This window comes from Ruegeria sp. CI1 (assembly GCF_056536925.1).
Window position 1 is genome coordinate 57,672 of sequence record NZ_JBQFQP010000013.1, and the last position, 57,671, is coordinate 115,342.

At 55.0% G+C, this 57,671-nt stretch carries 46 protein-coding genes and 6 pseudogenes (1 of these 52 only partly in view); 20 read left to right on the top strand and 32 right to left on the bottom strand.

The annotated features are described in order from the left end of the window. The 19 genes and pseudogenes from tssL to tssA form a co-directional block, all read right to left on the bottom strand. Positions 1–13, bottom strand: the 5' end (the start) of a protein-coding gene (tssL, locus tag ACR0LZ_RS15800) for a type VI secretion system protein TssL, long form (RefSeq protein ID WP_480750795.1). The gene continues 1,427 nt to the left of window position 1, outside the view; only the first 13 of its 1,440 coding nucleotides appear in the window; it begins with the start codon at positions 11–13; its stop codon lies off the left edge, out of view. A 94-nt stretch (positions 14–107) separates the two neighbouring features. Further along, positions 108–1,448 (bottom strand): type VI secretion system baseplate subunit TssK, encoded by a 1,341-nt coding sequence (gene tssK / locus ACR0LZ_RS15805; protein ID WP_480750796.1) that lies wholly within the window; start codon positions 1,446–1,448, stop codon positions 108–110. A 48-nt stretch (positions 1,449–1,496) separates the two neighbouring features. Further along, positions 1,497–2,921 (bottom strand): type VI secretion system-associated FHA domain protein TagH, encoded by a 1,425-nt coding sequence (tagH, locus tag ACR0LZ_RS15810; RefSeq protein WP_480750797.1) that lies wholly within the window; start codon positions 2,919–2,921, stop codon positions 1,497–1,499. Positions 2,922–2,930: 9 nt separating this feature from the next. Beyond that, a complete protein-coding gene (locus ACR0LZ_RS15815; RefSeq protein WP_480750798.1) occupies positions 2,931–3,236 on the bottom strand; it encodes a PAAR domain-containing protein in 306 nt (101 codons plus the stop codon). 2 nt (positions 3,237–3,238) lie between these two features. Then, positions 3,239–3,832 carry a DUF6931 family protein gene (locus tag ACR0LZ_RS15820; protein ID WP_480750799.1) on the bottom strand — a complete coding sequence of 198 codons (594 nt, stop codon included), beginning with the start codon at positions 3,830–3,832 and terminating at the stop codon, positions 3,239–3,241. 11 nt (positions 3,833–3,843) lie between these two features. After that, positions 3,844–5,946 (bottom strand): type VI secretion system Vgr family protein, encoded by a 2,103-nt coding sequence (locus tag ACR0LZ_RS15825; protein ID WP_480750800.1) that lies wholly within the window; start codon positions 5,944–5,946, stop codon positions 3,844–3,846. Between the two features lie 50 nt (positions 5,947–5,996). After that, positions 5,997–9,392: a type VI secretion system contractile sheath domain-containing protein gene (locus ACR0LZ_RS15830; RefSeq protein WP_480750862.1), complete on the bottom strand. Its 3,396-nt coding sequence runs from the start codon at positions 9,390–9,392 to the stop codon at positions 5,997–5,999. A 594-nt stretch (positions 9,393–9,986) separates the two neighbouring features. Next, positions 9,987–10,463 (bottom strand): annotated as a pseudogene (gene tssB, locus ACR0LZ_RS15835) (type VI secretion system contractile sheath small subunit); the annotation flags it as partial. Next, positions 10,456–11,310: an ion transporter gene (locus ACR0LZ_RS15840; RefSeq protein ID WP_480750801.1), complete on the bottom strand. Its 855-nt coding sequence runs from the start codon at positions 11,308–11,310 to the stop codon at positions 10,456–10,458. The pseudogene tssB (ACR0LZ_RS15835) and the gene ACR0LZ_RS15840, both read right to left, overlap by 8 nt. 59 nt (positions 11,311–11,369) lie before the next feature. Continuing rightward, positions 11,370–12,605, bottom strand: coding sequence for a hypothetical protein (locus tag ACR0LZ_RS15845; RefSeq protein ID WP_480750802.1), 1,236 nt, complete (start codon positions 12,603–12,605; stop codon positions 11,370–11,372). A gap of 78 nt (positions 12,606–12,683) precedes the next feature. Then, positions 12,684–15,389: a type VI secretion system ATPase TssH gene (tssH, locus tag ACR0LZ_RS15850; protein ID WP_480750803.1), complete on the bottom strand. Its 2,706-nt coding sequence runs from the start codon at positions 15,387–15,389 to the stop codon at positions 12,684–12,686. A gap of 30 nt (positions 15,390–15,419) precedes the next feature. After that, complete coding sequence (gene tssG, locus ACR0LZ_RS15855; protein WP_480750804.1) at positions 15,420–16,442, bottom strand: type VI secretion system baseplate subunit TssG; 1,023 nt, start codon at positions 16,440–16,442, stop codon at positions 15,420–15,422. Next, on the bottom strand, positions 16,406–18,280 hold the full coding sequence (gene tssF / locus ACR0LZ_RS15860) for a type VI secretion system baseplate subunit TssF (RefSeq protein WP_480750805.1): 1,875 nt from the start codon (positions 18,278–18,280) through the stop codon (positions 16,406–16,408). The genes tssG and tssF overlap by 37 nt, the downstream gene beginning before the upstream one ends. A 3-nt stretch (positions 18,281–18,283) precedes the next feature. Further along, the gene (gene tssE, locus ACR0LZ_RS15865) at positions 18,284–18,778 is read right to left on the bottom strand and encodes a type VI secretion system baseplate subunit TssE (RefSeq protein WP_480750806.1); all 495 of its coding nucleotides are present in this window, start codon (positions 18,776–18,778) and stop codon (positions 18,284–18,286) included. Next, positions 18,771–19,586 carry a type VI secretion system accessory protein TagJ gene (locus ACR0LZ_RS15870; protein ID WP_480750807.1) on the bottom strand — a complete coding sequence of 272 codons (816 nt, stop codon included), beginning with the start codon at positions 19,584–19,586 and terminating at the stop codon, positions 18,771–18,773. The genes tssE and ACR0LZ_RS15870 overlap by 8 nt, the downstream gene beginning before the upstream one ends. A gap of 80 nt (positions 19,587–19,666) precedes the next feature. Continuing rightward, positions 19,667–20,176, bottom strand: coding sequence for an Hcp family type VI secretion system effector (locus tag ACR0LZ_RS15875; protein ID WP_480750808.1), 510 nt, complete (start codon positions 20,174–20,176; stop codon positions 19,667–19,669). Between the two features lie 73 nt (positions 20,177–20,249). Continuing rightward, complete coding sequence (gene tssC, locus ACR0LZ_RS15880) at positions 20,250–21,746, bottom strand: type VI secretion system contractile sheath large subunit (RefSeq protein WP_480750809.1); 1,497 nt, start codon at positions 21,744–21,746, stop codon at positions 20,250–20,252. A 2-nt stretch (positions 21,747–21,748) separates the two neighbouring features. Beyond that, positions 21,749–22,264 carry a type VI secretion system contractile sheath small subunit gene (gene tssB, locus ACR0LZ_RS15885; RefSeq protein ID WP_480607686.1) on the bottom strand — a complete coding sequence of 172 codons (516 nt, stop codon included), beginning with the start codon at positions 22,262–22,264 and terminating at the stop codon, positions 21,749–21,751. Between the two features lie 61 nt (positions 22,265–22,325). Continuing rightward, positions 22,326–23,369: a type VI secretion system protein TssA gene (gene tssA, locus ACR0LZ_RS15890; RefSeq protein ID WP_480750810.1), complete on the bottom strand. Its 1,044-nt coding sequence runs from the start codon at positions 23,367–23,369 to the stop codon at positions 22,326–22,328. Between the two features lie 202 nt (positions 23,370–23,571). Here tssA and ACR0LZ_RS15895 point away from each other — a divergent pair, with 202 nt between their 5' ends. Genes ACR0LZ_RS15895 through ACR0LZ_RS15920 form a run of 6 tightly spaced genes read left to right on the top strand, consistent with a single transcriptional unit; the run spans position 23,572 to position 27,955 of the window. Further along, positions 23,572–24,654, top strand: a complete 1,083-nt coding sequence (locus ACR0LZ_RS15895; protein ID WP_480750811.1) for a hypothetical protein — start codon at positions 23,572–23,574, stop codon at positions 24,652–24,654. Positions 24,655–24,676: 22 nt separating this feature from the next. After that, positions 24,677–25,102: a hypothetical protein gene (locus ACR0LZ_RS15900; protein ID WP_480750812.1), complete on the top strand. Its 426-nt coding sequence runs from the start codon at positions 24,677–24,679 to the stop codon at positions 25,100–25,102. A gap of 2 nt (positions 25,103–25,104) precedes the next feature. Further along, complete coding sequence (locus ACR0LZ_RS15905) at positions 25,105–25,725, top strand: MotA/TolQ/ExbB proton channel family protein (RefSeq protein ID WP_480750813.1); 621 nt, start codon at positions 25,105–25,107, stop codon at positions 25,723–25,725. 12 nt (positions 25,726–25,737) lie between these two features. Further along, the gene (locus ACR0LZ_RS15910) at positions 25,738–26,169 is read left to right on the top strand and encodes an ExbD/TolR family protein (protein ID WP_480750814.1); all 432 of its coding nucleotides are present in this window, start codon (positions 25,738–25,740) and stop codon (positions 26,167–26,169) included. Then, positions 26,166–26,576: an ExbD/TolR family protein gene (locus ACR0LZ_RS15915; protein WP_480750815.1), complete on the top strand. Its 411-nt coding sequence runs from the start codon at positions 26,166–26,168 to the stop codon at positions 26,574–26,576. Before ACR0LZ_RS15910 ends, ACR0LZ_RS15915 begins: the two co-directional genes overlap by 4 nt. After that, entirely contained in the window at positions 26,573–27,955 is a 1,383-nt protein-coding gene (locus ACR0LZ_RS15920; protein ID WP_480750816.1) for a DUF4384 domain-containing protein, read from the top strand. Before ACR0LZ_RS15915 ends, ACR0LZ_RS15920 begins: the two co-directional genes overlap by 4 nt. Here the strand turns inward: ACR0LZ_RS15920 and ACR0LZ_RS15925 are convergent, their stop codons facing one another. Beyond that, positions 27,956–28,822 carry a beta-keto acid cleavage family enzyme gene (locus tag ACR0LZ_RS15925; protein WP_480750863.1) on the bottom strand — a complete coding sequence of 289 codons (867 nt, stop codon included), beginning with the start codon at positions 28,820–28,822 and terminating at the stop codon, positions 27,956–27,958. Between the two features lie 287 nt (positions 28,823–29,109). Between ACR0LZ_RS15925 and katG the strand changes: the two genes are divergently transcribed. Both katG and ACR0LZ_RS15935 read left to right on the top strand, forming a co-directional pair. Continuing rightward, positions 29,110–31,281, top strand: coding sequence for a catalase/peroxidase HPI (gene katG / locus ACR0LZ_RS15930; protein ID WP_480750817.1), 2,172 nt, complete (start codon positions 29,110–29,112; stop codon positions 31,279–31,281). Positions 31,282–31,475: 194 nt separating this feature from the next. After that, positions 31,476–33,011 (top strand): sulfatase-like hydrolase/transferase, encoded by a 1,536-nt coding sequence (locus tag ACR0LZ_RS15935; RefSeq protein ID WP_480750818.1) that lies wholly within the window; start codon positions 31,476–31,478, stop codon positions 33,009–33,011. On the opposite strand, the gene ACR0LZ_RS15940 is transcribed toward ACR0LZ_RS15935, so the two are convergent. Further along, positions 33,002–34,753, bottom strand: a complete 1,752-nt coding sequence (locus tag ACR0LZ_RS15940) for a glycosyltransferase family 2 protein (protein WP_480750819.1) — start codon at positions 34,751–34,753, stop codon at positions 33,002–33,004. The two genes, ACR0LZ_RS15935 and ACR0LZ_RS15940, sit on opposite strands and share 10 nt — an antisense overlap. Before the next feature lie 13 nt (positions 34,754–34,766). Between ACR0LZ_RS15940 and ACR0LZ_RS15945 the strand changes: the two genes are divergently transcribed. The 10 genes and pseudogenes from ACR0LZ_RS15945 (at position 34,767) to ACR0LZ_RS15990 (ending at position 43,775) form a co-directional block, all read left to right on the top strand. Then, the gene (locus ACR0LZ_RS15945; protein ID WP_480750820.1) at positions 34,767–35,819 is read left to right on the top strand and encodes a glycosyltransferase family 32 protein; all 1,053 of its coding nucleotides are present in this window, start codon (positions 34,767–34,769) and stop codon (positions 35,817–35,819) included. Continuing rightward, positions 35,804–36,329: pseudogene (locus ACR0LZ_RS15950) on the top strand (transposase); the annotation flags it as partial. The gene ACR0LZ_RS15945 and the pseudogene ACR0LZ_RS15950, both read left to right, overlap by 16 nt. A 114-nt stretch (positions 36,330–36,443) precedes the next feature. Next, a complete protein-coding gene (locus ACR0LZ_RS15955; protein WP_480750821.1) occupies positions 36,444–37,181 on the top strand; it encodes a GntR family transcriptional regulator in 738 nt (245 codons plus the stop codon). A gap of 9 nt (positions 37,182–37,190) precedes the next feature. Further along, positions 37,191–38,231, top strand: coding sequence for an ADP-ribosylglycohydrolase family protein (locus tag ACR0LZ_RS15960; protein ID WP_480750864.1), 1,041 nt, complete (start codon positions 37,191–37,193; stop codon positions 38,229–38,231). After that, a complete protein-coding gene (locus ACR0LZ_RS15965) occupies positions 38,228–39,160 on the top strand; it encodes a PfkB family carbohydrate kinase (protein WP_480750822.1) in 933 nt (310 codons plus the stop codon). Before ACR0LZ_RS15960 ends, ACR0LZ_RS15965 begins: the two co-directional genes overlap by 4 nt. Before the next feature lie 39 nt (positions 39,161–39,199). Further along, complete coding sequence (locus ACR0LZ_RS15970; RefSeq protein WP_480750823.1) at positions 39,200–40,234, top strand: ABC transporter substrate-binding protein; 1,035 nt, start codon at positions 39,200–39,202, stop codon at positions 40,232–40,234. Positions 40,235–40,263: 29 nt separating this feature from the next. Beyond that, the gene (locus ACR0LZ_RS15975; protein ID WP_480750824.1) at positions 40,264–41,127 is read left to right on the top strand and encodes an ABC transporter permease; all 864 of its coding nucleotides are present in this window, start codon (positions 40,264–40,266) and stop codon (positions 41,125–41,127) included. Then, a complete protein-coding gene (locus ACR0LZ_RS15980; RefSeq protein WP_480750825.1) occupies positions 41,124–41,909 on the top strand; it encodes an ABC transporter permease in 786 nt (261 codons plus the stop codon). The genes ACR0LZ_RS15975 and ACR0LZ_RS15980 overlap by 4 nt, the downstream gene beginning before the upstream one ends. Further along, positions 41,909–42,949 carry an ABC transporter ATP-binding protein gene (locus ACR0LZ_RS15985; RefSeq protein WP_480750826.1) on the top strand — a complete coding sequence of 347 codons (1,041 nt, stop codon included), beginning with the start codon at positions 41,909–41,911 and terminating at the stop codon, positions 42,947–42,949. Before ACR0LZ_RS15980 ends, ACR0LZ_RS15985 begins: the two co-directional genes overlap by 1 nt. Before the next feature lie 74 nt (positions 42,950–43,023). After that, positions 43,024–43,775: pseudogene (locus ACR0LZ_RS15990) on the top strand (IS6 family transposase). 57 nt (positions 43,776–43,832) lie between these two features. Here ACR0LZ_RS15990 and ACR0LZ_RS15995 read toward each other — a convergent pair. The 10 genes and pseudogenes from ACR0LZ_RS15995 to ACR0LZ_RS16040 all read right to left on the bottom strand — a co-directional run. Further along, on the bottom strand, positions 43,833–44,090 hold the full coding sequence (locus ACR0LZ_RS15995) for a hypothetical protein (protein ID WP_480750827.1): 258 nt from the start codon (positions 44,088–44,090) through the stop codon (positions 43,833–43,835). A gap of 13 nt (positions 44,091–44,103) precedes the next feature. Then, positions 44,104–44,805 (bottom strand): NapC/NirT family cytochrome c, encoded by a 702-nt coding sequence (locus ACR0LZ_RS16000; protein ID WP_480750828.1) that lies wholly within the window; start codon positions 44,803–44,805, stop codon positions 44,104–44,106. A gap of 29 nt (positions 44,806–44,834) precedes the next feature. Next, positions 44,835–45,266 (bottom strand): nitrate reductase cytochrome c-type subunit, encoded by a 432-nt coding sequence (locus tag ACR0LZ_RS16005; protein WP_480750829.1) that lies wholly within the window; start codon positions 45,264–45,266, stop codon positions 44,835–44,837. A gap of 20 nt (positions 45,267–45,286) precedes the next feature. Further along, the gene (gene napH, locus ACR0LZ_RS16010; protein ID WP_480750830.1) at positions 45,287–46,213 is read right to left on the bottom strand and encodes a quinol dehydrogenase ferredoxin subunit NapH; all 927 of its coding nucleotides are present in this window, start codon (positions 46,211–46,213) and stop codon (positions 45,287–45,289) included. Further along, complete coding sequence (napG, locus tag ACR0LZ_RS16015; RefSeq protein WP_480750831.1) at positions 46,210–47,076, bottom strand: ferredoxin-type protein NapG; 867 nt, start codon at positions 47,074–47,076, stop codon at positions 46,210–46,212. The genes napH and napG overlap by 4 nt, the downstream gene beginning before the upstream one ends. 37 nt (positions 47,077–47,113) lie before the next feature. After that, positions 47,114–49,615, bottom strand: a complete 2,502-nt coding sequence (gene napA / locus ACR0LZ_RS16020; RefSeq protein ID WP_480750832.1) for a nitrate reductase catalytic subunit NapA — start codon at positions 49,613–49,615, stop codon at positions 47,114–47,116. Between the two features lie 19 nt (positions 49,616–49,634). Beyond that, positions 49,635–49,898, bottom strand: coding sequence for a chaperone NapD (locus ACR0LZ_RS16025; RefSeq protein WP_480750833.1), 264 nt, complete (start codon positions 49,896–49,898; stop codon positions 49,635–49,637). Next, positions 49,895–50,395 (bottom strand): ferredoxin-type protein NapF, encoded by a 501-nt coding sequence (napF, locus tag ACR0LZ_RS16030; RefSeq protein WP_480750834.1) that lies wholly within the window; start codon positions 50,393–50,395, stop codon positions 49,895–49,897. Before napF ends, ACR0LZ_RS16025 begins: the two co-directional genes overlap by 4 nt. A gap of 424 nt (positions 50,396–50,819) precedes the next feature. Continuing rightward, a complete protein-coding gene (locus ACR0LZ_RS16035; protein ID WP_480750835.1) occupies positions 50,820–53,267 on the bottom strand; it encodes a GcvT family protein in 2,448 nt (815 codons plus the stop codon). 296 nt (positions 53,268–53,563) lie between these two features. After that, a pseudogene (locus ACR0LZ_RS16040) lies at positions 53,564–54,183 on the bottom strand (IS6 family transposase); the annotation flags it as partial. A gap of 104 nt (positions 54,184–54,287) precedes the next feature. Between ACR0LZ_RS16040 and ACR0LZ_RS16045 the strand changes: the two are divergent. Together ACR0LZ_RS16045 and ACR0LZ_RS16050 are read left to right on the top strand one after the other, a co-directional pair. Beyond that, positions 54,288–55,412 (top strand): aromatic ring-hydroxylating oxygenase subunit alpha, encoded by a 1,125-nt coding sequence (locus ACR0LZ_RS16045; RefSeq protein ID WP_480750836.1) that lies wholly within the window; start codon positions 54,288–54,290, stop codon positions 55,410–55,412. Positions 55,413–55,562: 150 nt separating this feature from the next. Next, a pseudogene (locus ACR0LZ_RS16050) lies at positions 55,563–56,314 on the top strand (IS6 family transposase). 43 nt (positions 56,315–56,357) lie between these two features. Here ACR0LZ_RS16050 and ACR0LZ_RS16055 read toward each other — a convergent pair. Further along, positions 56,358–56,822: pseudogene (locus ACR0LZ_RS16055) on the bottom strand (transposase). Positions 56,823–57,671 lie beyond the last annotated feature (849 nt).

Here is a 57,671-nt window from a genome sequence, read left to right on the forward strand (position 1 = left end):
CGTCATCTGACATTAAGTTACACCTGTTCTTTTCGAGCCTTGCTGGCCAGTCTGACCTAGCCGGAACACTCTATCAAATTAAAACAACGCGAACCCGGCTCATCGGCTCAGTGGTTGCGAATGGCCCAAAGCTCCATTGTCAGCCCCGGATACTGGCCTGAAACATGCACCGCGATGCCGCCTGATGTGGTCATCTTGCTCCAATACGGGCTGGCAGCATCCAGTTCGAAATAAACGACGCCGGAATGATACGGGATTTGCCGAGGCGCGACAGGCAAAGGTCTGAGCGTAATGCCGGGCAAGGCCGAGTTCACAAGCTGGCGGATTTCTTCGACCGGACCGGTCTTGGCCTGACCGGCAAAGTGACGGCGCACATCTTCTGCAGGAATGTCGGCGCTAACGGCAAGAACGAAACCTGCATTGCCGATCAATTTCCGGTCGGCGATGACACCAACACTTATACCATACTTCCGGGGTTCCAATGGGATCGAAATCGCGGTCTGTTCAAGAACGGAACTGAGATATTGCCGCAACATGCGGATCACCGGCGCGAACGTACCTGTCAGTTTGTCGTGCTGATAGGGACTGAATTGCGGTGCCTCCTTTTCAGAGCTCATGAAGGTTGCCAATTCACCCGCCAACGACGCACAAAGGCGAAAGGCCGTTTCAGGATGAACGTTTTCGATATCTGAAAAATGGCGAACTACCGGTAGCGCTCGGTTGATCGTCATCAGCAAAAGAAAATCTGAGATCTCTGCCGCACCCTTGGCGGGACCGCCCTCGGACAAGCGACCGGCAAGTGCTTGCATCCTGTGGGCAAGCATGCCCTCCAATTCATTCAGAAAACCGCTGAGTGCCGGGGCAGCCCGCACATCCAGACAGCTTGGTATGAAACCCCTATCAAGAATGATCTCACGATCCGGGCGCACCTCGATAATGCGGGCAATCGGAATGGCCAGACGATCCGCCAGATCATCGACTTCCAGCGCGAACTGTAAACGAAGCGTTCCCACACCGATCGTCACTGGCTTTTTCTGCTGGCTCATCACATCGGTGATTTCATGCTCGGTCGGACGCAGGCGGCTTGCCGATTGTTCCGCACCTGACAGGTCAACCTCGGATGCACCTTGACGGCGTTGCGGAACGGTCAGGTAAACCACGCAGTCCTTTATTGTTTCGGGAACTTCCAGCGCGGGCGGGTGGGTATCGGATTGCGGCATCCGGAAAACTGTCCCGTCCTGCGTCAGTCCTGAGCAGGACTTCAGTGCAATCTGACCAACTTTCAGGACCTCGTCATCAAGTTCCAGAGAACTGACGCCCCATGCATAAGGCGTGATCCGTCGGGCCAACCCCGCGACCAGCGCCTCGGTGTACCGGTCCGCCTGCTGGAAATGGTGAGGTTGCAAAAACAACCCCTCGGTCCAAAGTACCTTACTGTCCCAGGACAAACCCAGTCCTCCCTCAATTCTCATCGCCGCCAATTTCACATTGCGACGTTACTTCAGTTTTTCCAACTGCTCCTTGTAGGCGCGCGCAAACTCGCGGCTGAACAGGTCGTGGAACTCGTTTTCGGCCTGATCCGAAATTTCTTCAAATATGTTCTCGTAGGCTTCCCAATAGCGCGCTTTCTTTCCCTTAAAGAGACTGCCAAGCGCACCAGAGCTTTCGATCTTGCCCGCAACTTCATCGGGGCTGAGTTTGGCCAGGACACCCTTGAGGGCGGCCTCCATCCCCGTGACCATCGCGACTTCGTGCGCCTTGATATCGTTCAAAGCTTGTTCAGTCGCCTCTTCCGAGCCCAGATAACCACGCGCGCGCGGCTTTATCATCGCTTCGATGGCCTGTTCGGGGCTGATCGAGAATTTCAACGGATTGTTACCGCCTGCGCTTATCATGGTCTGATCAATGCGGAATTCGCTTTTGATCGAAGTGCGGGTCATCAGAATTTCCCGCAGACCGGTGATCATCGCCCGCAGAACACGCCCCATCCGCCCCATTGTGGCAGGAAGATCGGCATCATCGATCCGTAAGTCCTCGACCTCCAACGCTTCCAAAAAGGCGCGTGCCGAGGAATGATCGCCTGGCTGTTCAGATCTCTGCGGCGGAGGTGGCGCAACCGTTCCTTGCGAAGATTCCACAGCCGGGGTCGGTCGTGGCGTTGGCCCCGAAGTCTTTTCAGGTGATGGGGGTTCCTTGAATGGATCACTTGACGGTGCCTGCGCCGAACCCGAAGGCGACAGTAAATCTTCTTCCCAGTCCTCCGGGATGAAATTTGCACTGGCCGTCGGAGAGGGAAACGCATCCTGCGCCGATGGGTTGTGCGCCGCATCGCTTGCGCCTTGACCGGCATGCGGATCTTCTGGCTTGCCAAAGAACGGGTCATCATCGTCCAACGGTGGTAGCAGTTCATCCATCGGATCATTGCGTTCAAGCTGCGAATGGCCTTTTGGCGCATCCCCCGAGCCCAAGAGATCATCCAGAAAATCACCCTCGGGTCCCGCATCATCGAGTAGAGCCAAAGGATCGGGCGCATTTTGCGCCTGTCCGTGGCTCACATTGCCCTGATCCATTGGTGCAGGAATGGCATCTTCGAGCGATCCCTTTTCGGCACCTATCTCGACTACCATTTCATAGTTCCCGGCGATCAGCACATCGCCATTGTTCAACGGCGTCGGCGTACGCCCCAGCGGAAGCTTGGAGTAGTTCAAGAAAGTTCCGTTCGTACTCAGATCGACAACTACAACGTTACCGTTGTGATCTTCGACCACGAAATGGTTCTTGGAAAGCATCCTGTCCGGGTCCGGCAAAACCAGATCGTTTGTTTCGGCACGCCCAACGGTCAAAGACCCGCCTCGCATCGCGACCGGGCGACCATCACCGGGTACGGCTCCGGTCGACTGAAACTTAAGCGTGACAAACATGCTTTGAGATCAACCTCCTACCAAAACTGTAAATTCACCTTTTACGATCATGCCGCCACACGCGACATTATCCATGACGCGTGCTGCAGGCAGTTTTCCGATAAGCACAGTGGCGGAACCTTTGATGATCGGATGGGGCGCAGCCGGTGTTGCCAGATCGGTCAGCCGTGCTGCCGGCAATTTCCCCACCAAAACCGTTGTCATGCAGGGTGGGAGGATCGGCATCGGTGCAGGAACCGGTGACGGCGGTGCCGGTGGCGGTGCCAGAAGCACACAAGGATGCAGATCTGTCACTCTGGCTTGCGGGAAACCCATGATCAGCCCTCCTTTGCTCCTATTTTACCGTTTCCGCCCTTGGCGATATTGACTGCGCGGTCGATAAGCAACTGCAGATACGACTCAAAATCGTCTTTGTGGTGTTCCAGCGCCACGAGGTTCATCGCAAAGGTCAGAACCTCACCCGCACCCGGAGGGGCCGCATGTTCCGCCAACTCGCCTGGCCCCAAGGTTCCGTCGGCATAAACCACAGCTTGCGCGCATTTGACCGTTTCATCGTCCAATTCGGCGGTATCCACCGCAAGCGCAGCTTTTGCGCGGTTTTCGGGGGAAGGGCGAAACACCCACTCTTCCGCTGCGGCAAGTGACGGCGTATTGTGGTCGGGCGCCGGGCCGATAACGTCGCGTGCCGCCAGACAGGCCCACCAAATTCGTTCGCGCGGTGGCAAAATAACGGACATCAGCCTCAGAATATCGACCGGGGCGTTTTTTTCTTCCAACTCAGCCAAGACAACATCCGGCATCGAACTAGCCGGCGCCGAAAGTTTGGTGGCCAGCTTTGCATTTGCGCCAGCCAAAGCTCGCGCAGCCGGTTGCTGTGGCACCTTGGTCATGTTTTGCCATTTTGCGGTCATGATCAAAGTCCTCAGTTGATCATCGTGAGACCACCTTTGAGGGTCAGCATCCCGCTGCCGTCGACGGTGGTCATCGGGCTTTTCACGTCAGTTTTTGCCGTGCCTTCCACTGTGATCATCATGCCCTTCACCGTAACACCGGTTTGGTCGAGTTTCACCGACGATGAGCCAACTTTCAACTCGATCGACTGCGCGGCAGTCATCGTGATCTTGCCAGCACTGGCATCGACCGTGATATTCCCCAAACTCACCGTGGTGCTCTTGTCGCCCTGTTTGATCGTCTCGGAATGATCGCCGGTGACTGTGCGAGTCGACTGTCCTTCGATTGTCTCTGTCTGGTCGGTCTTGATCGTAACGGTCTGGCTACCGGTACTGATGTCAAAGGTCTGGTCACCCTTTTCTATCGTAAAGGTATGGTTGCCTTCTTTGATAGTCTCTGTGACGTGATTGAAAACTGTCTGGGTAAGATCGCCCGCGTCTTTTTTCTCCATGCCAATGGTGATCGTGGCGTTGTTCTTGATGATCTGTTCATAGTCTTTTTCTGACTGAAAACGGACCAGTTCGGCGTCTTTCTTGTCTTCAAACATCAACTCGTTGAAACCGTCTCCGCCCTTTGACGAGTTGGTCTTGATACCCGATTGTGTCGCGTTTGCCGGGTAGTCGTAGGGCGTCGGCGTTTCGGCATTGTAAAGCATTCCTGTACAGATTGGCCGGTCCGGGTCGCCCTCTTCGAACTGGATCACGACTTCCTGCCCGATACGCGGCACATGCACCATTCCCCAGTTCTTTCCCGACCACGGAGTTACCACACGAACCCAACAGGTGGTGTTCTCGTTTTTTTTCCCATCGCGGTCCCAATGGAACTGAACTTTGATACGTCCATGTTCGTCGGTGTAGATTTCCTCCCCCGAAGGTCCGGTCACGATCGCAGTATGCAGCCCGCTGATCTGGGGCCAAGGCGTCACCAGCGGGGTTCGAAAGGGTTCGGCTTTCGGAATCGCATGAAAATCGTTGGAATACAATTCCTTGGCGTCCTTTGGGAAAGGAAAGGCGTCTTTTTCAATATCCTTGCGCTCGGCGTCGGCAGTGTAGTTTCCAGGTGCCTGCATGTAATGCGCGGCGCTGATGACAAGATAGTCGGTGGCTGTATCCTTGATCTTGAGGTTATCGGTATTTTCAATTTGAAATGTTCCACCCACCGCCATAGTCCGCACGGTGGAAGCCCCCTTCCATTTAGCAAATCTTGCGGCTTCGGCCTCCATGCGAATGCGCGCGCGCGATGTGCCCAGGCTTGTGTCGCGCCGATAATGACCGGGATAGTCGTAGTTCTCCTTAGTTTTGAAGCTATGTATGCCTTTGGCAATGTTGCTCGCAACTGTCAGGTCTGCGGTGGGCGTTTCCATATCGAAATCCCTCAACGTCACAGCCCCACTCGTGATGTGCTGATTGCTGGTCATCTCGAATACATGATCACCCCGGCGCGCGGAACTTGCATCGCGGTCGAAGAATTCCGGGCTTGGTGTTTCGGGAAGGGCGGAATGCGCACCCGAGCCATCGGCAAAAACCAGCGTCTCGCCGACTCCATCGGAATCAGCATGGTCGAAGAAGTAATAGATCCCCTCCTCTTCCATCAAACGGCAGATGAAATCGTAATCCGTTTCCCGGTATTGAACACAGTATTCCCGCTCGCCATAGGTTTCCGACGTCGAATTGCGGGTGCGCGATATTCCGTGATCATTTAGAATTTCGTCGATGATGGCAGGCGCGGTCATGTTCTGGAAGATCTTGGAGTTCCTGCGGCGCGTAAGAAGCCAAAGCTTCGGCCTGAGCTCCAGATCGATCAAAACGCCTCCGCTTGAGATGTCTACGACCTTGGCACCAACGACCATGCCGCTGAACAATCTTTCATTACCTTCACTGGTCTCGAGGTGAATAGTCATTAACTTGCCGAGAAACTCTTCGAGTTTGACGTCGAATTTGGCCCAGACAACCTCTATTCGGGTTTCGGTCAGCTGGCTCATGCCATCCGTGACAACGGCACGGCGAATTTCGCAATCCTCCTGGGCGAAATCCCCGGTGACCCACAGCAGTTTTTCATCGCGGGTATTGGCCATCTCATCTCCTTTCCCGGAAAGCCGGCAAGGGTCTCCGGGTCATCACGGTTCTACAGGTCTTCCAAAAGTGCCGCCAGTTCGGCGTCAATATCATCACTATCACCATCATCTGCCGCATCGTCCGAGAACCCTGCCAGGAGGTCATCGAGATTGCCTAGAGGATCATCATCTGGCGGTACTTCATCCTGATCCTGAGGAACTATCTCCTGCGGCGCGGGCGCCACCGGTTTTGGCGGCGACGGGTCCGAAAGCGGCATACCTGACCACGGCCCCAGGATTTCCCGCCCGGCCACCGAGTTAAATGAACCAAGCCGGATTTCGTCACGGCCCTTGATCGACACAATCGGCATGTATCCACGCGCGATGGTATGTTCATGTTTCGGCAACGTCAGATTGCGTTCAGTGCATGGAAGTGCAACCTGATCTCCGTACCGGTCATTGACGAAATGATATGGCATTCCGCCGAGAGTCATGACCTGCCCCAGACCCATAGACGGACCGTTTTGTTTGAACGAACGCGCCAGAAGGATCAAAACCAACACCGCCGGGTTTGCCCAGAGCATTCCTTTAAGCCCCTCGGACATGGTGAATTCTTCGAAATCGAACTCGTAGATAGGTTCGGACTTCGCACCATATGGCCGCCGCAGCAAAAAGCGCGGCGATGCGAGACCCAGATGACCTGCCTCTGGCATTGCACGCAAAGTGTCCCAGGCTTGCGCCACCAGTGGATGGCGATCCTTGGCATCCACATCAAGATATCCCGGCGTCATGGCACCGAAGAACGGGGCATCCACATGGGCTGCCACGCGCGCTATGCGGGCCAGGATTTCTGCGTGAGGCGGAGTTTCTTCGAAAGTGTATAGGCCAATCAGGGCCGAAAATCCGCCACGGCCATTTTCTTCGTCCAATGGGTCCTCGGTCAGAAGACGCACAAAACCGGTTTTTGACAGATCATCTTCGGCGGCGAGGTCTGCCGCGATTTCATCGGCAGAAACGTCGTACAGCATGACTTCGAGCGTATCATCGGTTTCAACGCTGCGGGCAATCAGGTCCAACGACCGCCACTGTGCTTCGAGGGACTGGAATTCAGGATGGTGCAGCACCAAGCGCATAGCCGCACTCAGAGCTTCATCCACCGCTTTCTGCATTGCGGCCGCATCTGGGTCAGGCAGTTTTCTGATATGCGGGCCGACGATCCGGGCCAACAGTTCATCCAACGGCGAAGCCTGGGCCAATTGGCCAGATATGTCGCCAATCAGTTCTTGAAAATCGCTCAGCTTCCGGTCTGCACGGACCGTGTTGCCGCTCGAACTTTTTCGGGGCGGCACAACCTCCTGACCGAACTGCTCACCCCAAGTGATCAACTGACGCGAAGCGTGTTCTGCCGTCGCTCCGGATGACAACTGTCGTTTCAGGTTCGCCAAACCCTCGAACAACTCAACCTTTTCGAACAATTCATCGGGGTGCAGGTCGTCAAGTTCGTTCAGCCGAACTTCAATCCCGGCCCCATCCTTGCCGATCGGCAATACGAGGCTGGTGGCAAATCCTGCTATCACATCCTCGACCGTATCCGGATCCAGCAGGATCGGTTTGCGATTGGCAAGGGTATCCCCGGTTTCTAAAGTACCGCGTGCCGAGCGGCCCGAAAAATCACCAAAAAGCGCGATGCGAAAGCGCCTACGGTTCAGTTTCCCCGTGTCCGGACGTTCTGCATTCAACACACCAAAAGTGAACTCTGGATCAGAACTCATTAGCACGGCTTGGTTGGCGGTATCTGGCTGAGCACCCGATGCCTCGACATCCATCTCGCCAAGCAGGTCATCCAGATCCGAAACCCTAACATCACCCTCGTCGATCTCGGCAAGCACGTCATCAATATCCACAGGTTCGTCGTTTTCCAAAGCCGATAACAAAGCATCAAGATCGTCGTCTGCGGAACCTGATAGCGCATCGTATTCTTCGTCGAATACCGGTGGCAAGTCACCCGGATCATCGAATTCGTCCAGAGTGTCTTCTTCATCCGAGATATCAATATCAGACAACAGGTCGCTCGAGTCCAGATCGTCGCCTTCGCCAACTTCACGGACCTCCAGTTCGTTCAACAAAGCATCTTCATCGGCAGGGTCTGGTGGTGTGTCTGCTGCTTCGACCACTTCGCCCAGATCGGTCAAATCGTCCAGAAGACTATCCAGATCAGTGTCGACTTCCGAACCATCATGTTGATCAAATTCTACCAAAGTGTTTTCGTGGTCTTCGGGATCAGCTACGCCTGTTTCGTAGTTCGGTTCGTTATCGCCTGGATCATTGAGCAGATCGTCAAGTTCAGACTGCGCTTCCCTGGCCGTATTTTCGTTTTCATCGATCGCCAGATCACGCAACAGATCATCCACCAATGCATCTGTTTCAATGGATTGATCGGCATCGAACGGATCATACAACAAGTCCTCGCGACCGGAAGCGTCTTTCATATCCGATTGTTCGGGTATGAGGTTCAAGTCGTCTGACCTATCGCCAAGTGCCTCTTCCGCAGTCTCTTCAACCGGAGTTTCAGGCTCATCCAAAACATCTTCCAAATTTGGGTTTTCCATCAATTCTTGCGTCGACGGTGATTCAACCAGATCTGCCAGAAGACCTTCCAGGTCATCAGTAGGATCAGGATCGTGTTTGGACTCGGATAAGGAAGACAGCGTGTCGTCAGATTTTTCTTCGTCTACTGAGTTTGGTTCCAGCTCCGATAGTGACGTGAAAATATCGTCGCTTCCATCATTTGGGATCTCTTCAATTTCAGATATTGAAGACAAGACATCTGCAACGGATGTTTCTGGGTCTTCCTGTTCGGGATCATCGCTCAAGAGGTCTTCAAGAATGCCCTCGTAGCTGTCTTCTTCTTGCTCGTCTCCGGCTGTGGAAAGGGCCGCCAAGGCTTCCGCGGCTGACGTATCCCCGATTTCATCCTCTGGTGTAGACTTGGACAGATCCCCCAGTATGTCAGTAAGATCATTGTCATCTATTCGAGAATCAAATTCAGGCACCGACGACAGGACATCCGCTACAGCCGTGTTCTCGTCTGCCAACTCTGGTGTGTCGCTCGCCAAGTCATCGAGAATATCATCAAACGTTTCTGTATCGGGCGCCTCTTCAAGCGCCGGCAAGGAAGACAGGGCTTTGGCCGCCGACGTATCCTCGACATCCATTTCCGCTTCGCCTATCGCCAACCCGCTCAGAATGTCACCTGCATCATTGCCATCGCCAGAACTGGCAACCTCAGGCAAGGAGTACAGGGCATTTTCTACAGTCGAATCTTCGGGATCAGTTTCGGACGGTTCCGTCGCCAGACCGGACAAAACGGAATCAAATCCAGCATCGTCGGGAATGTCTTCTATTTCGGGAATTGACGATAGAACATCGGCGACCGTGGTATCGTGTTCTTCTACCGCGGGTCTCATACCGGCCAAGCCGGTAAGTACATCGGCAGTATCATCGGCTTCGGAAAACTCATCCGCATTCGACAGGGAGGCAAGGGTTTCAGCGACGGAAGTATCATTGTCTTCGACGTCAGAAGGTTCGGTCGCCAATCCTGCCAGAACCGCGGCAGATTCATTTTGGGCTTCAGGTTCATTAATTTCGGGCAGCGAGGACAGCACATCGGCTAAGGATGTATCTTGTTTTCCTTCGATCGGGGCAGATGCCGCGAGGTTTCCCAATACCTCGACGGTATCGTCTTCCTCTACCTTCTCTCCAACCGCGGCCAAAGATGACAAGGCATCAGTGGCCGATGTGTCCACCTCCTCTTTTTCGGGTGCAGCGTCGGCCAGATTGGCAAGTACATCAGAAGAGCTGTCTTCCTCAGGTTTCTCCTCCGTGTTTGGCAAGGACGAAAGAGCGTCGGCAACAGAAGTGTCTTCGGGGACATCCGGCCTATCGATTGTTTTGAGCCCCTCAAGGGCCTGCGTTTGTTGATCTTCCTCGGGCGCTTCCGAGGGCTCGGACGAGCGCAAGGACTCCAATGCGGATTCTTGCAACGCGGAAGACGTATCACTGGATGCCAGTGAGGCCAGCAATGTCGGGTTGGCAAGGATTTTCTCGATCAGGGTTTCGGCCCCGGTCTTGCCATCCATATAGGCCATCAGGTTCGAGAGTTGCGTTCGAGCCTCAAGCAACCCTTTCAAAGGTTCAATTCTGGCCGCAATTTCCGCTGGCGAGAAATCAGCCATCTTCTCGAAAGTCAGGTCAATCGAAAGATCACCTTCTCCGGTCACGCTATTGGGAACTGTAAACGCGACGCGGGGGGCCATCGCTTTCATCCGTTCATCGAAATTGTCGACATCAATCTCCAGGAAATTCCGATCTGATACCGATGGCGGCTCGATCCGTGATTTCCCGCTCAGGTCGCTCATAACCCCCATGACGAACGGCAATTGGACCTTCTTGGAGGACCCATACAGTTCGACGTCATATTCGATCTGAACCCTGGGCGCCCTATTACGGGCAATGAACTTCTGAGAACTGTCAGCCATCCGAGCGACCTTTAAGTTCTGCGACTTCTCGCCTTAATGCACGAAGCTCTTCGTGCATTGCCAGGACGTGCTCATCCACAAGGTCTGTTTCGCTGCGCACGAGTTCGCGTATCTGTTCAAACTCGGCCTCGGCTTCCGCCTCCACCGCAGACTGCATTGTGTTTACCAGAAGACCGATGAACAGATTTAAGACGGAAAAAGCCGTAATGACGATGAACGGGACGAAAAAGGCCCAGGCAAACGGGAACTCCTCCATGACCGGGCGGACAATGCCCATGGACCAGCTTTCCAGGGTCATGATTTGGAAAAGCGAGTAAAGAGACCGGCCCAGTGTCCCGAACCATTCTTCGAAAACTCCACCATACATCAACGTTGCCATTACCCCGAAGACATAGAAAACGATGGAAATCATGACGATGACAGCGCCCATACCGGGCAAAGCATCCAGCAATGCCTGCACCACGGCGCGCATTTGTGGAATTACTGATAGCAAACGAAGGGACCGGATCACCCGAAGCCCCCGCAGCGCGGAGAGGCCGGATCTATCGGGCAGCAGGCCCAGACTGACTACGACCAGATCAAACACGTTCCAGGCGTTGTTGAAGAACCGGAAGCCGTAGGCATAGAACTTAATCAGAAGCTCAATCACAAAAATAGTCAGGACAATCCTGTCGATGACCTTCAGCAGGTCACCGATTTGGCTCATCACTGCATGCGACGTACTCAATCCCAAAGTAACCGCATTGAAAATAATCACGGCCAGAATGGCGTTGGTGACCGACGGCCGCTCGATGAATTCGCGCGCGCGGTCCCGAAGAGTCAGTTCGGATTGGAGCTGATTTTCCATATGTCTGTCTCCTTCCGGTGATCGCGACAAAGTTTCAGGCGCTACCGGTCACCAGCGCATCAGGCTACTGCCGAAGCAACATTGTCGACGAGATCTTTTACATCCCTGATCGCGTCAAAGATGCCTTTTCCTTCTTCCATGATCGTCAGTTTTTCCAGATCCTTGATTTTCTGAATCGTAGTACGATCATCGATTTCCAGGCCATTGCCCATCATCATCTGCTGAATTTCGTCAAGGAACGCCTGTCGCTCGGCCAGCTTCTTGTTCATCGCAGTACCCTGTCGCTTCAATTCCATGCATTTGGCACCGATCTTAACGCCTTCCTTGAGCGTCTTCTGCTCTTTCATCTTTTTCATCAGCTTGTCGGCAGCAGAACCAAGCTTTTCTGACTTCTCCAGTGTCTTGGCCGTGTGATTGCGATATGCGACCCGTGCCTTTTCAACATCGCTGATCAGGCTTTTGACCTTCTTTACCGCAAAGTCCAAAATACTTCTTCCGATGGATTGAATGTCCCTGCCCTTGGTGATTTCCTCGCCTGCCTTTTGTGCGCCCGACAAGGTTTCCTTGATAGCGTTCATTGGATTCGAAAAGTCCTTGGCCATGACGTCGTGCAGGCCCTGTCGTTCCAGCGCCTGCTGAACCGAAGATTCCCGCAGCTTGAGAAATGTCGCCAGCCCCTGTTGCAGATCTCTACGAAGTTTTGCCTCGTTCTTGAGCTGCTGATTTATTTCCACTCCCAGTTTGGCCACTTCGACAATTAGGGTCTTGTACGAAGTCACATCCGCCCCAGCCGTCGCCACCAGCTTGGCAACCGCTCCCGAAATTTTGATCACGCCCAAGGTGGTTTTCACCGTGGTCTTGATCCGGGTTTCCTTGAGCAGCCCCTTGAGATGTTTGTCCTTCTTGACCTCCGCTGCGACGGCCTTTTGCGCCGCGGGTTCCGCGCCCGCCAAAGCATTCCTGATGCTTAAGTTGGTCTCGCGGATCATTTCTTCGGCTAGCTTAAGGTTCGTTTTCGACGGTTGTTGCATCAACCCGTCGATTTTCTTGTCCAGCCGGACTGCTTCCTCCTTGATAACCTTTTCGTATTCCAGCATCACCTCTTCGGCGACGTCCTTGTACCGGTTCATCGACGTGCTGGGCACTTCGGAGGGCTTTTTGATCTTGTTGGTTCGGGTAATTTCAATCACGACATCGGCGCGGTACACCGGGATTTCGATATGATTCAGCTTCGGTTTGTTCCGAACCAGATCAACTATCGGCAGTTTCGCAGTCGTGACAGTTGATTTGGACATTCATTTCATCTCCCTGTAGCCATCTTATCCGAATGGAATCTTGCGCCCGCGTTTTCCGTCGGAGCGCGCCATTCCAACTTAGTCAAACCGATAGGTGAACTCGCCGTCAGTGAGATCGATCACAACACTGGCGACTTCCTTTCCTTCCATCATCCGTCGCAAGAATTCGATGGAAATGTCGGGCAGCATGGTGTTGGTCACGATCGCATCAATCATTCGTCCGCCGCTGTCGAGTTCCTGACATCGGTTGACGATCTCTTCGACGACCGCAGCGGTGTATTCAAAGGGCACACCATGTGCCTCCTGCACCCGTTTCTTGATCCGACCCAGTTGCAACTTGGTTATCTCGCCCAACATGTCCGGACTCAGCGGATAGTATGGGATCGTCACCAGACGACCCAGAAGCGCCGGTGGGAACACTTTCAACATTGGATCGCGCAGCGCCTTTGCCATGCCTTCCGGGTCGGGCATCAGATCGGGATCGGCGCACATATCCATGATCATTTCGGTTCCGACGTTCGATGTCAGGAGAATGAGTGTGTTCTTGAAATCGATCAGGCGGCCTTCGCCATCCTCCATCACACCCTTGTCGAAAACCTGAAAAAAGATCTCATGCACATCCGGATGCGCCTTTTCGACCTCATCAAGCAGCACAACCGAATAGGGTTTGCGCCGAACGGCCTCGGTGAGCACTCCTCCTTCGCCATAACCGACATAACCGGGAGGCGCGCCTTTCAGGGAACTGACGGTATGCGCTTCCTGATACTCGCTCATGTTTATGGTGATAACATTCTGTTCACCACCATACAAAACTTCGGCCAACGCAAGCGCGGTTTCGGTTTTGCCAACGCCACTGGTTCCGGCCAGCATAAAAACACCAATCGGTTTGTTGGGATTGTCGAGTCCGGCACGACTGGTCTGGATACGCTTGGCTATCATCTTCATCGCATGATCCTGGCCGATCACCCGCTGCGCCAACCGCTCTTCCAGGTTCAGGATCGTGTCAATCTCGTCCTTGACCATCCGGCCGACGGGAATACCTGTCCAATCACCCACGACGCTTGCAACAGCCTGATGATCCACAATCGGCAGGATCAATGGAATGCCGCCTTGTACTTCTTCCAGTTCCTTGTTCTTCGCCTTCAGTTCCGCCAGCAACCTGGTGCGGTCTTCTTCGCTCAAGGGACTTTCCACGCCCTCCCCTTCAGCAATCGGAGCGTCAACGGGCGCACCACCCTCACGCAACTTGGCTCGCAGATCAAGGATTTCCTCGACAACCTTTTTTTCACTCTCCCAGCGTTTCGTGAGTTCTGCCAGGCGCGACTGTTCGGCTTCTTTGGCAACCTTTACAGCAGCACGACGGTCAGCCACCTCGTACCCGGCTGTCTCGTCCCGTTCGATGATCTCCAATTCTGTTGTCAGCGCTTCGATCCGGCGTTGGCTATCGTCGACCTCGGCCGGGACAGCGTGCTGAGACACGGCAACCCGTGCGCAGGCGGTGTCCAGCAAGCTCACCGACTTGTCCGGCAATTGCCGCGCAGGGATGTAGCGGGCGGACAAGGTCACTGCCGCTTCTATCCCTTCGTCCAGAACCTGAACGCGATGGTGCTTTTCGAGCATCGAGGTGATGCCTCGCATCATTAGCACCGCCTTTGGTATGTCGGGTTCTTCCACATGAATAACCTGAAACCGACGGGTCAGTGCCGGGTCTTTTTCGATATATTTCTTGTACTCGGCCCAGGTGGTCGCGCCGATTGTGCGCAAAGTGCCCCGCGCCAGCGCCGGTTTCAGCAGGTTCGCAGCGTCACCCGTTCCCGCGGCCCCTCCCGCTCCTACCAGTGTGTGCGTTTCATCCACGAACATTACGATGGGTGTGGGGCTGGCCTGTACTTCATCGATCACTTGCCGCAAACGGTTTTCGAATTCGCCTTTCATGCTGGCCCCGGCCTGCAACAAGCCGACATCAAGAACAAGCAACCGCACATCCTTGAGTGCGGGCGGGACATCGCCGCGCGCGATCCTCAGCGCAAAACCCTCGACCACAGCGGTTTTGCCCACACCGGCCTCACCGGTCAGGATCGGGTTGTTCTGACGCCGCCGCATTAGCACATCGACAATCTGTCGGATTTCCTCGTCGCGGCCGACGATCGGATCGATCTCTCCATTGCGGGCCTGCTCGGTAAGGTCGGTGCAAAACTGTTCCAGCGCCTCGCCCTTACCCAACGCACCGGGTGTCATCGCGCCACTGGCCTCGCCGGGCTCCGCCCCGCCACCGACGTGACTGCCGTCCTGCGCGCCCAATCCCACCTCGGGGGAGCCATCCGTCGCCGACTTGAAGTTGTCAGCCAAATCGTCTGGACCAATCTTACCCATTTCCGGCGACATCGACTTCAGAATATTGCGCAGAGCGGGCGTCTTAAGCATCCCCAAAAACAGATAGCCCGTACGAACCTTGCTGTCGGAATAGAGTAGTGATCCCCATACCCAGCCGCGTTCCATCGCGTCCATCAAGTGGTCCGAGAGATCCGAAATCGATGATGCCCCACGCGGCAACGTATCCAGTGACCTGGTCAATTCAGAGGCAATTTTACCCGGATCAAGATTGTAGTGCTGAATGATCCGATGGATATCACTATCCTGAGTATTCAAAATCTGATGCAACCAATGCTGAACTTCGACATAAGGATTGCCCCGCATCTTGCAGAATACGGTAGCCCCCTCGATCGCCTGATACCCCAGCTTGTTCAGTTTCCCGAAAAGCGCTACTCGGCTAATTTCTGTCATTTCGAGTTCCCTCCATGCCGTTCTGCATGATTATGCATCTTTGAAATTCGGATAGAGGACCAGATCCTCGGCATCCGGTTTTGCTTCTTCTGTCTCGTCGCGCGTGCGCAACCAGCTGGTGTGCCCAAGCCGGGTCGAACCGCGTAGTGACGCACGTGGAATTTCATCCCCTGCCAACACCAGATTGACATCCCAATCCAGCGTGTCTCCGACATAGGTCCTTACAATGGCCTGAAGACGTTTTTGCGAGATCCCGCCAGGCAGCAAGCGCTGATAGTCTTCGTAGGACAAAGGGCCCAATTTAATGCGAAACTTGGACGCTCTCGACCAGACGCGGTTTCCGATACTGGTCGATTGCCCCAACCCGGCAGCCGCACCCAAGCGCCACGTGTCATCCGGCTCCAACTCAAGCCACGACCCAACGAATTGCTGCACGGAAACGGGAACATGAAAGAAGGCCGATAGGATAGAAACCAGACCCTCTACCGTTTTCGTACCTGACGCAAGGTGCCCCGCAAAGTACCGCCGCGCATGGTCAGGCATTGCATCCCGATCTTGCATCCTGGCACCCTTGAAGCCGGCAAGTGCCGCAACTCGTTGCTCGAACGGGTCTTTGGCCCGGTCAAAATTAGGGGCTGGCTGCCCACTGGTCCAGGCTCGGTACACCAGACTCATAAGCCGATGTGTCAGCATATCCGCAAATGCAGTCAGAGTCGGATCACGATGATTTCGCAGCCGATCCCGAGCAAATTCGGTCAGATGCAGAGGCAGAGGACCATGGGGCCCAAAGAACCCGAACCAAAGGTTGCCCAACTGGGCAGGCGTTCCGTCCTTTCCTGGAGTAAAGCGGGTCACAGTGGTTGGGGCAAAAGCCAGGCTTGCATCCTGCCTTAAACGTACTTTGTCCTCGCTTGGGCGGCGGGATTCACCAAGGCGCGGCGCCTCCATGTAGTGAGCTTCTATGATCCGCAATGCCTGAAAAACGTGATGTTTTTCAGGGTCAGCAGCCAGTCGGCTCAGATGATCCGGCCTAGGCCGGTCGCCGGTCTCCATCTGGCAATCTCTCCCCGTCGTTCCGTCTTTAGCACCGTTTCGGTGAAGCTGTTTATCGTTGTGTATTTTCGGAAAAACCTCTCGAGCACAGCGCCAAGAACATAGACGCTTGTGCCTTCAAAGAAGTCGTCATCGAACGTGATGGTGATCTCCAACCCACGAACCGCCGTCGACAAAACCTCGTCGCTCATTCTGCGCACAATCGGTCGGCTGGCCACGGAAAGGATGCCCTCCAGTTGCTTTTCGATAACGCGGTCACCAAGCGGTGCATAAATTCCAAGCAACTCACGCAATGCGCCTACGCCGCTTTCGCCCTCTCCAGCAATTGACAGATAGTTCAGGCTCAGGTGACTGATCAGTTTCCAGGTGGCATCCCCCTGAGCCAAAGTCGCGTGTGGTCGTGTCGGTGTGACCGGTGTTCGAATGGCCTTGATGGGTCCTCCTTCAGGAAGTTGAAAGACGCCTCCGTCACCGTTGCTCAGCAGCATAGGCAAATCCCGGTTCGAACAGATGGCTTCGATAGCCAACTGATTGAGATCCGGGGAATAAGGCGCCTGCATGCGATCCACGAGGCTCAGATAAACTTCGGACCCTAGATATGTCGTCCTTACTCCACGCAATCGTTCTTTTTCGTTCCTCTGACGCATCCTGCGCGTAATGGTGTAATAAGCGCTATGGCTGTCACCGGCCGCCGTCAGATCAGTAGCGGAATAGAAAGGCCGAAAATCAAGGTCGCCCTGGTCGTCACTGCGAATGCCTCGTACAGCTTCGATCGATATGACTTCATAGTCCAAACCGGCAGTTCGACTAGGAACAACATGGAATTCGGTGTCCTTCGATGTCACTTGGATTCGGTCGCAACGTCGGCGGAACAAGTTTATTGCGGGTACTGCATTCAACGTAAACGCCGAGGGTTTGACGGCCGGCGCGACGTCACTCATTCCTTCCCCAAGAAGGACATAAACGTCGACATCACTGCTTTCCGACTGTTTCAGCGCGGGCTGCAGTCCTTTGAGTTCGACAAACAAAAACCGTTCAGGCATTGCAAAATATTCCTGCAACAAACGATAGCCGTCGAAAGAGCGGCGAGGAGTGGGGAGCAACGCTTCGTCCCGCTCAAATCCACGGGGTTCCACCTCTCCGCCCGACAACCGCAACGTCCAGTCGGCGCGGCGGTTGGTGGATCTGCCTGTCAATCCCTCGCACTGAGTGCACAACAGTTCATGAAGGCGCCAAGCCTGACCGCTTTGCTTGTTCAGGTGCAGCACCAGGGAATCCATCGTCAACTCGGAAATCGGTTTGTTATCCGTCCGCTTGAACCTTAATCGGATCGCTGCACGGGCGTTTGCGTTTTGCGTAACACCGGCTGCAACGAGTTCGCCGCGACCGTCAATATATTCCGCTTCTGTGATTTCAATTGGCCACAAGGTCAACTTGGATGCGGTTCGAAACTCGCAGGGCGTCTGCTCGCCCTCCATCAATCGGCTGCGGATAGCCGAACCGCGCGGCAAAGTGAAACCTTCCATCAGCGCCGCGTTGTCCACATCTGGTACGAACTCTGCCACCATCATGGATGGAGTCGGGGCCAAATAGTGGGGATATACAATTTCCAGAAGATTACTGGTGAAAACCGGGAACTGCAGGTCCAGCGCCAACTGAACCCGAGCGGCAAGAAACGCACTGCCCTCCAAAAGCCGCTCGACATAAGGATCGAGAACCTCCAATCCTTCCATGCCCAGTCTGGCTGCAATCTTTGGATAGGCCTCGGCAAATTCCGCGCCCATCTCGCGCAGGAAAGCCAACTCGTTCTCGTAGTGTTTGAGAAGCCGTGTGTCCATTTCCTAGCTCCGCTCGATGGCGACCTCGCCTGTGGTCACGTCGACCTTGCTGCGTAGATACAATTCCAAGGGCATTGGTTGGGCCCACATCACTGCCCGGATGTCGAATTCGACGAACATTTCTCCTGCCCGGGCTTCGGATCGCAACTCCACTGAAACTGTGCCCTTGGCAATCCTGGGTTCAAAGACCTCTATCGCCGACTGGATGTGCTTTTTTATTTCACGGGCTTGCTCCAGCGTCGAAAATCGGCCGGTGGCTTCGCGGACACCAAAGTTCAACACGGATTTTGACGCGTTGGGATAGGTTTTGGGATCTATCAGATCCGAATGATCGCTAGTGTTCAGCAATACAGACAGATCGCGCTGGATAATTTCACGGAGCCGAATGATGTCAATCACACGTGCGTCACGGCTTTCCTTCAGGTTTCCCGGCTCATCGTCGGTCAGCCGATCCAACAGCGATGGTTGAAGTCGCTCGGCAAGGGTCTTGTCAGCCATCGGCGACCGTTTCTTCGCCATCAGCCTCCAGCGTGAGCGCGCGCATATCCAAAAGCGCGATGTCGGAATTATTTGTCGTTAGCTGTCTCTGGCCAAGTCCGACAAACGTATCTGCCCCGGCATCTTCCCACTTCGTGGCTCGACCCAGTTTCAACGCATCGTCGCCGCGCTGATGTGTCTCTGGATAGCGCGTTGGAATCAGTGCGGCTACTTCGCCGCCATTTGCCAATGTCACAACGGCTGCTGTCCAGACTGCATCACGAAGATCAGTCGGTGCTTCGATGTCTATTTGTCTTATCTGCGCAAAAGGTAGCCAGAAATACCGTCCGTTAACAATAGCTTCGAGGACTGGCCCCAATCGCATGTCCGCGTCTGCAATCCAATCAAAATGGTCTCCGTCGACCATACCCTTGGTTGTCGGGGCAGCATCAAAGGCGAGCGCGCGCAGCGATGCAGCCTTATCGGTCTCGCCTTGCGCCAAAAGTTTCTGTGCCTCTATCAGCAAGGCCAGCCATTCCTGGGGTTCGCCAAATATCAGAGGGTCTTTTTCACCGGCGAAAACCTTCTCGCGATAGACCTCACAGATTATCGCTTCACGATAGGTTTTTGCCATCATCGTGGCGCCTTCGTCCATTTCAGCGCTAAGTTTCAACTGGGTGATCGCGCGTTTCCAATCCCCCAGAACGCACAGCAGCTGAAACAGAAATACGCGCAGTTTGGCATCCGCCGGATTGGCGCGAACCTTGTCCTGCAACGCAGCCAGCGTCCCAGCAAGATCACCTGATTTCAGATATTCTTCCGGCGTCATCAAACCAACTCCAACAACCAAATTTCACCGCGATCCGGGTTCGGTTGCCCAAAGACACCCGAACCCTTCTGCGTGCCTGATCAGCTGTAATCGCCGGTTTCGAGGTTCCATTTGAAGGTTTCTTTCTTGTCTTTCAAAATCTTGCCAGACTCGAAATCAGACGGGTAGTAGTCAAAGGCGATTCCGCGATATGCCAATGTCCAGTTTTCCTCTGGAATCTGCTCTTCGCCGCCGCTCACGGAATAGCTGTCGATAATGGCGTGACGCAAAGTCCAAATAAGATAGGGTTCCATACCTTTTGCAACATCGTCACCCGCACGACACATATGAATGACAACTTCGGATGTCACTTTGCCGCTTGCAGTGTACTGTGCGATCTTGGCTGAGGCGACGCTTAGTTCGGTGGTCAAAGTGACTTTGCCGAAATTGGCATTGGCATAACCACGTTGGGTGGTGCCGAGATCGGTCATGTCGAGGGTACGTTCAGCGCTCCATTCAATGGATTTTACCGGAATCCATTTGCCATCCTTGTGTTTCAATTCACGAGCTTCGCCGGGAATGCCGTCAATTTTGATGAATACGTTTTCCATTTTTTATCCTTCCTGAGGAGAGTTAACAGCAGCACGACCGAGCCGCGCTGCGGAAAGGCATGTTCAGCGTCTACTACGCGCCCTTTTCAGACGGGAGTTTCGAGACCAGCCGCAACGAAACTGACAGGCCTTCGAGTTGATAGTGCGGTCTCAGGAAAAACTTGGACGTATAGTAACCGGGGTTTCCTTCGACCTCTTCAACAACAACTTCAGCCGCCGACAAGGGTTTACGCGCTTTCTCAGCTTCGGACGATATCTCAGAGTTGGTATCAACGTATTCGTTGATCCATTCCTGCAGCCAGTCCTGCATATCATTGCGGCTTTTGAACGATCCGACTTTGTCCCGAACCATGCATTTGAGGTAGTGGGCAAATCGGCAAGTCGCGAACAGGTAAGGCAAACGCGCCGCCAGATTCGCGTTCGCGGTCGCGTCCGGATCGTTGTATTCCGCCGGCTTGTGCAAGGATTGCGCACCGATAAAGGCCGCCAGATCCGAGTTCTTGCGATGAATAAGTGGCATCATACCGTTTTTGGCAAGTTCTGCCTCGCGCCGGTCCCCGATGGCTATTTCGGTGGGGCATTTCTGATCCACGCCGCCGTCGTCGGTCGCAAAGGTGTGTGACGGGAGATTTTCCAATGCCCCGCCACTTTCGATGCCGCGAATACGCGAACACCAGCCATATTGCTTGAATGAACGGTTGATGTTCACGGCCATGCCGTAAGCCGCATTCACCCAGCTGTACTTGTTGCTGTCTGCGCCTTCGGTGTCTTCCTCAAAGGCGAACTCCTCGACCGGTTCAGTCTTGGACCCATAGGGCAAACGACCAAGGAATCGTGGCATTGCAAGGCCGATGTATTTGGAATCCTCGCTTTCGCGCAGAGACCGCCAGGCAGCATACTCCGGCGTCTGAAAAATCTTGGTCAGATCGCGCGGGTTGGCAAGTTCGGACCAACTGTCCATCTGGAACAGAGTTGGTTTGGCGCCGGTGATCAACGGCGCGTGTGCTGCCGCTGCGACCTTGGCCATCTCGCCCAGCAATTCAATATCCTGCGGACTGTGGTCAAAGTGATAGTCAGCCACCAACGTTCCATATGGCTCACCACCAAACTGGCCGAATTCCTCTTCGTAGAGCTTCTTGAAGATCGGAGATTGATCCCACGCAGTCCCTTTGAACTTGCGCAGAGTCTTGTGCATGTCCTTCTTGGAGATGTTCATGACCCGAATTTTCAACTGCTCATCAGTCTCGGTGTTGTTGACGAGATAATGCAGCCCGCGCCACGCGCTTTCCATTTGCTGGAAGTCTTCGTGGTGCAGGATCAGGTTAACCTGTTCGGTCAATTTCTTGTCGATCTCCGCGACAATGCTTTCGATAGAACGCAACGCGTCATCCGAAATCAGCGCTGTATTCGCCAGGGCCTGTTCCGCCAGTGTCTTGACAGCAGACTCGACGGCGGTTTTCGCTTGATCGGACTTGGGCCGGAATTCCTTTTGCAGCAACGCTTCAAATTCGGACGATCCGAATGCGGTTTGACCTTCGGCTTGTTGGACTTGGGCTTCTTCTTCGGCCATTTTTATTCCTCCTCGCTCGCTTCACCGCCCGGCTTTGGTTGTGCTGCCAGTGTTTTCAGCAATGCCGGGTCTTGAATGATTTTTGAGATCAAGTCTTCAGCCCCCGTCTTGCCGTCCATATACGTCATCAGGTTCGATAGCTGGGTTCGGGCTTCAAGCAACTCGCGCAGTGGCTCTACCTTGCGGGCAATAGCCGCCGGACTGAAATCGTCCATGGATTCGAACGTGATATCGACAGCCATGTTGCCTTCGCCGGTCAACGTATTTGGAACCGTGAACGCGGCGCGCGGCGCCATCGACTTCATCCTGTCATCAAAGTTGTCGACATCGATTTCCAAAAACTTCCGATCTGCAACCGGAGGCTGCTCAACTTCGGACTTGCCTGCCAGGTCGCTCATTACGCCCATCACAAAGGGCAACTGAACCTTCTTCTGGGCTCCGTAAAGTTCCACATCGTATTCAATTTGAACTCTCGGCGCCCTGTTTCGCGCTATGAATTTTTGCGAACTGTCGGCCATCTGTTGCTCCTCAATCCTTTTTCAGTTCTGTTGTACCGCGTGCGGTGATCGGTGCAGGCAGTTAATAAGAGTCGTAATCGTCTTTGGGTTTGATCCCACCGATCCGACGAACTTCATCCAAACCTTCTTTCGCCATATCTTCGATTATTGTCAAAAAATCGGCATTGACGAGACGTTTGGCCCGTTCCAGCAAAACTGGGATCGGGCTCGAAGGCTCACACCGGGCATAGTAATCCATGATCCGATCCAGCATCATGGTAACATCACGGGCCGAATTAATTGCGCCGCCGCGAACAGCCGGTGCTCCACCCGTCGGCGCAGAAGGCATTTCCACAGGCTGTCCTTCATCCGCAGTTTCCGACGCCGTAGCAGACCCGGAACCACCATGCTGTGACAGCGCTCGCTGTACCTGCTTTACGGAATTAATTAGCGGTTCGAGATCAGGGCCTTCGCCCGGTGTTTGCTCGTTGAAAACCGCATCAATGGCTTGCAAATGTTCCAGCGCCGTTTTGACCGCTTCAGAGTTGGCATTCAGAACATTATCATCTGTGTCCTTGAACGCAGCCGACACCGCATTCATATCCGGTACATTGTCCATGTCGGCGGGTGCGTTAATTGCACCATCAGCAACATCTACATGGCGCAGCGTTAGGCGACCGAACATACGGCTGTCGGTCAGTGGGCACCGCCGCAAGGCGCGGATTACTCGATCTGAAGACGCAAGACCTTGCACGGCATTGATCCGCATGGTCGCGTCACCATCGTCTTCGTCCAGTTCGGGATGACAAGAATCCCAATAGTCTTCAAGAAGGCTGCGGATATATCCCAGAGACGACGCAAAGTCGGGCAAACCGGATGAATGCAGTACAGCTTCAGCCAGAAAGACCGCCGCACGGATCTCGTGGCTTTGCTCCATAACCTCAAGGGCTTTGGTCCGGACGTCGGTCCAATCCTGTTCTTCCGCAGCTACAACCTCGGTACCCATCTGGCGTTCTTCGCCTGGCTGGGCCGCCAGTTCCAAATCCGTGAAGATGGCCTCGTATTCAAGATTTTCGCCACTCGGCGGGTTTGCATCGCGCGGTTCTAGGTAGGCTGCCAGATCCATTCATTCCTCAGGGCTTTTTTCATTTTTTCAATGTTGTCTCATACATAGCGGCACCCCCTAAGGCCCAACCAGCCGAAGAAAACGCCAATACGAAATCAACAAACACGTTTCAAGATCGATATTCCCAGCTCCTGTCTTGACCCACAGTCAGCCTTATTGTCTCTTCAAAGTCAAATTCATATTGCGCGTGAGGCGGTTTCCAATGGGAGTAGAACCGGTTACCGGAGCTGAATTGCGGCAGGTGGTGGGTATTGCCCGAAAGCAACCATTGGCGTTCGCATTCTGCATCGACTCCAAAAACGATGATTGCCTTTTCATTGATCGGCGCAAGCCACCATCGACACTGGGAAAAGAGGCTAAAAAGCAGGGCGGCTCTCCCAAAGTTGCGTTCGGTGTTCTGACTGCGGACGCAAACATGATCACACTCGCGTGCGACATGCCGCTTCCCAATTTAGCCAAAAGAGTTCGCAAATACCTGAAAAACAACAGCGTTTCCGCAAAAGTCACCACGACGGATGCGAGTGGAACCATCCTCGAAGAAGAGAGCGACGTCGGTGAAGTCCAGGCCGGCGCAAAGCATCTTGCCCCAAAGCACGAGGAGACCGTGCCAACGCCTGACACCCGTTCGACGTCTGAACAGTCAGATCAAGCATCTGACAGACCAGCCAGACAAAAAGCATCAAAGCACTTGCGCGACTTGGTTTTGCGCGCCGCCCGCATTGGACCCGAAGCACAGCAACTCGCCGCGACCGAAGCCAAAACAATTTCGGAAAAAATCAAAGCTGGCGACCTGACCTTTGTTTCCCAGTCGATTGTAAATCTGGCTCAGCGTATCGCCGATATGTCGCGTGATATAGATGCCCCTTCTCCGGATGTCACACAACCAGGCCCGAATGCGCTGAACAGGGCACGACAAGACTGGATAGCTGCCCGCAAGGCAACTGCAAAGGATGTGCGCGCCTTGATCGCCGCAATCAATGCTGCGACCAAGGACGAATACCGATTTCGAAATGCTGCTTCTCAAATCGTACGAAAGCTGCAGCCGCTAACGCAGATGGATACAACCCTGGAAACGGTTTTGGGCGAGTTAGCTACGGCCGATTCAGCTGCTAAACGCCGTCGGCTGGCTGTCACCGCAAGAGCACACGCGCAAAAACATCTGAAAGTCGTCAACTCTGAGTTTTTCAAGACAATAGATTCCAACGGGTTTGTCGAAACCAGCATCAGATCGACGGTTACAACTACACTGCGGAAAGTGAACGACGCCCTGAAACACATAACGTGAGCAAGGTAAAGCGGAGGTGAACATGAAGATTTCAAAACTGGCGCTGGCCGCACTCGGTGTTTTTCTTGCCACTATACCTGGCGTCAGCACCGCAGAGGAGAAGCTAACTGTTGAATTGAACAAATTCGAAGCCATCGAAACTGGTGGTTGCCGCGCCTTTTTCCTGTTTCGAAATCACACAGGCAACAGCTATGAGCAATTTGAAATGTCTTTGGCTATTCTCGACGGCAGCGGGGTCATCGACCGCTTACTTTCTGTCGACGCTGCCCCACTACCAATCCAACGGACAGTCCTCAAACTTTTCGAAATTCCCGAGATTGATTGCGGCAATATTTCCGAAGTTTTGCTGCACGATCTGTCAGCTTGCAAACCGCAAAATTCAGAACCGACAGACTGTTTCCCAATTCTGGAACTGAACAGCAAAACCTCTGCAATCTTGGCGAAGTGATCATGGATGGGTTTGAAAACCTTGGTCCCGGAGGGCCAATCATCGCGCTTTTGGCGGTTCTGTCGGTTTTCTCGCTGGCCCTGATTGTCGTTAAGGCGATCCGCTTGTGGCCCGTTACCTCTGGCGGCCCGATGCGTGATGCTGCTTTGGCACATTGGGCGAAAGGCGAGAAGTCTCAGGCGCAACTCCAGGTATCTGCTGGCAAGGCACCCGCTGATCGCGTCTGCGCTTATGCCATGCAAGCCTTGGCCGAAGGATTCAAAGGACCCGCATTGTTGGCAGAACTGACCCGGCGGGGGAACGAGGAGTTCGCTTCCATGAACAGCATGATTCGTGCGCTTGAACTCATCGCGATGATCAGTCCCTTGTTGGGGCTATTGGGGACGGTCACCGGCATGATCCAGTCTTTCCAGGAACTCGAATTGGCGCAGGGATCGGCAAACGCAGCGGTGTTGGCCGGTGGTATCTGGCAAGCGTTGCTGACGACTGCCGCAGGCCTATTGGTCGCCATTCCCGCTGCTGTAGGCGCGACGCTGTTAAACGCGCGCGCAGAACGTGGTGCGCAGGCTATCGAGAACTCGGTTGGTCGATTGATGGTTATCGAAGAACGCGGCGATGACTGAGGATAGGCAACGATGGCAGCCGAGGTGATCCTGAAACGTCCACTGCACCAGAAGGCGCTGATTTCTCTGGTTCCGATGATCGATGTGATGTTGATCTTGTTGGTCTTCTTCATGGTTACGTCGACATATCTGAACCTCGACATGATCCCCGCGCTTTCGCGGACGGACCAGAGTGAAGAGGCATCGCCACCCACCGCAGAACAGGGGGGCACCTTGTTGATCCGACTAGGCGCGGACGGGGTTCCAGTGATCCGTGGTCGTGAACTTGAGTTTACAGAATTGGGCGGAATAATACGAACGCGGACGGCGCAAAATCCCCGTTTGAGCGTCATTGTTCTTCCGACCGGAGGCGCCAATATGCAAGCTCTGGTTTCGCTGATGGACACCCTAACAAGCGCAGGCGCTACCAAGGTAAGGATAATCCGGCTGGAGACCCGATCATGAGGATCACCCGCCCTGCCCCGCGCCCTCAGCCGGAAACGATCATCGCATTGATAGACGTGGTGTTCTTTTTGTTGGTGTTTTTCATGCTCATCGGGCGGATGGATGCAACCGCGCCATTCGACGTATCACCTCCCGAAGCCCGAACCGGCGCGGACATGCCAGCGGGCGGGACGACGATATCTGTAAGCACAACGGGATCGTTGGCTCTGGACGGGGTGGCCTCTGATGCCGAACAAATCTTTGCTTTTTTGAAAAAGGAAATTCGAGAAACACCGGATACTCTCGTGCGCATCAATGCACATAAGGACGTCGAACTACGAAATGTTCTGCCCCTGATCACCAGACTGGAACAGCTTGGAGTGCGTGATCAGGTTTTGGTGGTCACGCCACCGCCGGTCACTCCATGATCGGCGAGCCTGCTATCTGGGGTCTCGGATTGGTGGGGTCAGTCGCCCTGCACGCCGTATGCGGGGGAATTCTGTTATGGTCGTTTGAACCGAAAGTGGTTTACGAACAATCGATGCCGGAGACCAAGATGCATCTGTCAACCTACCAGGTTGAGCGGTCTGACGCAGCCGAGGCCGTCCCTGAAAGGCAAACAGCAGCAACATCGAATACTACCGGTCGGCGCATCGGCCAAGGCACCATTCCGCAAACCCGGGGAAAAAGCCTTGCCCCCGATTTTGCGGCATTACAGCCTGTGCCGAAACGTGGCCAAAAGGCCACTCAAGCCAGTGTCCGGCCTACTGTAGGGCAGTCGGAGATCATCGACGCAACACAAATATCGGCGGCTGTTCCCAAAGCAACGACGCTTGTTGCTGGGGATGCTTCCGACATCGGCGATATGGTTCAAACCCGGCCACCGTCCAGCAACGCGATTTCACTCGATCAGCCTCTGCCGGTATCGGCAAAAATCGAAAAACCACAAACAACCACGCTTTCTACCGCACCGCTTCCGGAAACGGTTATGGTTGCCGCACTGGCATTTTCAGGTAGTGGAGACGTAACCGTTGACCCTGTATCAATCGCGGCGTTCCAAAGTTTTGTCGACCCAAGCAACGCCGGAAGCGCCTCGACCGAGTTGCGTGACGGAATCTCGGGCGTTCTGTCCCGAGTGCCCTGTTCGCGGATACAGGTGCAATTTCACCCTGAAAACAACACATTGGAAGTTGTCGGCCATGTGCCGGAATACAACATGCAAGCACCGATAATAGCTGCCTTGCAAGCCCAGATGGGTCAAAGCATTTCTGTAACCGACAACTTGTTGATCCTGCCACGTCCGCAATGCGGGGCCTTGTCAGGCATAGGTGATGTCGGCCTGCCTCAGTCAACGGATCAGATAATCAATCCGCTGATTGTTGGCGCAGATGCCCACGCCCGAGAATTTAACTATTCCGAAGGTCAGCAACTGGTTCTTGATCTGACTGCGCCGGACTACGACGCCTATGTTTATGTCGATTATTATGATGCTGATGGAATGGTCATTCATCTCAGCCCAAACGAAAACGTTGATTTAGTCAAAACTCCGGCGAAATCGGTCCTGAAGATCGGGGCGGAAAAACTCGGAGATCCAGGATTGTTTATCACCATAGGACCACCGTTCGGACAGGAGATCGCGGCGGCATTCGCCACGTCCGAACCACTTTATGATGGCATTCGACCTTTAGGCGAACCCGCCGAAGACTATCTGGAATGGCTGAAGGAGCGAGTTTCCGCTCTTCGGGCGGAGAATTCGGACTTCAAGGGAGAGTGGGTGTACTTCTTTATTGCCACGTCGCCAAATTGATTAAACTGCCTTGATACCAATAAGTTTTCGCGCCTCTTGCGTCGACGCTATTTCGCGACCGGCCTCTCGGGCCAAACGTGCGAGTTCTTCGATTAGTGCTCCGTTTGATGCGGCCTTGTCTCCGGAAGGCAAATAAAAAGTGTCTTCGAGACCGGTGCGTAAATGCCCGCCAAGCTCTGCGGCTTTACGGTGCAAAGGCCAGATTTCGGAGCGACCGATCGCGGTTACTTGCCATCTGGAATTGTTAGGAGCCAAATCTGCAAGGATCGGCAGAAGATCTACCCGTGCAGGTTGTCCCGACGCGACACCCATAACAAAGTTCAGGTGAGCAGTGCCCGAAAACATTCCGGCCTGGCGGTACATTCCCACGCTACGAACAATTCCGGTATCAAAGCACTCGAACTCCGGGATCGCTTCGGCAGCTTGGATCGCAGTCAGAAAATCCTGAACTTTCTGGACCGGATTGTCGAACAGCATTGGTGGCCAAGCCCAAGACCCATCTTTTCGGGCCTTCAGATAGTTCAGCGACCCTGCATTGCAGGCGGCAATTTCCGGTTTGGTCGCCTTGATGACGTCCAAGACCCCCCGATAGTCGCAACCCACAACTCCAGTGGTATGATTGATGATGATGCTTGGGCAGGAATCTCTGATAGCTGCCTGAATCTCTCGCGAAAGATCAATGTCCCAGCTTGGAAGATGACCTTTGCCTTCACCCTGTTGCCGTAAGTGGATGTGAACAATGGCGGCTCCGGCCTCGTAGGCTCTGCGAGCTTCTTCTGCCATTTCTTGCGGAGTGACCGGTACGTTGTGCTGCAGAGGATCAGTCAGCACACCGTTCAGAGCACAGCAGATTATTGCTTTTTCCATATTCACACTTACCGCTAGTCTTTTGAATTGGCCGCATGACGAACCCGAAACACCGACTTTTTGGTATCCTGAATGCGAACCGTCAAGGTCGCGATGTCGCGAGCAGATATCCACCCAATACCCAATTCTGGATGTTCATTACTCTCCAATGATCCATCATAACTTTTTATTATCGCAACGATTGATAAATGCAACTTATGTTGATGGTATTCGTCTGCTAGCCTTTTCTATGAAACGCGCGGCCCAACATGGGCCGAAAAACCAACACATATTCGATGGAGAGAATTATGGACGGAAACGACATAGGCAAATGTCCAGTCATACATGGCAATACCGCGCTTGGCACGCGCTCGAACCGTGACTGGTGGCCAAACCAGCTGAACCTGAAAATCCTGCACCAGAATTCCTCCCGTTCCGATCCGATGGGAGAGGCATTCAGCTATGCTGAAGAGTTCAACTCGTTGGATTTCAAAGCACTCAAACAAGACCTTTACGACCTCATGACTGACAGTCAGGATTGGTGGCCAGCGGACTATGGTCACTATGGCGGGCTTTTCATTCGGATGGCCTGGCACAGTGCCGGGACCTATCGCACTGGCGACGGACGCGGCGGCGGCGGCACAGGTCAACAACGGTTTGCTCCTCTGAACAGTTGGCCTGACAACGGAAACCTCGATAAGGCGCGACGGCTGCTGTGGCCGATCAAGCGGAAGTACGGCAACAAAATCTCTTGGGCAGACCTGATGATCTTGGCCGGAAACTGCGCCATTGAATCGATGGGCGGCAAAACATTCGGCTTTGGCGGCGGCAGGCCGGATGTCTGGGAACCCGAAGAAGACGTCTATTGGGGCACTGAATCCGAATGGCTGGGTGAAAAGCGCTATTCCGGAGATCGGGAGCTGGAAAATCCGCTGGCTGCCGTGCAGATGGGCCTGATCTATGTGAATCCGGAAGGACCCGATGGCGAGCCCAATATTCTGGCCTCAGGCCGCGACATCCGCGAAACATTCGGTCGAATGGGGATGGATGACGAAGAAACCGTGGCCCTGGTGGCCGGTGGCCATACATTCGGGAAAGCCCATGGTGCAGGAGATCCGGCGCTTGTTGGCCCCGAGCCTGAAGGCGCGCCAATCGAAACCATGGGTCTGGGCTGGATCAATGCATATGGGACCGGCAAAGGGGATGACACCACCACCAGTGGCATCGAAGGTGCCTGGACGGCAAATCCGACGAAGTGGGACAACGGCTATTTCGATCTGTTGTTTGGCTATGACTGGAACCTGACCAAATCACCGGCAGGAGCATGGATTTGGGAACCGGTTGGCGTGACCGACGAAGATATGGCCCCGCAGGCACATGATCCGTCGAAAAAAGTCAAAACCATGATGACTACGGCCGACATGGCGATGCGTATGGATCCGATCTACGGCCCAATCTCGCGCCGCTTCCACGCCAACCCGGAAGAGTTTGCCGAAGCGTTCGCACGCGCGTGGTTCAAGCTTACTCACCGCGACATGGGGCCAAAATCGCGCTATTTGGGCGAAGAAGTTCCTGCTGAAGATCTGATCTGGCAAGATCCGATCCCGCCATCGGAAACCAAACTGTCTGATGCCGATGTTGTTTCGCTCAAGGCAAAGATCCTCGAATCCAGCCTGTCCGTGTCCGACCTGGTCAAAACCGCCTGGGCTTCGGCTTCGACGTATCGCGGTTCAGACCACCGCGGCGGCGCCAACGGTGCACGCATACGGCTGGAACCGATGAACCGCTGGGAAGCCAACGATCCGGAACAGCTTGGGCGTGTGTTGCAAGTGTTGGAGGGCATCCGCAATGAATTTCCGCGGCCCGTCTCGATGGCGGACCTGATTGTACTGGGCGGTTCTGCTGCAATCGAAAAGGCAGCAAAAGACGCGGGGCACGATGCAACCGTTACGGTCACACTGGGCCGGGGCGATGCAACGCAAGATCAGACTGACCCCGAAGGCATGGCTGTTCTGGAGCCAATTGCCGATGGCTTCCGCAACTACCAGAAAGCCGAATACTCGATCTCGCCCGAAGAGTTGTTGATCGACAAGGCTCAGTTGCTGGGTCTCTCCGCGCCCGAGATGACAGCTTTGATCGGTGGCTTGCGGGTGCTTGGCGCGAACCAGGGCGGGGCGACCCATGGTATGCTGACCGAGCGTCCCGGCAAGTTGACCAACGACTTTTTCGTCAATTTGTTGGACATGGGAACCGAATGGACACCGGCGTCGGGTTCATCGAACATTTTCGAGGGTCGCGACCGGGCAACCGGGACCGTCAGGTGGACCGGGACTCGGGTCGATCTGGTTTTCGGTTCCAACTCGCAACTTCGGGCAATAGCCGAAATCTATGGGCAGGACGATGGTCAGGCCCGGCTTGTGACCGATTTCATCTCGGCCTGGACTAAAGTGATGGATGCGGACCGCTTCGATCTGAAATGACAATTCCAAGCCCGTGACCCAAGAGGCGCGGCGGTCAACCGCCGCGCCCTTTTTCCATTACTACTGACGCCGCGGATGCAGCATAAACGAATGGTTCGAGCCCCCAGGTTCGGACGTTGTTAGTCCGTTTTGATCTGGACGCATTTCGCCGACCTACCTATCACTTGATTTCGCGATTTCCTCGGAGAAGCCTGATGTCCGCGACGCGTAACGTTCTGTTCATCATCATTGACCAACTGCGAGCGGATTGTTTGAACGGAGAGTTGGCCCAGCACGTCGACCTCCCGAACCTTCGCGCACTCATGCAGGACGCGGTGAGTTTCGATCGACATTTCTCGGTCACCAACCCCTGTGGGCCATCGCGCGCATCCATCCTGACCGGTCAATACGCGATGAACCACCGATCAGTGCGAAACGGCACGCCATTGCGCCATGACATACCCAATCTGGCAACTGAGATGCGCAAAGCAGGACTGCTGCCAATGCTTTTCGGGTATACCGACACCTCTTCAGATCCACGTGTCCACCACCCCAACGACCCGGCGATGAAGACCTATGAATACCCAATGACTGGTTTTCACGAGATGACCGAGATGCGGCTTGAAATGTCGTATCCATGGCAATCGCATTTGATCCAGCAGGGGTACGAATTCGAAAAATACTGGGATGTATACAAGCCGATTGCGCCAGATGGCGGCAAACCACGCCTGAATGACCCCGCTCTCTACTCAGCTGAAGATAGTGATACTGCGTTCCTGACGAATTCTTTCCTTGGCAAAATCACAGCGCATCACGGCAAAAGCTGGTTCGCCCATCTAACTTATATCCGTCCTCACCCACCACTAGTCGCTCCCTGCCCCTACAACCGTATGTACAATCCGCAGTCTTTGCCTTTGCCTAAAAGGTTGACATCTGTCGAACAGGAATGCGCGGTTCACCCGTTCTTTGCTCCGCTCATAAAAACCAGTTCTATCGAGACATTTGTCGAAGGGTTCCCCGGGCTGGAAGCAACGGACGAAAATATCCAGACGCTGAGGTCGATCTATCTTGGTCTGGCAACCGAGGTCGATCACCATATCGGCCGGGCAATTCAGCATCTCAAGGATAGCGGTCAGTATGATAACACACTTCTGGTCGTAACGGCGGACCACGGCGAAATGTTGGGTGATCACCATTCATGGGGAAAGATGACTGTTTATGACGCTGCGTATCAGACACCACTCATCATCCGAATGCCGGGAAACAAAGCCCGAGCTGGCAAGGTTGTTTCCGCACCAACCGAGACCATCGACATAACGCCGACCATTCTCGATTGGATCGGTTGCGACATTCCCAATTCGATGGATGGGCGCTCTCTAATTCCGCTGATGAACGGCGATGTGCCAGATGACTGGCGTACCTACACGTTCAGCGAACTGGATTTTTCCCAACCTTCAAAGCCGACAGAATGGGAAAAAGCGCTGGGGACCAATCCATCGAATTCCTGCCTTGGTATCTTGCGAGACAATAGATTCACGCTTGTGGAATTCGCCGCCGACCTGCCGCCAATTTTGTTTGACCACTGCGGAAAAGGCGAATTCGAGAATGTGGCCGGCAAACCCGAGTACGCGAACGACCTTTCCCGCCTGACCCGGCAAATGTTGCGGCACAGGATGCAGAACATGGATCACACATTATCACTGAACACAATTTCGGCCATGGGACCGCAATCGAGACGCCGCTATATCTGAGGTTCCCTGTCGAATTGTAGCGAACCGCTTTCGGCCCTGTCCATCGATTCCGTTAGCCCAAGATCGGCCAAGACAGGGCCGTATTCTTGTCGTGATAGGTCACGTGCTTGCTCACCTGCATATGGAATGATCACGCGGCCCACACAGCTTAGCGATGCCGTACGCAAAAGTTCGGACGGCAAATGGTCGGGTGCCGCGAGGCGAAGAACATCAGGCCTGAAATCTGTAAGATATGCGGCAAGGCCCGAAGCCTGCCCTTGCCGGTCAGCCTCAAAGGACAAAAACCCATCGCTGAATTTGAGGCGCGACGAATTCTCCAACCCGTTGCGCCGCGCGATTTCTCTGGCCGCCCTGACAAGGCCTGACCGGCAGTCCTGCGCCATTATAATCAGTTTCGGAAGATCACGACTGGCTTTTAGGGGAACAAAACCCACACCGCTCCCGATTTCGAGGAGCCGCGCGCAACCATCGAGGTAACCCCCGATATTTCTGGCGTTCCGCCGATCGAACCTGCCCGCAACAATGGAGTTGAGAGCCTCGGATGAGAATAGCCCCGGATCGGCTGGCAATTCGATGTCATGGTTCAAAAACCACTGAGTTGATGCAGCTGTGGAAAGACGCGCATCTTGTCCCACGTAGGGCGATGCGACCGTTTGGAAATCTGTATTTGCTTCTCTGGGTTTTTCAAATTTTTCAGTCGCCGTTCTTTCCACGCGGCTCATCATCGCCGCTATCTTGGCCGGGTCGCGAGGCTGCGGCGGTTTGGCCACCACCTTGGCAATCGGTGTCTTACCCGCCTCAATCAATTCGTTTTTCAGGCCTTGGTATTCGGGCGTCTGTTTATACGCATCGAGCCGCGTCTCAATTCGATCCAACGCCGCCTCGTGCAACGCTCGAAGCACGGGATCCATGAGGAGAGCCTGCATGATCTCCCGCCCGAGAGGTGCATGGCGCAGAATGGAGCGATCCTCGACTTCATTGCGATCCTGTAAGGCCCAATAGTCGGAATTGTACTTGTCTTTTTTGTTGTTGACGTTGCCTCGAAATTTTCGAACGGCATATGCATCCACAGACTTGACAGCGTAGTGGTTCATTTGTGCCCATTCATAGCCGAGCGTGCGTCGGATGGAGCGCCAACCTCGAAATTTGAAATAGTCTTCCATCGGAAGACCAGAACCGTTCAGCCACTTCACCGACTCTGGGAAACCAGTTTCAAGATGCTTGTTCTTGATCGAAGGTCGATGAATACCAAGTTTCCAATACTCTGGATCGAACTTGAACAAGGTTTTGACCCCCCAACCCTTATTCCAAAGGGGCGGTGCCGCACGCAGGTATTGTTCTGTCACCGGCTTGCGCGACCAATCAACCACACCACCTGAGCCGAATATTCGCCAGGTGATCACAATGCCATTCGCTCCTTTTTCCACGGCGTCGGAAATCAATCCGTCAAGATTTCCGGATGGATGGTTGATGCACAAGAACTCATCAGCATCGAAAACCAGCAACCAATCTGCGGCCTGAACCAAGGGCTCGGCCTGCGCATGTTTCAGCGCAGATGGCTGCGGCTTGACACCATCAGGAATGACGTTGTGCCGGTGATAGCCCAGACCAAGCTCCTCCAGACGCTGAAGCATTTCCACCGTTCCGTCAGAGCAATCATTGGTATAGACGAGAATATCAGTGAACCCGACTGCCAGGTGATGCGCATACCACTCCAACAAATACGGCGCTTCGTCTTTCATCATAGATACTGCCATGATGGTGCCGTTGGGGCTTTTGCGTTTTCGCAGCTTTTCAAGAATGCCGTGTTGGGCGGGCATGTTTCGTCCTGTGTTGCCTGTGGTCGGTCGTCAGGTCCCGATATACGTGCAGAAAGAACAGACTACCATTGTTGGACACAATTTGACTGCTGAGATGCAATTCGCCTTTGCATCCTCAAGCCAAATAAAGGACAACACACATAAAATACCGGCAAATTCTATCGAGGAAGCAGACTTGTCCGAAACTCGCCGCCCCGTTGCCTCTCTGTGGATCGGAGAGAGCCTTCACTATCTCAATCAGTTATGCCTGAAATCACACTTGCGTCACGGCCATCCGGTGACTCTGTATTGCACCGAAGACGTAGTCAATGCACCCGAAGGTGTCGAGATCAGGTCCGCTTCCGAGATTATGGATATCGATATGTCGGTGGTCGAAGCGACGTCCGCGTCATTTCTTTCGAACGTCTTCCGCTACAAGATGATCAAAAAGACAGGCGCCATCTGGATCGACTGCGACGCTTACTGCCACAAACCTTTTCCGGACGAATGGGAGTGGATCTTTGCCGGTCATGGGATGCGCGGTGCGCTGAACTGCGGGGTTGTAGGATTGCCGCAAGAGTGCGAGTTGATCGACCAACTTTTGGACTATTACGAGAACTTGCCAGATTATCCTGCTTGGTGGGGACAGAGCCAGCGCAAGAAGATGGACCGGCAAAAGGGTCAAGATCCCTTGGTTGTTCGCATTTACAAAACCGAACGCACGGCATTTGGTCCACAGGCATTTACGCATTACGCAAAACAAACCGGCGACTTTGATCGGGCAATGACGCCAGATGTGTTGTATCCTGTGCCGTTTCAACTGAACGATATCTTCTACGATCCGCATGGTAGAGTCGAAGGGTGGTTCACGGAAGATACCGTTTCCGTTCATCTTTACACAAATGGCACCAAACCCTGGTGGCGCAAACACGCGCCACTCAAGAACTCTTACGCCTGGCGCATGTGCCGCGAGGTCGGGATCGATCCGAAACAAACTCTAGGTGGGTGAGGAGGTCACGTCAGCGCCAGAAATTGTCCAATCATCTAGGAGTAGCTCAGACATCGCCGTTTCAGCATGTGAACTCTAGCCGCGACGGCGACAACCCAGTACTACCTGATCTGCTCAGCCTGATCCCTCCGAATGAGCCGATCGGCACAGTGACTGCTGATGGCGCCTGCGACACACGCCGATGCCACAACGCCATCATCGAGCGCGACGCTGTTCGAATCTTTCCGATCCGCAAGAACGGGCGCTTGCTTAAGGAAGACTGTCCTGCGGCAATTGCCAGAAACAAAAAACCTGCGCGCAACGCGACATTACGGCCGGGCATTCTGGAAGCGCTGGACCGGATACCATGTCCGCAGCAGGATCGAGGCGAGGATGCGCCGCCTGAAGGCCTTCGGCGAGCGCATCGCGGCAAGAGACCCAAACCGCCAGACCGCAGAAATCCGCATCCGCATCGCCCTCATGAACCGCTTCAACGCCCTCAGAATCGCCGAGATCAAACGCGTGGCATGACGTCGGCGGGGTACGGGTCTTCACACCTCAAACGCGAGTTACGCAACAACGCCAGTCAGAGGACTGCACGACTTTTTGTTGACCAGCACAAAAGAGCCACGCTAGGGTACAGGTATGAACAGGTTTGAACATGATGACACAGGGATATCTCTGATCGGCGCATCCAAGTCGGTCAAGATTGCCCATCGTCTGGAAACGGATATCAGATCTGGTGCGCTCAGTCGGGGTGATCCGCTGGCCAGCGAAAGCGCACTTGTGAAGAGATTTTCGGTCAGTCGGAATACGATTCGCAAGAGCCTGGAAATTCTCAGCAATAAAGGCCTGATCACCACCAAGAGCGGTATCGGGTCCTTCGTTACCTTCGGCGGCAAGACAATTGATGATCGTTCCGGGTGGAGCGTTGCTCTTGCGTCGGGAGATATTCACCTGGAAACTCGCGTTCTGGTACTGGACCGTGGATCCATGGACATCCCCGATGCGCCCGTCGAAGCGGGTTCGGATTTTCTGGTCGTCGACCGATTGAGGTACCAGGTCCATACAAGACAGGGCGTGTCGCTGGAGCGCAGCCGGATTCCATGGCGGGACAGTTTCTCGCATGTTTTGGATACCGGGCTTAAGAAGGGGTCGTTGACTGAATTGCTTAGATCCAAAGGACTAGTGGTTGCGGGCGGGGACGAATGGGCCGGAGTATTGCCCGCACTTTCCGATATGGATGCCCGAGTCATGGGGCGTAATCCAGGTGAGCCAATGCTGCACTTACGCCGACTGACACGAGCCGCAGACGGGTCGATCATTGAATTTGTCGAAAGCATATTGGACCCAGTGATGTTCGGTCTGCACATGGAGTTCTAGTTGACAACAATGCCGGTAAGCTCTGACATTCAGTACGATCGCGCTTGTGGGGCTTTGGCCGGGATGGCGATTGGTGACGCGATGGGCATGCCGTCTCAGACACTGAGCCGTGCGGATATTCTTCGTCACTACGGTGTGATCTCAACTTTTATTGCTCCGTTCCCGGATCACCCGGTCTCGCACGGGCTCAAAGCAGCGCAGGTTACAGACGACACCGAACAGGCGTTGTTGCTGGCACTCAGACTGATTGAGGATGGTGGTCAACTAGACGAACACCGTTGGGCCAACGACCTCCTCGCATGGGAAGCCGATGTTCGCAAACGAGGGTTGCGCGATTTGCTGGGGCCGTCGTCCAAGGCTGCACTCGACGCAATCATTTCAGGCGCCTCTGCTGACGAGACCGGGCGCAATGGGACCACCAATGGCGCGTCGATGCGCATTGCACCAGTCGGTATTGCAACACGTATTGCACCTGAAGCCACCTTTCTGGATCGTGTCGAACTTGCCTGCCGAATGACCCATAACACTGGCGAAGCAATTGCCGCCGCTGCGGCCGTTGCAACAGTCATCAGTTGCGGCATCGACGGGATGTCATTTGACCAGGCCATAGCGCCGGCGTTACGCGCCGCCGAAGCGGGTCAAAGGCGCGGATATGCAGTTGGTGAAAACGCCATGGCCGAAAAGATCGCTTTGGCACTGGAAGCAGCAAAGGATGGACTTTCGTCCGAGGCCTTCGCCGAGCGTATTGGAACGTCCGTTGCCTCACACGAATCTGTGGCGGCAGCATTCGGTGTGGTTTTGCTAGCAAATTGTGACCCATGGGAAACTGCGAAAATTGCCGCGAATATCGGAGATGACACCGATACGATCGGTGCGATTGCCGGGGCAATGGCAGGTGCCTGTGTCGGGCAAAGCAGGATCACGCAATTCGCCATCGAAACGGTATTTGCGGCAAACGACTTGCCGCTGGAACAAATTGCGCGAGATTTGTTGTCGCTGCGTGCCAATTGCGATGGCTCGGCGTTCGAAAATGCGGAGATGGTCCAATGACAAACCGGCTATTGCAAATGTCAGGTGTTGTCGCCGATCTTCTCTACGAGATCGATCATGTCCCTGCCGCAGGCGAAGAGGCGATCGTACGCGGCTTTTCGATCAAACCCGGCGGTGGCTTCAATGCCATGGTTGCCGCAAAGCGCACGGGCATGATGGTGTGTTATGGCGGAACGATCGGGTCGGGACCTTTTGCGCAGTTAGTCCGCGAAGGGCTGAACGCCGAAGGCATTCCGTTCTTGCGCAGCCAGGATCTGACGAGGGATCAAGGCTGTTGCAGCGTCCTGATCGACAGTGAGGGCGAACGCACCTTTGTCGCAAGCGATGGGGCCGAGGGGCACGTGACCACCGAGGACCTGGAACAGATTGGATTTGCCGAGTACGGGTGGACGTTGCTATCGGGCTACGCCCTTCATTATGCGGGTTCGCGTGCGGCCCTGCATCATTGGCTTCTGACGGAAGCCATTATTCCAAACCTGGTGTTTGATCCGTCCCCGGTCGTGGCGTCGATCCCACGCGAAATTCGCGACGCGGCTTTGGACCGGGCGTATTGGGTCAGCACAAATGCCCGCGAGGCCGCGATTCTGACCGGCTTGTGTGATCCGACCGAAGCCGCCCTTTCCATTGCGAAATCACGCCCGGCAGACGGCGGTTGCGTGGTGCGAAACGGATCCGAAGGGTGCCTTATCGCCACCGGTGACACCGTGGAACATGTCCCGCCCTACCGCGTCCGGGTTGTCGACACAAATGGTGCTGGAGACGCCCATATAGGCAGCTTCATCGCCCGCTTGTCTCTTGGCGACACGCCCTCACAAGCCGCCAGATATGCGAATGTGGCGGCGGCTATTTCAGCGACACAAAAAGGCCCGGCAACAACACCCAGCAGTGTGGTGGTTGCCGAGGCGCTTAATAAAAAAGAGGCCTGTTGATCGAGAGAATTCTCAATTGCGAATGACTGGGAGGTCAAAATGAACAAACATATCTTATTGGCTACAACCGCCGTCTTTGTTGGTACTGCCGCCATCGCCGATGAAATTCGGGTTCTGAACTGGCAGGGCTATGGCACCGATCTGGATTGGGCGGTCGAGGCATTCACCGATGCCAGCGGTCACACTGTCGTGCACGAGTATTTCAACTCGGAACAGGAAATGCTGACCAAGCTGCGCACCAACCCCGGCGCTTATGATGTCGTGCTGATCAACGCGGCATTTACACCGCAGGCGCAAGAAGAAGGTCTGATCGGGCCTGTCGATGTTGCACTGGTCGAAAATCTTGCGGACGTACCTGAAAACCTGAGCGGCAACCAGGACCTGAATGCCGGTGGGGCACTGCATGGAGTTCCATGGACCTGGGGTCTGACATCCTTTGCTGTCAATACCGGCGAGTTTGATGAGTTGCCGGACTCGATCGAAGTATTCTGGGACAAGGCGCATGAGGGCAAAGTCTCGATCCGCGACGATGCGCTGGAGGCGGTGCAATTCGCCGCTATTGCCACTGGTCAGGACATCAACAACATTGCCGATTTGGATGCCGTCGAGGCCAAGCTTGCCGAGTTGATGCCACAGATAAAAACCTATTGGGGATCCGAGAACGACTGGAACCAGTTCATGGCCGCCGGTGATTTGGATGTGGCGACTTTCTGGTCCGGATCGGCCAGCCGATCGATGGCTGCCGGTCTGCCGGTGCAGTTCATCGTGCCAAAAGAAGGGGCAATCGGCTGGCTGGACGGACTGTCTGTTCCCAACTCGTCCAACAAGAAAGAGGCAGCGCATGCCTTTATCAACTGGATGATCGACCCAGAGTTCTACGTGAAATGGGCCGTTGATGGTGCTCCTGCATCGGCCAATGCCAAAGCGGCTGCGGCTCTGCCCGATGACGCCTTCAACAAACAGGTTCTCGGAGACCCCGAAGTTGTTGCCCGCGTTCAGTTCCAGCGCCCGGTCTCGGATGAGACTCGCGAGAAATACCTTGAACTGTGGCAAGGTCTAAAAGCCGCCCAATAAACTGCCAACTCTCAGGGGAGTGTTTCTGGATGTCCGATGTTCTTGCCAAACAGGAACGACTGAAGATCTTCAGCCTGCTCTCACCTGCATATCTTTGGCTGACGGTGGCTATCTTCTTGCCACTGTCAGCCATGCTCTATTTCAGTTTCCTATCCGATGTACCGTTTGGTGATGGAGAGTGGTTCCATACGACGGAAAACTACCAGGCCTTTTTTCAAACTTCGACTTATGCCACGCTGTTATGGAAGTCGCTTAGGCTTGGTCTGACGGTGACCGCGATTTCTGTGCTGGTCGGGTTTCCCTGCGCCTATGTCTTAGCCAAGGCGATCAAGGGCCGGTCGCGCGAGGCGCTGTTTCTGCTGGTCATTCTGCCGTTCTGGTCCAACTCGCTCGTGCGCATCTTTTCTTGGGCCATTGTGCTACGCGGCAACGGTGTGCTGGATCTGGGCCTGAATGCTGTTCTTCCCTTCGAAGTGGATGTAAACTTGATGTTTTCGACCCCGGCCATCGTGATCGGGCTGGTTCATTCCTATCTGCCCTATGTTATTCTGACTTCGTATCTGGCGCTTCAGGCCATTGACGACACTCTGATTGACGCTGCCCGATCCATGGGCGCGGGCAAACTGACCATCCTTTGGCGCATCATTCTGCCACTGTCTCTTCCCGGGTTGATGGCCGGGGCGGTGCTGATCTTTGTTCCGGTGGTTGGCTCGTTCATGGAACCCCGCATTCTGGGCGGTCGGGTTGGCACCTATTTCGGTACGGTGATTGAAGATCAATTCGTGGCTGTGTTCAACTGGCCGCTTGGGGCCGCTCTTTCCTTCATCCTGCTTGCCGTGGTGCTGTTGATCCTTGCCTTGGCAAGCCCGGTTCTGAAAAGGGCACAAACATGAGTGGCCGATTTCTGACAGTTTTGGGGAAGGTCTGGCTGGGGCTGATCCTGTTTTTCCTCTATGCTCCAATCATCGTTATGGCGATCATGTCCTTCAATGCCTCACCTTATTATCAACTACCGTTCGAGTTCTCGCTCAGGTGGTACGAGGATTTGTCTGGCAATGGTCAGATTATCGATGCCGCAGCTCGGTCAGTGCTGATCGCGCTTGTGACCACGGTTGTCGCGACAATTCTGGGCACCGCTGCATCTGTTGCCCTGTTCCGGTTCGACTTCCGGGGCAAGCGGTTCTTGCAAGTCATGCTGTTTCCACCCATCGCCATTCCGTGGCTGATCACCGGAACGGCGATGCTGATCTTCTTTTTTGGCGTTGGTCTCGGACGCGGCACCCCTTCCGTCATTATCGGCCATGTAGCGCTTGCCCTGCCCTACGTCATTGTTGTCGTCAGTGCTCGATTGGCCACATTTGATGCCACGCTAGAGGAAGCTGCGCGGTCGATGGGCGCCGACGCCTGGACGGTGACGCGCCGCGTGACTTTACCATGGATTTCTTCCGGCGTGATCGCAGGCGCGTTGTTCGCTTTTGCCGTCAGTTTTGACCAGTTTGTCGTCTCGTATTTCCTGTCAGAACCGGGTGACAGCACGCTACCGGTGCTGATCTACACGTCGATCCGCAAGGGATTCACACCAGAGATCAACGCGATTTCCACAATCATTATTGTTGTTTCCATGGCCGTGATGCTGTTTGCCGCGCGGTTCTCAAACTTCGGAGGAGAACGCTGATGGCCGAGGTTTCTGTCCAGAATGTCACCAAGTCATTCGGACCGCTCAAAGCGCTGAACGATGTAACGATGGATTTCCCTAATGGCGGCTTTTTTGCACTGCTCGGGCCATCGGGCAGCGGCAAGACCACGCTGCTGCGCGCCATTGCCGGTTTCATCTTCACTGACGCCGGATCGATCCGTATCGGCGATACGTCGGTCGAACATATTCCGGTTGAAAAACGCGATATCGGCATGATGTTCCAGAATTATGCCCTGTTTCCCAATATGACCGTCGCAGACAATGTCGGGTTCGGGCTGCGTGTGCGCAAAGTCGGTGCGGCCGAGGAACGCCGGCGCGTTGGCGAAGCGCTGGATTTGGTTCAGCTGGGCCAGCACGGAGACCGCAAACCGCATCAACTGTCCGGTGGCCAGCGCCAGCGGGTCGCACTGGCCCGTGCCATAGTGACAAACCCCAAGGTTCTACTGCTCGACGAACCCTTGTCGGCGCTGGACAAGTCGCTGCGCGTCGACATGCAGATCGAACTGAAGCGTATTCAGCGCGAAATCGGCATCACCACCATATTCGTGACCCATGATCAGGAAGAGGCGCTGACCCTATCCGACAAGATCGGCATCCTTCGGCAGGGAGAGATGATCCAGGCCGGCGCTCCGCGCGAGGTTTACAGCAATCCAACGGATGTGTTCACCGCTGAGTTCTTGGGAGAGGCGAATTTTCTCTCGAAAGATGGTAAGGGGATTTTTAGAGTGGAAGGAGCGGACATCAAATTGCCGCCCGGAACTGCAGCAAATGCCACTTTGGCCGTTCGTCCCGAAAACATGAGCATTCTGGTGGACGAACCACAAGGGGACAACCTGTCAAAGATACCGGCAATTCTGGAACGTCGGATCTTTGCCGGGGCGATGGCAACCTGCATTGCGCGATGCGGAGGGCAGGTATTCAAAATAATCGCCCGCGATCAGGATATTCCCGAACTCAAGGAGGAGGCTCAGGTCTGGCTGAGCTGGGACCCCGAGAAGACAATTGTCGTTCCCGGTTAGGGGTTCAGTGAACTGATGTAAACTAAGGGTATTGCCAAGTTGTACAGGCTGAGTGATCCAGCTATGTCGCGCTAATGAACATCCCACCGATCATGCCATGCCTTAGAGGCTTTCGTTTTCATCGTGAGATCATTGCTTATGCGGCTTGGGCTTACCATCGCTTTGCGTTGAGCACAGCTGACGTCGAGGATCTGTTGGCTGCGCGGGGCGTTATCGTCAGCCGGGAAACAGTTCGGCTGTGGGTCAATCGCTTTGGTCTACACTTTGCAGATTGCATCAGGCGGGATCGTCCACAGCCGAATGACAAGTGGCACATGGACGAAGTCGTGATCATGATCCGTGGCAAGAAGCACTGGTTGTGGCATGCGATCGCCGCCAATGGCGACGTGCTCGACATTCTCGTGCAAACTCGCCGAAATGCCAAAGCTGCAAAGCGCTTCTTCAGAGGGCTGGTTGCCAAATTCGGCGAACCCAGGGTCGTTATCCCCCCTCTCGTGACATTGCATTCGCAATGCACTGCCGGGCGATGGACAAACTGCGCAGCTATGTCAAACCGATCAAAACACTGGCACCGGACGCTGACCATCGCACCCACAAAGGTCTCAACAACGCGATCGAAGTCTCGCACTGAGCAACCCGCAAAAGAGAGAAGCTATTCGGCAAGTTCAAGTTTCACCTGCAGGCTCAGAGATTTCTGTCCGCGCATGACCAAATCAACCTGATCTTCCGTCCCCGCCGATATCAACTCAACGCAAACTCATACCGCCACGCTCGTTCCGACGCCTTCAACCTCTGGAACGATTGCACTGCGGAAATGACAGCCTGAACCTGCCTTCGCCAATACCTTACATGCTTAGGTCAATAACTTGGCAATACCATCCGATCAGGCGGTAGCTCCTTTCAAGCGAATGACTGTGCCCAGGCTCCCGGCGCAAATACCGACGACAATTGCGATCCCCAGATCGACGGTATCAACACGAGAAAACTGGAAACCTGCAAAAACCAGCGTCTCGGCAATACCAACAACGCCACCCATGACAGCACCTAACCAAAGTTGTCGGGTCATCATCCCCAGCGCCAGGCCCAGAACGCCCGGCAAGCTGAGGATATTGCTACCGATGTCTCCCAAAATTTCTAACATGTCTCGCCCCTTCTCAGTCTGTCCGCGTGTCCAGATATGACTTGATCTGGTCGCTTTCCGCCGAAGCTTGTTGATGGATCAATCCGCCAGTTTCCGAGTTCAAAACTTCAGTAACCTTCTGGTACTCCTCAAGATAGCCGGGCGGAAGATTGTGAGCGATGCCTTGGTGGCAGTCGATGCAAGTCATGCTGTTGTCGATTGCGCGTTGGTGTTCCGAGGCGGCGCGGGTTTCCTGGATGGTGAAATCCATATAGTCGAAGTCATGGCAGTTCCGGCATTCCCGGCTGTCCGACGCCTTCATCTTCTTCCACACGGCGGACGCCATGCTCAAACGGTGATCTTCGTATTTTTCGGGCGTGCTTATCGTTCCGGCCAATTCGTGATAGACGTCTTTGACCGCCATGACTTTAGCCTTGATCTTGTGGCTCCACTCGTCCGGCACATGGCAGTCCGAGCAAATTGCGCGCACACCGGAGTGGTTGTTGTAGTGGACCGTCTCGCGATATTCGCCCAGGTTGGTTTCCATCGTGTGACACGACGTACAGAATTCCTCGGTATTGGTCAGTTCCAGCGTCCAGTGAAAGCCGCCCCAGAACAAGATACCTGCCAAAAAGCCGGCAAGGATCAGAAAGCCCGAGCTGAACATGACGGCCGGTGTCCAGAACCCGTTCCATAGACGGCGGATCCAACCGCGTTTTTCAGGGGAGTCTGCCATTTCAGTGCTCCTTTCAATCTTGCGTTGGATTAGTTGTCTGAGGACGGCTGAAAGACATTGTCAACCAACGCCGGAGCATCTGCTTGCGGCACATGACACTGGTTGCAGAAGTAGCGTGTGCCTGCAATCCGATCCAACTCGTTGCCCTCGCGGTCCAGATAATGGGTCATCGACAAGGTTGGGGCGTTTCGTTCGCCAGCCTTGGTCCAGTCATGACAGGCTAGACATTGGTTGGTGCGTAGGTCGATCTGGTATTGCTCAACCGAGTGCGGGATCAACGGCGGTTGCTGGCGATAGTTGCGCTGAATGCGCCCTTCGACATTGCGATGGACCTGATCAAGTGGAACCGGTTCGTTGACATCGGCGCCGCGCAATGTGTCGACCGACTGTGCCAGAGCATATCCGAGACTTCCAACGAGGGCTGCGACCGCGAGGGCGCTTGTAAGTGCTAAGGTTTTCATTGAGTTTCTCCGTTTCTTGCTTAGGCCGCGCGACCGGCCTCGGATGGGTTGTGTTTCTGGTTGCGCCGCTTTGGACGGGCCGGGCTTGGCCTGGGGTCGAAGCGATGGGTAAATTGAAAGACGTCGGGCGCGCAGACATCGATGCAGCGACCGCAATTCGTGCAATCCGGGCTGAGGATCAGAGGGGTCGAATCTTCCTCTCCTCTCAGAGCGGGCGTGATAACCTGCATTTCAGGACACACGGCAAAACAGTCCATGCAATCGTCGCATGCGGCACGGTTTAGTGCTGATACCCGCAACAATGATTGCGCTCCCAGCAGCCCATAAAATGCACCGACGGGACAAAGGTGACCACACCATCCGCGGCGGGACACGATCAGGTCAAAGACAAAAACCGCAATGACGAATGCCCAGGCAAATCCTATGCCGAAGATAAGACCGCGATGCAGCATCGAGACTGGATTTACCAATTCCCATGCAATCGTGCCGGTGGCGAGCGACACCGCAAGCACCATGGCGAGCACATAGTATTTCGTGCTTCGCTTGGGCTGCCAGCCCTTTTGAAGCCCAAGGCGATCATGCAACCAATGCGCGGCGTCGGTCACAGGATTGATCGGGCACACCCAACTGCAATAGACGCGGCCACCGATCAGTGCATAGAGGGTGCCGACAATTAGCGCGCCGACCAGTGCCGTTGCCTCGGGCCAGTGAAATGCGAGCATCGACTGGACGGTCACGAACGGGTCGGTTAGCGGTAACACATCAAAGGTCAGCGAACTTGCGAGGTTTCCCTTTACCCACCAGATGCCGAACCATGGCCCCATCAAAAAGATAAACAGGAAGAAAAACTGGGCCGTTCGCCGCAATAGAAGGTATTTATGCGCGTTCAACCAGCCTTTTTCGGCTATGGCCTCGTGGCCAACGGGGCTTTGAGTTCTTTCGCTCATTGCCCTGCTCCCTCGGCGCCCGGAATTGAAAAACTGGGTTTGAACCCGCCTTCCATGCTGGGGTCTGGGATCGGTTCGGACAGATAGCCGCCCGGCGCCACAAGGTTGTCGGTGCCTGGCCCCGGCAGGCGGTCCGGTAGGTCGATCAGTTCATCGACCAGCGGATTTTGTTCTTCCCAACCCAGTCTGTAGTGTTCGGCAGATTCAGCGGTTGCCAACCGACGCGGCAATACCTTGATCGCCGCTTCTTCCGGTAGCACACAGGCTTTTTCGCATTTTCCGCAGCCCGTGCACGCGTCCGAGTGGACAACCGGCATGAAAATGGCGTGATGCCCGGATCGCTCGTTGTGTCGAACCTCCAGCGTGATCGCCTTATCGATCACGGGACAGACGCGATAGCAAACATCACAGCGCAGACCCAACGCATTCAGGCACCGTTCTGTGTCGATCAGAACAGCAAGGCCCATATCCGCGTCGTCAATATCGGCGAGTTCCTTGTCGAGCGCACCTGTCGGGCAGGCGGCAACACAGGGAATGTCTTCACACATCTCGCAGGGCACATCGCGGGCAATAAAAAATGGAGTACCTGTCGCGGCCCCGTCGACGCCAAGTTCGGCTAGTTTCAGCGTGTCATAGGGACAGTCCCGGACACATAATCCACAACGGATACACGCGGCCAGGAAGTCTTTCTCTGCCAAAGCGCCGGGCGGGCGCAGCGCCTGTGCCGGAAGCGCGCCGGCGTCCGTAGCCAGATAGGTCAGGCCAAGCCCACACACCGCGCAACCCGCAGTCGCACGGGCAGCATCCTGCAAAAAGCGGCGCCGGTCCACAGACCTGAGTTGACGGTTGGAATTGGCGGGCATGACCCTGTCCCTTGCTTTCGGTCGTTAGACGGAGCGCTTATGCGCGCTCCACCTTGCAGGCACATTTTTTGAAATCGGTCTCCTTCGAGATCGGGCAAGTGGCGTCCAGCGTCAACTTGTTGATCAACTGGCCTTCGTCGAACCACGGAACGAACACGACCCCGCGCGGCGGCTTGTTGCGACCACGGGTTTCGACCCGGCTTTGCATATCGCCACGGCGGGACGAGATGGTGATCTCCTGCCCACGCCGCAAGCCGCGATCCTTGGCATCGTCAGGGTGCATATACACCACCGCCGATGGGAACGACCGGTGCAGTTCCGGCACCCGGCGGGTCATCGAACCGGAGTGCCAATGCTCCAGCACGCGACCGGTCACGAGCCATAGGTCGAATTCTTCATCCGGCATTTCCGCTGCAGGCTCGTAAGGCGCGAAGATGATGTTCGCCTTGCCGTCCGGCTTGCCGTAGAATTGAACGCCCTTGCCCTTTTCGACATAGGGGTCATACCCCTCGCGGAAGCGATAGAGTGTTTCCTTTCCATCCACCACAGGCCAGCGCAGACCGCGAGCCTGGTGGTATGTGTCAAAATCAGCGAGGTCATGCGCCTTGCCGCGGCCGAAATCGGCGTATTCTTCGAACAGACCTTTCTGCACGTAGAAACCAAAATGCTTGGACTCGTCGTTGTTGAAACCTTCGGCGGTTTCTGTCAGCGGATATTTGTTGACCTTACCATTCTCGTACAGGATTTCATACAAGGTCTTGCCGCGATACTCGGGCTTCGCCGTCACCAACTCTTCCGGCCACACTTCTTCGACCTTGAAGCGTTTTGAGAATTCCATGATCTGCCAGACGTCCGAACGTGCCTCACCCGGTGCATCCACCTGCTGGCGCCAGAACTGGGTCCGGCGCTCGGCGTTGCCATAGGCGCCTTCCTTTTCCACCCACATCGCAGTCGGCAGGATCAAGTCGGCGGCAAGCGCTGTGACGGTCGGATAAGGATCGGAAACGACGATGAAGTTGTCCGGGTTACGGTAGCCCGGCAGCCCTTCTTCCAGCATGTTGGGGGCGGCCTGCATGTTGTTTGTGCATTGTACCCAATAGGCGTTCAGTTCCCCGTCCTTGAGCATGCGATGCTGCAACACGGCGTGATAGCCCGGCTTTTCCGGAATAGTGCCTTTGGGCAGGCCCCACTTGGCCTCAGCGATGTCGCGGTGCTTTTCGTTCATGACCACCATGTCCGCGGGCAGGCGGTGGGCAAAGGTTCCGACTTCACGCGCTGTGCCACAAGCCGAAGGTTGACCGGTCAACGAGAAGGGAGAGTTGCCTGGCTCGGAGATTTTTCCGACCAGAAGGTGCACGTTGTACATCAGGGAGTTCACCCACGACCCGCGAGTGTGCTGGTTGAAGCCCATGGTCCACAAGCTCATCACCTTGCGGTTCGGATCAGCGTATTGTTGCGCCAATTGCTCCAGCTTTCCTGCTGGGACACCCGACAATTCCGAAACTCTTTCCACGGTGTATTCGCTGACGGCTTCGGCATATTCCTCGAAACTGATTGGCGTAAGCGCACCGTGCTTGCCTTCATGTGACGGGTTCGCCGCGGCCTGTTCCAGTTCATGTGTTGGGCGCAGGCCATAACCGATATCGGTTGCTGTTTTGGTAATGTTGACGTGGTTCTTGACGAATTCTTCGTTCACCGCGCCGTTCTGGATGATGTAGTTGGCGATATAGTTCAGGATCGCCAGGTCGGTTTGCGGTGCAAAAATCATGCCGTTGTCGGCCAGCTCGAACGACCGGTGTTCGAATGTCGACAAGACGTGAACCTGACAGCCCGGTTTGGTAAGGCGGGTGTCGGTCAAACGCGACCACAGGATCGGGTGCATCTCGGCCATGTTCGATCCCCAAAGCACGAAGGTATCGGCGTGCTCAAGATCGTCATAACAGCCCATCGGCTCGTCAATGCCAAATGTACGCATGAAACCTGCCACTGCGGATGCCATGCAGTGACGCGCGTTCGGGTCAATGTTGTTCGAACGCAGGCCGGCTTTCATGAACTTGGCGGCGGCATATCCTTCCCAAACCGTCCACTGTCCGGAACCGAACATGCCGACACTGGTCGGCCCTTTCTTGGCTAGTGCCTCTTTCCACTTCTCGGCCATAATGTCGAAAGCTTCGTCCCAGCTCACAGGCTCAAACTCGCCTTCCTTGTCGAACACACCGTTAGATTTGCGCAAAAGCGGCGTGGTCAAGCGGTCCTGCCCATACATGATCTTGGACAGGAAATAACCCTTGATACAGTTGAGGCCGCGGTTCACCGGTGCTTCGGGATCTCCTTGAGTTGCGACCACGCGGCCATCTTTGACGCCAACCAGAACGGAACAACCTGTCCCACAAAAACGGCAAGCGGCCTTGTCCCAGCGGATATCCGGGCTCGGAAGTTGCGCCGCTGCCTTTTCCGGCAGGGTAATGCCAGCCGCCGAAGCGGTGGCAAGGGCAGCACTTGTTTTCAAAAACGCACGGCGGGATGCGGAAGCGGTCATCGATATGGTCTCCCAGTGTTCAGTGTTGGGTCTGTGAAGCGCTGTCAGATTCAAGCTCTTCAAAATGGTGATAAGTCAGCGTGACATTCAACACGCCGGGAATTTGGTGCAGGGCCATGATCTGATCCGAGGCCCGTTGGGTTTCGGTATCCTCGATGGTGACCACCACACGTCCGTCTTCATGCGCATGCACCTCGCCCCCTTCAGTCGCATCGATTGCTTCAATGACGCTTCGGGTCATGGCTGGCATGGTATGCACAAGGCAGCCGCAGATGTTTGTCATTGGCGGTTCTCCTGGCCGGTTTGAGAATGGACAAGCGAAATTGCGTCAGCCGGGCACGCCGAGACGCAAGCGCCGCATCCTGTACAGGACGCATCGTCGATCAACGGCTCGGCGCTGCCGCCGACACGTAGCTGGAACCGGATCGCGGATAGTTCACAATGATCCTGGCATATACGGCAATTCACGCGGTTAAGCGACAAGCAGGTGTCGGATATCGCGACCCGCCATGGCCACTCCATATCCGGTTTAAGTGCACCCGGTTTGCAGGCATCGACGCACTCGCCGCAAAACGTGCAGGACCTGCGGCTGACGTCAACAACGGGAAATCCGTTTTCACCTGCTGTGATAATCGCTTGTGGACAAACCGCCGCGCAATTGCCGCAGCGCGTGCACGCCTCCAAAAACGCCATATCGGCCCCAGCGCCAAAAGGGCGCGGAACAGGCGCGGAGTTCATACTTCCGCGCAGAAAATTGCGTCTCGTCGCGTGGCTGGTCATTGTCTTCGGCTCGCGCCAGATTGGCTCTGCAATCGTCTCTTACTCTGCCAGCATGTGCCAAACTTTGACCGAGATCAACTGATTGGGGTGTGTCGCAATCTTTGTACGAAGGCCGACGAGGATTTACTACGGGGCTTTGGCGATCAACGTCCGGCAAGTCAGCAAGTGAATGGCCACTGAAATAGTCCCGTGTCGACGTTGTGTTGAGAACATAATTCCCTTTCGACACGGTTACAGTGGCGATGATGACGCGCGGTATGGACGCGGCGAACAGTTTTCTTTTCAGCGCTGCCGATCTGGAGGAGCGTTCCCCGGCGCGGCAGGTAAGAATCGATTGCGCTTGCAGAGGGACGCAGTCCGACATGTGGTGATGCCGCGTGTTGGCACACAAATTCGGAATGGGCATTTAGTCTACGGTACCCCGTCAATAGTGCAAATTGACAATTTGACTGTTCCCTTTTGGCCGCGCGTTTTCGGGATCAAACTGGCAAAGCGGACCTACGATTGCCTTGGTGACTTCACCCGAAAGCAACACTTCCACTTCCGTAAGCACGCCTGCATATGCCGGGTCAACGTAGGCCATGGCGAGGTTTATGCCAGTGCGGTAGCCCCACGCGGATGAAGTAATCGACCCGATTGGCGCGCCATTCACAAATACGCCTTCACCCGGTTGTGCTGGTCCGTTGTCATCGTGGATTTCAAGCATGACCCGTACTTTGCGATTTCCGATACTCATCTGCTCAAGAAGCCCGGACTTTCCGGGGAAATCCTTGGACAAGTCGACAAAACGATGCAGCGCCGCCTCAATCGGATTGAATTCGGTGATAAAGTCACCCTTCCAATGGCCATGACCTTTTTCCAGTCGCATCGAGTCAATTGCAAACATACCGAAATGCGACAGGCCGAATGCTGCACCGACTCTGGTCAGAATATCATACGCGGGGTAGAGTTGCGTGTTGGGGATATGCAATTCGAACGCTTGCTCTCCCGAGTAGCTGATCGCGATGGCCAAAGCCTCGATATATCCGATAAAGACACGCTGCGCGCTTAACCACGGAAAATCGGCTTGACCCCATTTTGTGCGCGGCGACGCTACAGCCAACAAATCACGGGCTTTTGGGCCAGCAATCACAATCATTGTGTGCGTGTTGGTGCGACTCTCGATACAAATATCTGATGCTTTGGGCAAACGTTCGGTCAACCAATCCATATCGTGATACTCAGCCGCGGCAGCAGAACCATAAAACACGCTCCCATCTGACAAAGGTACAATCGTGGCCTCGCCTGCGATATTGCCCTTTGATGTCAGGAAGTAACACAAACTGGCCTTTCCGATCTTTTCTGAAACCCTGGAGCAGGTCAGACTACTCAACCAATCCAGCGCGCCGGCTCCAGTGATGCGGTAGTGGTTGAAACCTGAAAGCTCTGCCAGTCCGACGTTGGTACATAGCGCCTCGATTTCACGCCCCACAATATCGTGCCAGTTCTGAAAAGAAAAACCGTATGAAGTTTTGAAAGCTGGGTCCTGTTTATAGAACTCTGCCCGCTCCCAGCCATTTACGACACCAAATTCCGCACCTTTGGCCTTCAGCACCGGATAAAGTGGTGACGCCTTGGCCGGGCGACCGGCCGGGCGATGCTCGTGCGGCAGATGCCAGCGGAATTCGTGCTGGTAATCCTCGATGGATTTCAGCGCAGTAAACTCAGTGTTGGCAAAACTAGTGAGACGGCGCGGGTCGAGTTGCCAAGTATCCCATTCCGTTTCCCCGTGCACCATCATCTGTGCGAGCATTTTGCCATAGCCACCGCCTTCGCCAATGCCCACGCGCAGTCCGTTCATCGACCAGCAATTTCGGAGGCCTGGTTGCTTTCCGACCAGTGGCCCTGCATCCGAGGCATAGGTGATTGGCCCGTTCACCACCGACTTTATGCCAACATCTTTCAAACACGGAAGGCGGTCAAAAATCGGCTCCATCTTCGGCAAGAGACGATCCAGATCATCCGGGCAAAGCGCATTGACGAAATCAGGATCAATTCCGTCCATCCCGAATGTCTTACAGTCATGTTCATAGATTCCGACAAGAAGGCCATTCTTTTCTTGTCGCATATAAAAAGTGTCACGCGGACAGCGCACCATAGGGACGCGCGTCTCGCGCTCAACCAGTTCAGGGATGTCTTCGGTGACGAAGTACATGTGCTCCATCGCAATGACTGGATACGCGATCCCCATCAATGCACCGACCTCATTGGCGCGATAACCCGCAGCAACCACGATATGCTCGGCGGTGATCGTGCCCTTGCCTGTTGTCACTAACCATTCACCGTTAGGCTTTTGTTTCAAGGCAGTTACGGGGGCGTTGCGGTGAATCATTGCGCCCGCCTTTCGGGACCGGGCCGCCATGGCCTGACACAGCTGCGCCGGGTCGATGTCGCCGTCGCGTTCATCCCACATCGCAGCAAGGACTCCATCAGTGTTCAGCAAAGGATTGCGCCGCTTTGCCTCAGCCGCATCCAGCAGATCAAATTCAATACCCAGCCCCTTGGCCACCGACATGATGTGAAGCACTTCATCCACATGAGTTGGGTTGGTCAGGAGGCGCATACCACCTGTTCCATGGTGATAGTTGATTGGATATGCCGGATCGTCAGCCAGTTCCTTATAAAGCTTGATTGTGTAGTCTCGCAGGAGCAGCAGCAGCTGGTTGAACGCCACGCTGGGACATTGCGCCGCCGAATGCCACGTTGTGCCGCTGGTCAACTCGTTTCGTTCCAGCAAGACAGTATCGGTCCAACCTTCCAGACAAAGGTGGTAAAGCGCCGACAGTCCACCGACACCTCCTCCAATAACAACCACACGAGCATGGCTTTGCACAAGTTATCTCCAGTACTTCTAAGTTTACTAACAAATATCCGCCAAATATTCTCGACTACAAAACAGGATTTATGGAATAAGTATGCCGAAAATAGTGAGTTACGAGCCGGCATGGATTGGACAAAACTGTCCGTCGCCAGGGATTTTGGGACAGATGGCGGCCTGAGCTAAGCGAGGGTCTGGTCGCGCCCGAAGTAGACATCGGTCGGGGTTAGGTTTTGTGGGCTCTCGTGATATCGTCGATGGGGTATTGCCAAGTTATTTGATGCGATGCGCAAAATGTTGTCTCGCAGCCATCAGGCTGCCATCTCAGCAGTGTACTCGTCCCAAAGGATGAACGCATCAGAACGTGCGTGTCGGTATGAGATTGCGGTGAGTTGGTATCGGCGAGGACGGAAGATAAGGTTGATCTGGTCATGAGCAGACAGAAACCTCTGGGCTTGCCGGTGTGATTTGAACCGCCCAAACATTTTCTCTCGCTTCCGGGTGGGCCTATGCGACACTTCGATTGCGTTTTTTATACCTTTGTGGGCGCGACGGTCAGCGTCCGGCGCCAGTGTTTTCATCGGTTTGATATAGCTGCATAGTTTATCCATTGCCCGGCAGTGCATTGCGAATGCAATGTCACGAGAGGGGGGGATGACGACTCTTGGTTCGCTAAATAGGGTCATCAGCCTCTGGAAGAACCGCTTTGCAGCCTTTGCATTTCGGTGTGTTTGCACAAGAATATCAAGCACATCACCTTTTGCGTCGATAGCGCGCCATAGCCATTGTTTTTGCCGCGGATCGAAATCACAACTTCGTCCATGTGCCACTTGTCGTTCGGCTCCGGGCGATCCCGCCGAATGCAGTCTGCGAAATGCTGCCCAAAGCGATTGACCCATAGCCGGATCGCTTCCCGGCTCACGATTATGCCGGGCGAACAACTTGGTAATATCGGCCGGACAGTTCAGGTACGAATTTTCTTGCCGCTGAATGACGCGCTCCCTTAGACTGCGGCAAGAAATCCAGGGGTAAACCATGTCTCATCCGCCCGTGTTCTCGTCTCCATTACTGAAGAACTGCCCGGCCTCGCTGCCGCCTGTGGCGTATTACGAACAGACCTGGTTTGAGCGGGAACGAGCGAAGATCTGGCACAAGGAGTGGGCCTATGCCGGGCGCCTTTCAGACCTGCCGCCAAACACGCTGCGCCGGATCGAGATCGCCGGTCAGTCGGTCTTGGTCGCGCGCGGTCAGGATGACGATATTTCCACCTTTCTGAACGTCTGCCCGCATCGGGGGTCGGAACTTTGCGGACTACAGGACAGGGCCTATAACGGCAAGCTCATCTCCTGTCCCTATCACGCGTGGTCCTTTGACATGACGGGCCGCCTCAGGTCGACCGCATATGCAACCCCTACGGACGATTTCGACAGGGACGCACACGGGCTGCTTCCGGTTTCGCACAAGGTCTGGAATGGCTGCCTGTTCCTGTGCCTTGACGAAACCCCGCCCCAATTTGCGCCGGATCTGGGTCTTGCCGCCCTGGATAACTGGCCCATGGACCGGTTGGTAACCGGCCATGCCCGCGAAATCGAACTGGCCTGCAACTGGAAGGTCTTTTGGGAAAACTACAACGAATGCCTGCACTGCCCAGGTATTCACCCCTCGCTCAGCACACGGGTGCCGGTCTATAGGCAGGGCATCATGTCGGCCGCAGAAGCCAGCGGATCGCCTTACGACGGCCCAGTTCTGGAATCCGGGACAGAAACCTGGACGGTCAATGGTCAACCCTGTGGTCCGATCTTTCCCGATCTGTCCGCGGTGGAACGCGCCGCCGGGCATACCTTTGTCACGATCTATCCGACCGCGTTCATCGTCGCGCATGTCGACTATGTGCGCATCGTCTCGCTGACACCTGTCTCGCCCGAATGCACGCGGTTGAAAGCGGAGTGGCTGTTCCTGCCCGAGACCCTCGCTGCGCCCGGTTTCGATATGGACAACGTCGTCGATTTTGCCGCCGCCGTGTTGGAAGAGGACGGAGCCGCCTGTGAGATGAACCAAAGGGGTCTGCGCGTTTCCCGGTTCAGGGGCGGCCGCCTGATGCCTCAGGAATTTGACATCAAGCGGTTTCACGACTGGGTTCTGACACGGCTGGGCGACTGAATCGGACGGGCTGATCAAAGGTACCAATCGTTTTCGCGGGGCGAGATTTCTTCGCGGAACGACGCGAACTCGGCCTCTTTCACCGCCGCATAGATCTCCAGGTGGTATTGCCAAGTTGTACAGGCTGAGTGATCCAGCTATGTCGCGCTAATGAACATCCCACCGATCATGCCATGCCTTAGAGGCTTTCGTTTTCATCGTGAGATCATTGCTTATGCGGCTTGGGCTTACCATCGCTTTGCGTTGAGCACAGCTGACGTCGAGGATCTGTTGGCTGCGCGGGGCGTTATCGTCAGCCGGGAAGCAGTTCGGCTGTGGGTCAATCGCTTTGGTCTACACTTTGCAGATTGCATCAAGCGGGATCGTCCACAGCCGAATGACAAGTGGCACATGGACGAAGTCGTGATCATGATCCGTGGCAAGAAGCACTGGTTGTGGCATGCGATCGCCGCCAATGGCGACGTGCTCGACATTCTCGTGCAAACTCGCCGAAATGCCAAAGCTGCAAAGCGCTTCTTCAGAGGGCTGGTTGCCAAATTCGGCGAACCCAGGGTCGTTATCCCCCCTCTCGTGACATTGCATTCGCAATGCACTGCCGGGCGATGGACAAACTGCGCAGCTATGTCAAACCGATCAAAACACTGGCACCGGACGCTGACCATCGCACCCACAAAGGTCTCAACAACGCGATCGAAGTCTCGCACTGAGCAACCCGCAAAAGAGAGAAGCTATTCGGCAAGTTCAAGTTTCACCTGCAGGCTCAGAGATTTCTGTCCGCGCATGACCAAATCAACCTGATCTTCCGTCCCCGCCGATATCAACTCAACGCAAACTCATACCGCCACGCTCGTTCCGACGCCTTCAACCTCTGGAACGATTGCACTGCGGAAATGACAGCCTGAACCTGCCTTCGCCAATACCTCACAGGCTTAAAGCGTTTCGGGATTAACTTGATGCATACCCGGCAGCCTTGAAGTAGTTTTGGCACTCGGTGGGTTCGTAGAGATCGCAGATTTCCGCGATGGCATCGAATACTTCGGTGAAGGTCCTCGCGCCGATCCGTCGGAGGTGAGCCTTGACCTTTGAGAAGGCCTGTTCGATAGGATTGAGATCGGGTGTGTACGGTGGAAGGTAAAGGAACTAGCAGCCGTGTTCGCGCAGGGCTTGGGCAGCCCCCTTGTTCCGGTGAGTGGCGAGATTGTCGAGGATGATTACGGTGCCGGGTGCGATCTCGAGGATCAGTACGTGGCGGATGTATGCAGCGAAGGCGGGGCCGTCCATTGCACCCTTGATGACCCATGGAGCGATTAAAGCGTCTTGGGCCAACCCCGCGATCAGGGTTTGCGTCCCCCAGCTTCCAAAAGGAGCGTCCATCATCAGCCGTTCGCCGCAGGTGGCCCAACCGCGCAGGCGCGAGGTTGGTTTTCATAGCAGTTTCGTCAATGAAGACAACGCGTTCAGGTAGTGCCGCTATGGCTGGTGCGCGATTCGTGAGCCAATCGGCTCTTTGCTGTCTTACCTTGGCACGGCGGCGTTCGGTGGCGACCAGCGACTTTTTTGTACGTGAACCCCAGGCGGGACAAAAGATCAGCGATGGAGGAATGATGCACCTGCACCCCTTCACCGTCGGCCAAGGCATCCCTCGGTTCAAAGAGCGTGATGTCCGGGTCTTGCGTCACCAGCTCTTCAAAGAAGGCCCGATGTGGGCCCAGTTTGCCAGTATCACGGGGCGACCCTTAGGCGCAGGAGCCGCGCGACCTCTGGTCTTGACCTGCCGCGCCCAGCGAGTTCCCGTAGCTGGTGACAGCTTCAGGCGAAGCGCCGCCGCGCGCCCACTTAAACCTTCTTCAATGTATCTCTGAAACCGCGCCCGAAGCGCTGATGGCAAAGGTGCTGGCATGATCTATCCTCCCAAACGGGATGAAACACAAACTGACCTGCATGTGAATCTGGAGGGTTCTGTGAGGTCGCGCGGCGGGTCTCGTGCGTCCCAGCGCTGTGCGCGAACTCATTGAGGCCGGATTGAACGAACTTGGGGGCTGGTTTGGCGCTATGGCGATTTGGGCTTGGTGCTAGCCTGGGGTATTGGGCGCGACGGCGGATGCGATGGTTATGCGCCCCGGTCGGGGTTCTGCCGTGGCTGACATCAGCATCCTGGGACCGTCGCAGCGGGCTGGTCTGGTGGCGGATCATTTCTCGCGACGACCGGCACCGGCACAACCGGGTCGCCTGCCGGCAGGCCATCTGGCCAGTCCTCGT

What these genes read in the sequence shown, in the direction of transcription:
- tssE (WP_480750806.1), bottom strand. Translation starts at nt 18,778, where the DNA reads ATGGCTGACAAGACCCTTGCCGAGCGACTTCAACCATCGCTGTTGGAT.
- ACR0LZ_RS15820 (WP_480750799.1), bottom strand. Translation starts at nt 3,832, where the DNA reads ATGACCGCAAAATGGCAAAACATGACCAAGGTGCCACAGCAACCGGCT.
- ACR0LZ_RS15965 (WP_480750822.1), top strand. Translation starts at nt 38,228, where the DNA reads ATGACAAACCGGCTATTGCAAATGTCAGGTGTTGTCGCCGATCTTCTC.
- ACR0LZ_RS15970 (WP_480750823.1), top strand. Translation starts at nt 39,200, where the DNA reads ATGAACAAACATATCTTATTGGCTACAACCGCCGTCTTTGTTGGTACT.
- ACR0LZ_RS15925 (WP_480750863.1), bottom strand. Translation starts at nt 28,822, where the DNA reads ATGGAAAAAGCAATAATCTGCTGTGCTCTGAACGGTGTGCTGACTGAT.
- ACR0LZ_RS15945 (WP_480750820.1), top strand. Translation starts at nt 34,767, where the DNA reads ATGATGGTGCCGTTGGGGCTTTTGCGTTTTCGCAGCTTTTCAAGAATG.
- tssF (WP_480750805.1), bottom strand. Translation starts at nt 18,280, where the DNA reads ATGGACACACGGCTTCTCAAACACTACGAGAACGAGTTGGCTTTCCTG.
- tssH (WP_480750803.1), bottom strand. Translation starts at nt 15,389, where the DNA reads ATGACAGAAATTAGCCGAGTAGCGCTTTTCGGGAAACTGAACAAGCTG.
- ACR0LZ_RS15815 (WP_480750798.1), bottom strand. Translation starts at nt 3,236, where the DNA reads ATGGGTTTCCCGCAAGCCAGAGTGACAGATCTGCATCCTTGTGTGCTT.
- ACR0LZ_RS15830 (WP_480750862.1), bottom strand. Translation starts at nt 9,392, where the DNA reads ATGAGACCCGCGGTAGAAGAACACGATACCACGGTCGCCGATGTTCTA.
- napG (WP_480750831.1), bottom strand. Translation starts at nt 47,076, where the DNA reads ATGCCCGCCAATTCCAACCGTCAACTCAGGTCTGTGGACCGGCGCCGC.
- napA (WP_480750832.1), bottom strand. Translation starts at nt 49,615, where the DNA reads ATGACCGCTTCCGCATCCCGCCGTGCGTTTTTGAAAACAAGTGCTGCC.
- ACR0LZ_RS15910 (WP_480750814.1), top strand. Translation starts at nt 25,738, where the DNA reads ATGGCAGCCGAGGTGATCCTGAAACGTCCACTGCACCAGAAGGCGCTG.
- ACR0LZ_RS15915 (WP_480750815.1), top strand. Translation starts at nt 26,166, where the DNA reads ATGAGGATCACCCGCCCTGCCCCGCGCCCTCAGCCGGAAACGATCATC.
- tssB (WP_480607686.1), bottom strand. Translation starts at nt 22,264, where the DNA reads ATGGCCGACAGTTCGCAAAAATTCATAGCGCGAAACAGGGCGCCGAGA.
- tssA (WP_480750810.1), bottom strand. Translation starts at nt 23,369, where the DNA reads ATGGATCTGGCAGCCTACCTAGAACCGCGCGATGCAAACCCGCCGAGT.
- ACR0LZ_RS15900 (WP_480750812.1), top strand. Translation starts at nt 24,677, where the DNA reads ATGAAGATTTCAAAACTGGCGCTGGCCGCACTCGGTGTTTTTCTTGCC.
- ACR0LZ_RS15960 (WP_480750864.1), top strand. Translation starts at nt 37,191, where the DNA reads ATGCCGGTAAGCTCTGACATTCAGTACGATCGCGCTTGTGGGGCTTTG.
- ACR0LZ_RS15955 (WP_480750821.1), top strand. Translation starts at nt 36,444, where the DNA reads ATGAACAGGTTTGAACATGATGACACAGGGATATCTCTGATCGGCGCA.
- katG (WP_480750817.1), top strand. Translation starts at nt 29,110, where the DNA reads ATGGACGGAAACGACATAGGCAAATGTCCAGTCATACATGGCAATACC.
- ACR0LZ_RS16045 (WP_480750836.1), top strand. Translation starts at nt 54,288, where the DNA reads ATGTCTCATCCGCCCGTGTTCTCGTCTCCATTACTGAAGAACTGCCCG.
- ACR0LZ_RS15940 (WP_480750819.1), bottom strand. Translation starts at nt 34,753, where the DNA reads ATGAAAGACGAAGCGCCGTATTTGTTGGAGTGGTATGCGCATCACCTG.
- ACR0LZ_RS15840 (WP_480750801.1), bottom strand. Translation starts at nt 11,310, where the DNA reads ATGGAAAATCAGCTCCAATCCGAACTGACTCTTCGGGACCGCGCGCGC.
- ACR0LZ_RS16025 (WP_480750833.1), bottom strand. Translation starts at nt 49,898, where the DNA reads ATGACAAACATCTGCGGCTGCCTTGTGCATACCATGCCAGCCATGACC.
- ACR0LZ_RS15995 (WP_480750827.1), bottom strand. Translation starts at nt 44,090, where the DNA reads ATGTTAGAAATTTTGGGAGACATCGGTAGCAATATCCTCAGCTTGCCG.
- ACR0LZ_RS15975 (WP_480750824.1), top strand. Translation starts at nt 40,264, where the DNA reads ATGTCCGATGTTCTTGCCAAACAGGAACGACTGAAGATCTTCAGCCTG.
- ACR0LZ_RS15825 (WP_480750800.1), bottom strand. Translation starts at nt 5,946, where the DNA reads ATGGCCAATACCCGCGATGAAAAACTGCTGTGGGTCACCGGGGATTTC.
- napF (WP_480750834.1), bottom strand. Translation starts at nt 50,395, where the DNA reads ATGACCAGCCACGCGACGAGACGCAATTTTCTGCGCGGAAGTATGAAC.
- ACR0LZ_RS16005 (WP_480750829.1), bottom strand. Translation starts at nt 45,266, where the DNA reads ATGAAAACCTTAGCACTTACAAGCGCCCTCGCGGTCGCAGCCCTCGTT.
- ACR0LZ_RS15905 (WP_480750813.1), top strand. Translation starts at nt 25,105, where the DNA reads ATGGATGGGTTTGAAAACCTTGGTCCCGGAGGGCCAATCATCGCGCTT.
- ACR0LZ_RS15935 (WP_480750818.1), top strand. Translation starts at nt 31,476, where the DNA reads ATGTCCGCGACGCGTAACGTTCTGTTCATCATCATTGACCAACTGCGA.
- tssG (WP_480750804.1), bottom strand. Translation starts at nt 16,442, where the DNA reads ATGGAGACCGGCGACCGGCCTAGGCCGGATCATCTGAGCCGACTGGCT.
- ACR0LZ_RS15980 (WP_480750825.1), top strand. Translation starts at nt 41,124, where the DNA reads ATGAGTGGCCGATTTCTGACAGTTTTGGGGAAGGTCTGGCTGGGGCTG.
- ACR0LZ_RS15920 (WP_480750816.1), top strand. Translation starts at nt 26,573, where the DNA reads ATGATCGGCGAGCCTGCTATCTGGGGTCTCGGATTGGTGGGGTCAGTC.
- ACR0LZ_RS16000 (WP_480750828.1), bottom strand. Translation starts at nt 44,805, where the DNA reads ATGGCAGACTCCCCTGAAAAACGCGGTTGGATCCGCCGTCTATGGAAC.
- tagH (WP_480750797.1), bottom strand. Translation starts at nt 2,921, where the DNA reads ATGTTTGTCACGCTTAAGTTTCAGTCGACCGGAGCCGTACCCGGTGAT.
- ACR0LZ_RS15870 (WP_480750807.1), bottom strand. Translation starts at nt 19,586, where the DNA reads ATGACGCCGGAAGAATATCTGAAATCAGGTGATCTTGCTGGGACGCTG.
- napH (WP_480750830.1), bottom strand. Translation starts at nt 46,213, where the DNA reads ATGAGCGAAAGAACTCAAAGCCCCGTTGGCCACGAGGCCATAGCCGAA.
- ACR0LZ_RS15875 (WP_480750808.1), bottom strand. Translation starts at nt 20,176, where the DNA reads ATGGAAAACGTATTCATCAAAATTGACGGCATTCCCGGCGAAGCTCGT.
- ACR0LZ_RS15895 (WP_480750811.1), top strand. Translation starts at nt 23,572, where the DNA reads ATGGGAGTAGAACCGGTTACCGGAGCTGAATTGCGGCAGGTGGTGGGT.
- tssC (WP_480750809.1), bottom strand. Translation starts at nt 21,746, where the DNA reads ATGGCCGAAGAAGAAGCCCAAGTCCAACAAGCCGAAGGTCAAACCGCA.
- ACR0LZ_RS15985 (WP_480750826.1), top strand. Translation starts at nt 41,909, where the DNA reads ATGGCCGAGGTTTCTGTCCAGAATGTCACCAAGTCATTCGGACCGCTC.
- ACR0LZ_RS15845 (WP_480750802.1), bottom strand. Translation starts at nt 12,605, where the DNA reads ATGTCCAAATCAACTGTCACGACTGCGAAACTGCCGATAGTTGATCTG.